This window comes from Pseudolysinimonas sp. (assembly GCF_039912695.1).
Classification (GTDB): domain Bacteria; phylum Actinomycetota; class Actinomycetes; order Actinomycetales; family Microbacteriaceae; genus Pseudolysinimonas_A.
Genome location: NZ_JBDSPJ010000003.1, coordinates 1 through 45,792 on the forward strand (window position 1 = coordinate 1; position 45,792 = coordinate 45,792).

Here is a 45,792-nt window from a genome sequence, read left to right on the forward strand (position 1 = left end):
ACCCGAAGCCTCGAGGTGGACCGATTGCGACGCCTGAAGCGCGGGGACCGCCACATCGGTCACCAACGGCGGCGTGGGCGCGGCATACGCGAACCGCACATCGTCGAATCGGATGGCAGCCGCGGTCGCGACGGGAGCGGCGGGCTCGATCGCGGCATCCGCTTCGGTTTCGCCGGGAAGGTCGATGATCTCTTGGATGCGACCGAGCGCGCCGAGTGCCTGGTTGATCGAGTTGACCGCGCCGAGTGCCGACCCGAGCGGCATCACGAGCATGAAGAGGAACAGGATGAACGTGACGAGTTGGGCGATCGTGATGGCGCCCGACGCGACCCGGAATCCGCCGATCCCGATGACGACGAGGAACGCGACCTGCACGGCGATCCCGGCGATCGGAAAGACGAGGGCCGAGATCTTCGCGACCCGGAATCCAGCCCTCTTCGCGGCTTCGGCCTCAACGATGATGGCCGCGGTTTCACGGTCGGTGGCGTTCGCGGCCCGTACGGTGCGGATGGCGCTGATCGACCGCTCGACGGCGGCGGCGAGGGCGCCCACCCGTTCCTGCTGGACCCGCGAGGCCGGCCGGATGCGCGACGAAATCAGCACCCCCGCGCCGAGCGCGAACACGATGACGGCAAGGGTGAGTCCGAGCAGTACGGCGTCGACGACCAGCATCCCGATCAGCGCGCCGACGAAGGTGATCGCGCCGCCGAGAGCATCCAGAAGTCCCTGGGTGATGACCGCGTAGAGCAGCGTCGTGTCGGAGCCGACGCGGGAGACGAGATCGCCGGTGCGGCGACGGTCGAACTCGGATATCGGCAGGCGCAGCATCCGGCGCACCAGCGCGCTGCGCGCCGAGAAGACGACCGAGGTGCCGATGCGCTGCAGCAGATAGTGCTGGATGCCGCTCAGAACCGCCGCCACAACCAGAAGACCAACGAGCAGCCAGACGAGCATCCCTACGCCGCCGCCCGCCTGCACAATCGCGACGACCTGACCCGCGAGAAGCGGTTGGGCGAGGGATGCCCCAGCCCCGATCAGGCTGAGCGCGAGAGATACGGCGAGCAGCCCGCGGTGTTCCAGAAGGTAGGGCAGCAACTGGCGGAAACTCGCCCGCGGTCCGGTGTCTTTCTTGGGGCGCCGGAAGAAACCGCCGCGCGAGTCGCTCACGCTTTGACCCTAACCCGGGGTTGGGGTGCGGCCCGACGGCGATACGGTTGCGGCGAGGATGCGACGGGCCGACTCTCCGCCGCGGAACAGATGACCTGGTTATTGGTGCGGGCCGTTCTGACTTTCGCCGTGGTTGCCACGTTGGTGGGAGTCCTCCTGCGATCACTGTTCACGAATCGCCACGTGCCGCTCGGATCCCTCGTCTTCGTTGCAATCCTGATTGTGCTGCTCTTTGGATCTCATGCGCTGCGCGAACTTGCTTTACGGATGCGGCGCCGACAGCTTTTGCGTCGCGGGGTGGGCGGCTGGGTGCTCGATGCTCAGATTGCCCCCTCCGACGTGCGACTCCTCGACCCGGAGACACGAGTTCGCCGGGCGACCTTGATTGCGCTGGTCGCCAATGGAGCGAACCTAGATTTCTGGAGCAGTGCGCAGAGTGTCGCACCGACGGCCGGTCTCCCCTTGAACCATCTCGAAAGTGTGACCGTCACACCACGGGGGCTGAGCTTCGCGCTCACCGACTCGCATTCAGTCGGAATCGACATCCTTGGTGCGATCGGCGGGCTCATCCCGACGTCGCGCCCGCGACGACAACACCTCGCTGATCAGATTGGTCGTGCGGCGGCGGCCGCTGCTGCGCCGCGCTAGCCGCTCGACCGTGTCGGAGCTGCGACCTATGCTCGGTTAGGTGCCTGAGCCCGTCATCGTCGCCTCCGAGCTGACCAAGAAGTACAAAGACACTCTCGCCGTCGACGGCATCTCTTTTGAGGTCGCCCCGGGCGAGTCCTTCGGCCTGCTCGGGCCGAACGGGGCCGGCAAGTCGACCACGATGCGCATGGTCGGAGCGGTGTCGACCCGTACCTCGGGCGACCTCACCATCCTTGGCATGGATCCCGACTCGCACGGTCCTGAGATCCGGTCGCAACTCGGAGTTGTGCCGCAGCAAGACAACCTCGACACCGAGTTGCGGGTGCGCGACAACCTCATCGTCTACGGGCGCTACTTCGGCCTGCCGCGCGCTCAGATCGCGAAGCGGGCCGACGAACTGCTCGAATTCGCCCAGCTCACCGATCGCGCAAAGTCGAAGGTCGACGACCTCTCGGGCGGCATGAAGCGCCGTCTCACGATCGCTCGCGCGCTGATCAACGACCCTCGCATCCTGCTGCTCGACGAACCCACCACCGGTCTTGACCCGCAGGCGCGGCACATCCTGTGGGACCGGCTGTTTCGCCTCAAAGAGCAGGGCACGACGCTCGTGCTGACGACGCATTACATGGATGAAGCTGAGCAGCTCTGCGATCGGCTGATCGTCGTCGACAAGGGCGCGATCATGGCGGAGGGGACCCCGTCATCCCTCATCAAGGCGCACGCGAGCCGCGAGGTGCTCGAGGTGCGGTTCGGGTCGGACCGCAACGAGGGTGCTGCCAAGAAACTCGAAGGCGTCGGCGAGCGTCTCGAGGTGCTGCCCGACCGCATCCTGGTCTACGCCGACAACGGTGAGGCTGCTCTCGTCGAGGTGACCAAGCGCGGCCTTGAGCCGATCACGAGCCTGGTGCGCCGGTCGAGCCTCGAGGATGTGTTCCTGCGTCTCACCGGTCGGAGCCTGGTCGAATGACGGCGATCTCTTCCGGCCAAGGGCTGGCTCCCGAACTCGCCGCCAGATCTCGCCGTTGGGGTGCCTGGTATGTCGCCGAACACAAGCTGCGCGAGGTGCGGGCTTTCGCCATCACGATGTTCGCGATGGCGCTGGGTACGCCTTTCCTCTACCTGTTCGCGTTCGGTGTTGGCCTCGCGACCCTCGTCACGAAGAACCAGGGTCCGGATGGCGTTGGCGGCGTCTCGTACCTCGAGTTCGTCGCGCCCGCACTGCTCGTCAACGCCGCCGTACTCGTCTCATCTGAAGAGTTCATGTTCGGCATCCTGATGGGCTTCAAGTGGAACCCGATCTTCACCGGCATGAACGCGGCGCCCATTTCGGGGCGACAGATCGTCGACGGAGTCTTCATTTTCATCGCCATCCGGTCGTTCGTGACTGTCGTCATCTACTACGCGGTCGTGCTGCTGTTCGGCGGGCTGCACGGAGCGGCGAGCCTCGCCATCATCCCGATCGCCTTGCTCACCGGGTTCGCGTTCAGCCTGATCGGCGCCTACGCGGCCACGATCACCGAAGACCGCGGCCAGTTCAATATCGTCAACCGCGTCATCCTGCTGCCGCTCACCCTGTTCAGCGGCACCTTCTTTCCGCTCACCCAGCTGCCGATCGGCCTTCAGGTTATTGGATGGCTTTCGCCGATTTGGCACGGCACCCAACTTGCGCGGCAGGTCGCCTACGGTCCGACGGAGCCGTTCGGGCTGACCCTCATCCACATCGCCTACTTGGCTGTGCTCGCGATCGTCGGCTGGCAGTTGTGCGTGCGCATCTCGGTGCGGAGGCTCGACAAATGACCCTTCGACAGGCTCAGGGGCCGAGTGGAGCGTACCGAGCCGCCGTGAAACGGTCGAACGGCGGCGTGCGCGCCCTCTACTCGGGCAACGCCACCGCCGTGCTCGGGCGCGGGCTTCTCGCCACCCGCAGCACCAACTGGGTCATCGTGCTCACCGGCGTCTTCGAGCCGATGTTCTACCTGCTCTCGCTCGGCGTCGGCCTCGGCAGCCTGATCGGCACCGTTCAGGATTCGTCGGGTAACGACATCCCGTATAAGGCTTTCATCGCGCCCGCGCTACTTGCGGTGTCGGCGATGAACGGGGCGATCTACGACTCCACCTGGAACGTGTTCTTCAAGATGCACTTTGGGAAGCTCTACCAGGGGATGCTCGCCACCCGCCTCGGACCGCTCGACGTCGCCCTAGGCGAGATCGCCCTCGCCCTGCTGCGCGGCGCGGTGTACGGCGTCGCGTTCATGCTCGTGATGCAGGTGCTCGGCCTCAACCTGTCGTGGACGGCGATTTTCGCGCTGCCGACCCTGGTCATCATCGCGTTCGGATTCGCCAGCCTCGGCATGGGGATCACCTCGTACCTGAAGTCGTTTCAGCAGATGGACTGGATTCCAATCGTGCTGCTGCCGATGTTCCTGCTGTCGTCGACGTTTTTTCCGATCACCGTCTACCCCGAAGTGGCGCAGTGGTTCATCAAGGCGCTGCCGCTCTGGCACGGCATCGAACTGGTGCGCGGTTTCACGACCGGGGTGCTGTCGTGGGCGATGGTGGGGCACTTTGCGTACTTCGGCGTGATGATCGCGGGCGGGCTGTTCTTCACCACCCGGCGGCTGCGCGCGCTGTTCTTGGACTAGCCGTTCTTAGGAGCGGTTTCCCGGTTTCGGGATGCGACGCTGAGCCGTGCCGTTCACCCCCAGTCATGCGATCGTCGCCCTGCCGTTCATCCGCACGCCCCTTCCGGCCGGAGCTGTTGCAGTCGGAGCGATGGCACCCGACCTGCCGCTGTTCTTCCCCTGGGGTCCCGACTATTTCGTGACGCACGGATTCCCGAGCCTGCTCTGGTCGTCGGTGCCGATTGCGCTGGTGCTCTACGCGGTGTGGCGGGTGGCGTTGCGGCCCGCGGTGTCGGGGCTTCTGCCGCCATCGCTGGGTGCTCGGCTTCCCCTCGCGTGGGATCACCCGACGCGGCCGCAGCATCCCGTGAAAAGTGGGCTGCTCATCCTGGTGGCGGTGCTGATTGGCGTCGCGACGCACGTCTTCTGGGACCTCTTCACCCACCCCGGTCGTCTCGGGTCACAGTGGATTCCCGCCCTCGCCGACCAGTGGGGTCCGGTCGAGGGCACCACCTGGCTTCAGCACATTTCGAGCGCAGTGGGCCTCATCGGCGTCGCGATCTGGGTCGTCATCGCCGCGCGTCGTGCACCGAAGGTCTGGCGCACCGATCGTCGCGCGGTGGTCGTCGTGCGATACGTGGCGTGGATCGCGGCAGCCGCGGTGCTGGTGGGAGCCTTCGCGATCGCGGTAGCCCTGCGCGGGTTCCCGACGACCTACCCGGAGTTACGGGATCTGGCGTTCACCCCGGGTACCCGAGCGGGCGCGATCATCCTCGTGCTGACGCTTCTCGCGGCGGTCGCTGTTCAGGTGCTGCGCCGCGTCAGGCGGTGACGACGCCCTTCGTCAACAGAAAGTTGCAGTACGGGGCGGTCTCCAGGGTGTGGATGACGGCATACCCGAGGTCGGCCCGCGGGTAGAAGTCGCTGCGCGGGATCGCCTCGACCGTGAGCCCGCCCCCGTGAGCCGCGATGGCGGCGTCGAGCGCGGCAGCCTGCACGGGATTCTCAGCGGTCGGGTCGTCATCCGACCCCATCCGCGCGAACGGCCGATCGACGAAGGTGTCGAGCGGAAAGACACTCAGCACAGCCTTCACGATCTCGACGGCGCCGGCGTCGACGCGAACGACCGGGAGGCCGCGCGAGTACGACGGAAAGTTGCGGTCCGCGATCACCAGCACGTCGCCGTGACCCATCTCGTCGAGCACCTTCAGCAACTCGCCCGACAGCAGCGGGTCGACACCTTTCAGCACGTCAGCTCTCCTGCGTCTTCGTGGTCGAAGTTTGCGCGGTCAGCGACTTCAGGATGCGCGCGGTCGACAGGGCGGCCTCCGCGGCACGCCCCCCGACATCCTCTTTCGATTCGGGCAGGCCGGCGCGGTCGAGTCCCTGCTGCTCGTTGTCGACCGTGAGCACGCCGAAGCCGACAGGTTTGCCGGTGTCGAGCGCGACGCGGGTGAGGCCGTCGGTCGCCGCGGAGGCGACGAAGTCGAAGTGCGGGGTTTCGCCGCGCACGATCACGCCGAGGGCGACCACGGCATCCGCACCCGCGTCGAGCGCGGCCTTCGACACCACGGGCAGTTCGAAACTGCCGGCGACTTGGATCTCGGTCACGGTCGCCCCGGATGCCGTCAGCACGTTGCGCGCACCGGCGAGGAGTCCTTCGGAGATGCGGGTGTGCCAGAGGCCTGAGACGATCGTGACGCTCAAGCCGGTTCCGTCGGTGTTGAGCTCGGGCATTCCTTCGCCGCTCATCGGAAGTCCTCCATCTGATTCTGTTTGACCGCTTCGTCGAGCACGGCATCGGTGGGCAGCGCGTGACCCATCCGGTCGCGCTTGGCTTCGAGGTAGCCCTCGTTGAACTCGCCGACCCCAACGACGAGCGGCACGAGTTCCGTAACCGTCACACCGCGTTCCCGCAACTGCCGGGCCTTCTCGGGGTTGTTGCTGAGCAACCGCACCGACGAGATGCCCAGATCTTTGAGGATCGCCGTCGCCGCACCGTAGTCGCGCGCGTCGGCCGGCAGCCCGAGCTTGAGGTTGGCGTCGAGGGTGTCGTAGCCCTCCTCCTGCAGCGCGTACGCCTTTAGCTTGTTGATCAGGCCGATGCCGCGACCCTCGTGACCGCGCAGATAAATCACCACGCCGCCTTCGGCATCGATCGTCTCGAGCGCCGACTGCAACTGCGGACCGCACTCGCACTTGAGCGACCCGAACGCCTCACCGGTCAGGCACTCGGAGTGCACGCGCACAATGGCGCCGTTCTTCGGGTCACCCTTGATCCAGGCGACGTGGTCGGCCCCGGTGGAACGATCGCGGTAGGCCCGCACGCGGAACGTGCCGTGTTCGGTCGGCACATTCGTTTCGACCTCGAACGACACCCGCTCGGTCTCGGGGATCTCGACCACCGCGTTCGGGTCGGACTCGCACTTGCGCTCCTCCATGAACCTGATGAGTTCCTCGATCGTGATGACCGGGATGCCGTGCTCCCTCCCGAGTTTCAGCAGGCCGGGTAGGCGCATCATCTCGCCGCTGTCCGCCACGATCTCGCCGATGACGCCGACCGGGGTGAGCCCGGCGAGCTTGAGGAGGTCCACCGTCGCCTCGGTATGACCGTCGCGCTGCCGGACCCCGCCATCCACCGCACGTAGCGGCAGGATGTGACCGGGCCGGATCAGCGACCCGGGGGTCGACGACGGGTCGGCCAGCACCCGCAGAGTGTGGGCGCGGTCGGACGCGCTGATGCCCGTGCTGAGACGATCCGCGGCATCCACACTGACTGTGTACGCGGTGCCGCGCGGGTCCTGGTTGTCGGCCCACATCGTCGGCAGGGCGAGCCGATCGGCGATCTCGTTAGTCATCGGCGCGCACAGGTAGCCGGAGGAGTACCTCACCGCCCAGGCGATCCACTCCTGGCTGGCGAACTGGGCGGCCATGACGACGTCACCCTCGTTCTCGCGACCTTCGTCGTCGGCGACGATGACGGGCTTGCCCGCGCGCAACGCGTCGAGGGCGGTGGGGATGTCAGACAGAGTCATGCGGTGGTCCTTTCGAACCTCATCAGCCGTTGCACGTGGCGCGCAAGGATGTCGGTCTCAACGTTGACCCGATCACCCGGTGCCAGGGCACCGAGCACGGTGGCGGTGAGCGTCTCGGGGATGAGCGACACCTCGAACCAGTCGTCGCCCGCCTCACTCACGGTGAGGGAGACGCCGTTCAGCGCGATCGAGCCTTTGCGCACAACCAGCGGAGCCAGGTCTGTGTCGAGTGAAAATCGGAGGATGCGCCAGGCATCGCCGGGCGTGACGCTGAGGACGGTTGCCGTGCCGTCGATGTGACCCTGCACGATGTGGCCACCCAGGCGGTCGCCGACGGATGCCGCCCGCTCGAGGTCGACGCGATCGCCGACCTTCCGCTCGCCCAGCGTGCTCATCGCGATCGACACAGCCATGACATCCGCGGTGAACCAGTCGGCGCCCTGATCGACGACGGTGAGGCAGACGCCATCCACCGAGATGGAGTCGCCGTGCTTCGCGTCGCTCACCACCAGTGGAGCAGCGATCGTGAGCCGTCCCGAGTCGCCGGAGCGTTCCCACGCGAGAACCTCGCCCTGCTCCTCGATGATTCCGGTGAACATGTCAGCCTTCCTTGGGTGTTGCGGGCTTCGGGGTAGCGGCCTTCGGGGTTGCCGCAATGAAGAGGTCGTCGCCGAGCTGCTCGATGCGGTCGATCTGCAAGCGCCGGATGCCATCCATCGTCGGGATGCCGAGGTCGCCAACGGCGAGCATCGGGCCGCCGAGCAGCGCGGGGGAGAGATAGATGGCGTACTCATCGGCGAATCCCGCCGCGATGATCGCGCTCGCCAGGGTCGGTCCGCCCTCGACGTAGACCCGTCTCACGTCGATCTTCTGCAACTCGTTGAGGATCGCGGCGAGGTCGCGACTGTGGGTTTCGAGCACGCCGCGCGGGTGGGCGTGCAGTTTCGCCGTAGCCGGGATGGCGCGCTCACCGACGACGACGGGCAGCGGTTGGTGGGGCATCAGCTCGCCGGCATCGCCGCGTGCGGTCAGTGACGGGTCATCCGCGAGCACCGTGCCGGTGCCGACCAGGATCGCATCGCTCGCTTCGCGCTGCTCATGCACGAGTTGCCGCGCGGCGGCGCCGGTGATCCATTGGCTCGAACCGTCGGCGGCGGCGGCGCGCCCATCAAGAGTCGACGCCCACTTCACCGTCACCCACGGGCGACCGCGCCGCATGACCTCAATCCAGGGGTGCAGCAGTGCCTCGCCCTCGGCTTCGAGGAGTCCGTGACCCACCGCGATACCGGCCTCGGCGAGACGTTGAGCGCCATGACCGGATGTCGCCCCCGGGTCTTTCACCGAATAGACGACCCTCTCGACGCCCGCTGCGATGAGCGCCACGGAGCACGGTCCGGTGCGACCGGTGTGGTTGCACGGCTCAAGGGTGACGACGGCGGTGAGTCCGTGAGCATCCATCCCCTTCGGCAGTGCCGAGAGGGCGACAATCTCGGCGTGCGGAGTGCCGGCGCCGTGGTGCCATCCCTCCGCGACGATCGTGCCGTCGTGGTCGACCAGCACGCAGCCGACCTGAGGGTTGCCGCCGATGAGCGGTCCGCGGGTCGCGAGGTCGAAGGCACGGCGCATCGGCGCTTCGTACTGCTCGGTCTCGTTACTCATCCGTCTACCTCGGTCTCAGCCGGGGACGTGAGGGTCGCGCAACCGTCGCTGCTCGCGCAGGCAACGGCGGCGTGCATCCTCCCATCCGGACTTTAACCGTCGGTCCCGGAATTCCACCAGGTCAGCTTCCCCGGGCCTTGTGGGCCGAAGAAGTTCGCGGACTATCACCGCCGGCGCGGAATTTCACCGCCCCCGGAGCACGTGCTTCGTATCACCAGGGTACAACTGCACGCCTGGGCCTCACATTCCCGAGTCCTCCCGTGAGGGCAACTCGCAGGATTCAGGCCGAACCGTGGAATTCGGGATGTTTCCGCCCGACTTTCGGATGTCCTCCTGAATCTTGTGACCTGACATCCATCCCCAACCCGTGCCCACGGTCGATGTGGGGTCGCCGCGGGCGGTCAGGGTCGGGGAAATGACCCACGTGACTCGTCGGCAACTGCTCACCCGGGGTTGGACGGATGGCCGGATTCGGGCCGCCGTCGGTCGAGGCGATCTCGTCCGGATCAGGCCCGGCCACTTCGCCGAGTCGTCGCTCGACATCCCGACGGTTCGGGCAATCCGGGTAGGCGGGCGGCTTGCGTGTGTGTCGGCGCTACGGCATCACGGAATCTGGGTGCTCGACGGCGACCAGATCCACGTGCACGTGGCGGGCAACGCCGCACGACTGCGCACCGATGGCCTCAACGCCCGCGTGCACTGGCGGCCGTTGGTCGAGCCGACGGCATCCGATTCGGTGGGAGTGGTCGACGCTCTGATTCAGGCGAGTGGATGCCTCCCCCACCGCGAGTGGATCGCCAGTGTCGACAGTGCCATCCATCTGGGGCTGCTGACGGCATCCGGACTTGCCGCAATTTCGCGGAGTCTGCCGAAGCGGTTGCGGAAGACACTCCGACTCGTCGACGGGCGGGCCGAATCCGGGCTGGAGTCGATCGAGCGTGTCATCGCGGTCGAACTGGGGTTCCGCGTGCGTCCGCAAGTGCGGTTCGCGGGAGTCGGACGCGTGGATCTCGTTGTGGAGAACTGGGTCGTCATCGAAACCGACGGCACCGCGTTCCACGACGTGAGTCTCGCGCCACGCGACCGATCGCGGGATGCGCGGCTTGCCGCCGCGGGTCGCACGGTCCTTCGACCGGGTTACTCCCTCGTCGTGTACGACCAACCGGCCGTCGCCCGCCAACTGATCGGGGCGGTCGCCAGCCACCGGCGGATACAAGATTCAGGCCGGATCGTGGCTCGGGCCCGAAAGCGGGCCGAAAAACTCGGTCTGGCCTGAATCTCGTGAGTTCCCGGAGGTGGTGCGGCCGAGTTGACGGGCAGGGGGGATGCGGGACGTGCAGACCGAGTGGGGTGCAGACCGAGGGGGTGCAGACCGAGGGGGTGCAGAGCGAGAGGTGGGAATGGGGTGGGGTCGTCTGGGAAAGACGGAGGGGTCTCGGGGAGACGACGGTGGATCAGCGGCGCGGGAGGAACCCGACGCGGTCGTAGACCTTCTTCAAAGTCTCGGATGCGATCGCCTCGGCCCGGTCGGCATTCCCGGCCAGCACCCGGTCGAGTTCGGCCGGATCGGCGAGCAACTCGAGCGCCGCCGCCCGCACCGGTTCGAAGGCGGCGACCACGGCATCCGCGGTCTCGGCCTTCAGGTCGCCGTACCCGCGGCCCGCGAACGAGTCGACGAGCGCGGGGATCGGCGAGCCGCCGAGCACCGACAGGATCGTCAGCAGGTTGGACACTCCCGGCTTCTCGACCGGGTCGAACAGGATGTCGCGGGACGTGTCGGTGACGGCCGAACGGATCTTCTTCGCGTTCACCGACGGGTCGTCGAGCAACCACAGGATTCCCTGCGGCGATTCCCCCGACTTCGACATCTTCGACCCGGGGTTCTGCAGATCGTAAATCTTCGCGGTTTCGGGCAGGATGCGGGCTTCGGGCAGCACGAAGGTGTCGCCGAACCGGGTGTTGAAACGGTGGCCGAGGTCGCGCGTCAGTTCGATGTGCTGGCGCTGGTCTTCGCCGACCGGCACGATTTCGGCGTCGTAGAGCAGGATGTCGGCCGCCTGCAGAACCGGGTAGGTGAAGAGCCCGACCGAGGCAGCATCCGAGCCCTGCTTCGAGGACTTGTCTTTGAACTGCGTCATGCGGCTCGCCTCACCGAACCCAGTGAGGGTGTTGAGCACCCAGGCGAGTTGCGCGTGCTCGGGCACGTGCGACTGCACGAACAGAATGCTGGATGCCGGGTCGATTCCGGCGGCGATGTACTGGGCCGCGGTGCGGCGGGTTGCTTCGCGCAGAGCCGCCGGATCTTGCGGAACCGTGATCGCGTGCAGATCGACGACGCAGTAGACGGTGTCGTACTCGACCTGCAGGTCGCGCCACTGCATGAGCGCGCCGATGTAGTTGCCGGCGTGCAGGGATTCAGCAGAAGGCTGCATCCCCGAGAAGAGGCGGGGCTTCGACATGTGAGGTCCTAACGAATCAGAGCTGGTAATCGACGACGAGGGGAGCGTGGTCCGACCATCGCTCGTCCCACGCCGCTGCTCTATCGACCTTCACATCCACGACTTTAGCCGCAAGCTCGAGCGTCGCCGCCTGGTAGTCGATGCGCCAACCGGAGTCGTTGTCGAACGCTTTGCCCATGTTCGACCACCAGGTGTACGGCCCGTCGACCTCGCCCGCGAACCGGCGGCCGACATCCACGAATCCGAGGCCCGCCCCGTTGTTGTAGGAGGGGTCGCTCTCCGCCCCGAAGATCTTGTCGAAGTAGGCGCGCTCCTCGGGCAGGAAGCCGGACTTCTTGACGTTGCCCTTCCAGTTGCGGATGTCGAGGGTGCGGTGCCCGACGTTGAGGTCGCCCAGGACGACGGCGAGCGGGTTGTGGGCCTTCAGAAGTGGCAGGTGCACGAGCATCCCGTCGAGGAATTTCCACTTCTCGTCCTGCTTCGGCGTACCGAATACCCCCGAAGGGACGTAAGACGAGACGACGGTGACGAGGGTGCCGTCGACGTCGTAGTCAGCTTCGAGCCAGCGTCCGGCGGTGTCGAAGTCGTCCGCACCGAACGTCACGCGGTGCACGGTGGCAGCTCGGCGCGAGGCAATCGCCACCCCGGCACGACCCTTCGCCGTGGCGGGGTCGTGGAGGATGTGCCACTCGTCGCCCAGCAGCTCTTCGAGATGCGAGGTCTCTGCACGAACTTCTTGCAGGGCGAGGATGTCGACGTCCCGCCCGCCGAGCCAGTCGCCCATGCCCTTGCGGAACGACGCTCGCACCCCGTTGACGTTGACGCTGGCGATGCGGAGCGGCTTCGAGGTCACTCCGCAACGCTAGCGGCGACCACTGTCTCGGGGAGAGCCGCGGCGACCACCGTCGCGGGCGGCGCCGCGGCGAGCGAACAACCGCGCCCAGAATCCGCGCTTCGGCTCGGGCGGGGGCTCGTGGGCTTGGACGAGCGCACGGGCGCGCTCGAGCCGAGCGGCGGCGACCTTCTCGTCGATGACGATGCCGGCATCCTCGACGCTGACCGCCATCCACGTTGCGCTCACCAGCACGATCTGGCTGAAGAAGTTGTAGTAGATCAGCAGGCCGGCGATGACGGCGAAGGACGCAATCAGCGGGTTGTTCTTGGCGCCCCCCAACAGCAGACCGCCGATGACGGTGAGCGCGGCGACCCCGATCGCGCCGAACAGAACCCCGTTGCGCAGGATCCGCAGCGGAACGCGCACGCGGGCGAGCACCCGGTACAGGCCCGCGAGCGCGACGGCGTAGACGATCACGGCGATCAGCAGGGTGACGGCTCGGCTCGCGATGATTCCGATGACCGAGTCGACGTCGACTCCGATCCAAGCCAGCGCCTGCTCGGTGAGGCTCGAGCCGGCGAACGACAGCACTGCGGCGATCAGGAGCAACGTGGCGAACGCGAGCCCGAGTGCGAGGTCGATGAGTTTCAACAGGAACACGTTGGTCGGCGCCGCGGGCAGATCGAACATAACGCGCACAGCATCCCGCGCCGAAGCGAGCCAGCCCAGAGCGGTGAAGAGCAGGCCGAGAATGGCGACGATGCCGGAAAGGCTGAACGCGAACCCAGCCGTCAGGATGGCGGGGTCGATCGCACCAGATCCGGTGCCGTCGTCGATCAGTCCTGGCACTGAGTTGGCCAGGAAGCCGAGGATCGCCGCCTGCAACCGGGTGTCGCTGCTCACGACGAGTCCGGCGACCGAGAATGCCACCCAGAGCGCTGCGAAGACCGCGAAGAGTGCTTGGTACGCGAGGCCGCTCGCCAGGATGGGACCGCGATCCTGGGCGTAACGGGTGAACACGCGAATCGCCTTCAGCCGCTGAATCCATGCGACGACGGCCTGGGTGCGATCGGCCGGGGACATGTTCACACCTTAGGAAACTTCGGCAGGGCGTTCCGGCGTTAGACGACAGTCAGGTCGAGCATCGGGATGTCGGGGCGCCCGCGCAGGACGGCCTGCTTGACCTCGGCGATCGCCTTCGTGACCTCGATGCCGCGTGGGCATGCCTCGGAACAGTTGAAGGTCGTGCGGCAGCGCCACACTCCCTCTTTGTCGTTGAGGATGTCGAGGCGCACCTTCGCGCCCTCGTCGCGGCTGTCGAAGATGAACCGGTGTGCGTTGACGATGGCGGCCGGACCGAAGTACTGGCCGTCTGTCCAGAACACCGGGCACGACGAGGTGCACGCGGCGCACAGGATGCACTTGGTGGTGTCGTCGAAAATCGCACGCTGGGCGACCGACTGGATGCGCTCCTTGTCGGGCTTGTCGTTCGCGATCAGGAACGGCTGGATGGCGCGGTACGACTCGAAGAACGGCTCCATGTCGACGATGAGGTCCTTCTCGAGCGGAAGGCCCTTGATCGCCTCGACGTAGATCGGCTGGCTGATGTCGAGATCTTTGATCAGGGTCTTGCACGCCAAGCGGTTGCGACCGTTGATGCGCATGGCATCCGATCCACAGATGCCGTGTGCGCACGAGCGGCGGAACGACAGCGAGCCGTCCTGCTCCCACTTGATCTGGTGCAGGGCATCGAGCACGCGGTCGGTCGGGTACATCTGCACGTCGTAGTCGACCCAGCGCGGCTCGTCATCCACCTCGGGGTCGAAGCGACGGATGATCAGCGTGACCGTGAATGCGGCGATGCCGGCTTCCTGTGACGGGTTGCCGGGCTCTGAGGGCTCCAATTCAGTACTTCCGTTCCATCGGCTGGTAATTCGTGATGACGACTGGCTTCCAGCCGAGCGAAATGTGGTCGGCAGCATCCGCCGAATGCGGGTCGCCGGTGAGGTACGCCATCGTGTGCTTGAGGTAGTTGGCGTCATCCCGCTTCGGGTAGTCGTCACGCATGTGGCCGCCGCGACTCTCTTTGCGGTTGCGCGCCGAGAAGACCACGACTTCGGCCAGGTCGAGCAGGAAGCCGAGTTCGATCGCCTCGAGAAGGTCGGTGTTGAACCGGCGACCCTTGTCTTGGATCGACACGTTGAGGTAGCGCTCGCGGAGGGTATGGATGGTCTGGGTCACCTTGGCGAGGGACTCGTCGGTGCGAAACACCTGGGCGTTTCGATCCATCTCGTCTTGCAGTTCTTTGCGCAGGTGCGCAATGCGCTCGGTGCCGGTGGAGTTCTTCATCTGATCGATGAGGCCCTGCACGAACTTCGCGGGGTTCTCGGGAAGTGGCGTCCAGTCGGCGGTCTTGGCGTACTCGACCGCGTTGTTGCCAGCCCGCTTTCCGAACACGTTGATGTCGAGCAGCGAGTTGGTGCCGAGTCGGTTGGAGCCGTGCACCGAAACGCACGCGCACTCCCCGGCGGCGTAGAGGCCCGGCACGATGGTGTCGTTGTCGCGCAGAACTTCGGCCTTGACGTTGGTCGGGATGCCGCCCATCGCGTAGTGCGCGGTCGGCATCACCGGCACCGGAGTTGTGACCGGATCGACGCCGAGGTAGGTGCGCGCGAACTCGGTGATGTCGGGCAGTTTGGTCTCGAGCACTTCGGCGCCGAGGTGGGTGCAGTCCAGCAGCACGTAGTCCTTGTGGGGTCCGGCGCCGCGACCTTCGGCGACCTCCTGCACCATGCAGCGACTCACGATGTCGCGGGGTGCCAGGTCTTTGATGGTGGGGGCGTAGCGCTCCATGAAGCGCTCGCCGGATGCGTTGCGCAGGATGGCGCCCTCACCGCGCGCACCTTCGGTGAGCAGGATGCCGAGCCCGGCCAGTCCGGTCGGGTGGAACTGGAAGAACTCCATGTCTTCCAGCGGAAGACCCTTGCGCCAAATGATGCCAACGCCGTCGCCGGTGAGGGTGTGCGCGTTCGAGGTGGTTTTGTAGATTTTGCCGAAGCCGCCGGTGGCGAAAATGATCGCCTTCGCCTGGAAGACGTGGATCTCGCCGGTGCGGAGCTCGTACGAAACGACACCCGACGGCTGCTGCACTCCGTCGACCTCGGTCATGACGACATCCAGCGCGTAGTACTCGTTGTAAAACTCGACGCCGAGTTTCACGCAGTTCTGAAAGAGCGTCTGCAAAATCATGTGGCCGGTTCGGTCGGCGGCGTAGCAGGCCCGGCGTACCGGTGCCTTGCCGTGATCGCGGGTGTGTCCGCCGAAGCGCCGCTGGTCGATCTTGCCGTCCGGCGTGCGGTTGAACGGCAGACCCATGTTCTCGAGATCGAGAACAGCGTCGATCGCCTCTTTCGCGAGGATCTCGGCGGCATCCTGGTCGACCAGGTAGTCACCGCCCTTCACAGTGTCGAAGGTGTGCCACTCCCAGTTGTCTTCTTCGACGTTGGCGAGAGCCGCCGCCATCCCGCCCTGAGCGGCACCGGTGTGCGACCTGGTCGGGTAGAGCTTGGTGATCACCGCGGTGCGAGCCTTCGGCCCCGCCTCGATCGCCGCGCGCATCCCGGCCCCACCCGCTCCCACAATGACGACGTCGTAACGGTGGTAATGCACGCCATCGATGACGTCACCATCTTCGAATTCCATGTGGTGTGTGAGCCTTCGTGGTTGGGCAGAACTGGGGCGGGCAGAGCTAGAGGGTCGAGCAGAACGAGGGCAGGAGGTCAGCCGGGGTGCCTGCGGGGCACGGGTCGAACGTGGTCAGCGCGAGGGTTCCCAGGGTGAGCAACGCGATGGTGGCTCCAGCGAGCAGCACGAGCAGCACGATGCGGAATCTGCTGCGCGCGTAGTCGTTGATGATCGTGCGCATCCCGTTGGCCCCGTGGATCAGCGCGAGCCAGAGCAGCAGGGTGTCGTAGACGATCCAGAACGGGTTCGCCCATTTGCCGGCGACGAAGGCGAAGTCGATCGCTTTAACGCCGTCACCAAGGAACAGGTTGACGAACAGGTGTCCGAAGATCAGCACCACGAGCACGATGCCCGAGGCCCGCATATACAGCCAGCCCCACTTCTCCCAGTTGACCCGGCGCTTGCGCGCGACACTTCTCGGGGATCGGGGTGCGTCGATCGTCGTCACGGTCACTCGCCCCCAAAGATGTGCATGATCTGGCGCGGTACGAAGCCGACGAGCAGCACGAGCCAGAGTCCGATCGCGATCCAGAACATCAGGCGCTGGATGCGGGGGCCGATCGTGAGGAAATCGATCGCGATGATGCGCAGACCGTTGAGCGCGTGCAGACCGATCGCCGCAACCAGGCCGATCTCACCGAGGCCCATGATGGGTGTCTTGTAGGTGCCGATGACGGCGTTGTAGCCCTCGGGCGTGAGCATCACGAGCGAGGTATCCATGATGTGGACCAGAAGGAAGAAGAAGATTGCGACACCCGTGATGCGATGCAAAACCCAGGACCACATGCCCTCGCGGCCCCGGTAGAGGGTGCCGACGGGCCGGGTGAGGCGCTTCTTCGGGGCCGGGATCTTCGCCGCGGCCTGCGTGGACACGGATGCCCTCCTTGGTGCTCCGTCACGGGCGACGGGTGGCACGCCGCGCCTAGTTGTGGTTCATCGTCATTCTAGGCCTGCCCTTCGAGGCCTCGCAGTTCGCACCACCCAGGCTTGCGGGGGAACCCCGGCCGTAGGCTGAGCCCATGGCCGAACGCAGCGAGGCGCTCCAGCGTTTTTACAGCATCATCCCGGCCGGCGGGATCGGGTCGCGGTTGTGGCCCCTCTCTCGTGCTGACGCACCGAAGTTCTTGCACGATCTGACCGGGTCAGGAACAACGCTGTTGCGGGGCACCTGGGACCGTCTGGTGCCGCTCGCGGGCGACCAGCGCATCATGGTCGTCACCGGGCGCGCGCACCGCGCCGCCGTCGAGGAACAGCTCCCGGAGCTGCAGGATGCCAACATCGTGCTCGAGAGCGAGCCGAAGGACTCATCCGCGGCAATCGGCCTGGCGGCGGCCATCCTGGTGCGTCGTGAACCCGACGTGATCGTCGGGTCGTTTGCGGCTGATCACGTGATCAGCGACGTGCGGTCCTTTCGTCGGGCGGTCGAGCAGGCTGTCGCGGTCGCCGACGGCGGGTACATCGCGACCATCGGCATCACGCCGACCGAACCCGCGATCGGGTTCGGGTACATCCACTGTGGCGAGGCGCTGGCCATCCCGGGTGCCCCGAAGGCCATGCGGGTCGAGAGCTTCGTCGAGAAGCCTGACCTGAAGACGGCACAGCGTTACGTCGAAGGGGGCGACCACCTCTGGAACGCGGGGATGTTCATCGCCCGCGCCGACGTGCTGCTCACCCAAATGCGCGAGTCGCAGCCCGAACTCGTTGCCGGGCTCGAAGAGCTCGCGGCGGTCTGGGACGACGCGAAGAAACGTGGGCCCGCTGTCGACCGAATCTGGCCAGGACTCACCAAGATCGCGATCGACTACTCGGTCGCCGAACCGGCCGCTCGCTCCGGCAAGCTCGCCGTCATCCCGGGCTCCTTCGACTGGGATGACGTTGGCGACTTCGCCGCGATCGCGAAACTGCACGCGGGAGGTCGTAAGAACGACCTCGCGATCCTGGGCGAGAACGCCCGGGTGCTGGCGGATGCGTCGAGCGGCGTCGTGATCAGTCAGACCAAACGGATCATTTCGCTGATCGGCGTGCGTGACATCGTCGTCGTCGACACCGAAGACGCGCTTCTGGTGACGACGAGCGCGAATGCCCAGCGGGTGAAGAGCGTCGTGGATGCCCTCAAGCTCAGCGGGCGCTCCGAAGTTCTGTAGTCCCCGAGGTCAGACCTCGATGGCGCCGCCGACCGCCTTCAGGTGATCGCGGAACGTCAGAGCGGGGTTCGCGGCGCGAGCGACGAGGTAATCGCCGAAGCGCACCTGGTCGCGCAGAGTCGTGCCCCGGCGGATGAGGTCGGCCTGACGGCGCTCCGTTGTCGCGATGCCTTCAGCGAGGCCCAGCACTTCATCGACGCGGTCGAGCGCAACGAACACCACGCCGTCTTCGTCGCCGAACACCGCGTCTGCCGCCGAGACCACCCACTCGCCAACTCGGGCTGACACCAGGGCCTGCGGATCGCTGGGGTCGAGCCGCAGCGGACCGGTGGGCATGCTGCCGAGACTGAAGACCGGCATCCCGATCTGCAGCAGGTCGGCGGTGTCGCGGTGAAGGCCCCAGATGACCAGGCCCCGGATGCTCGCAGCCTGACCGTCAAGCACCACCAGATCTCCGACGCAGGCTTCATCGAGCCGCCCGCCGTTGTCGACGACGAGCACGTCACCCGGTTCCGCGGTCGAGAAGGCCTCGAGGAAGACATCCACACTTCCGCTGTGCCGTGCCGGGAGGACCCGCCCGGCTACACGAGAACCGGGGATGAGGGCGTTGAGCCCGGCGGGCCCACAGCGCACCGGCAGCCCGGCCCGCAGGCAGGCGTCCGTCATGAGCGGCGTAGAGAGGGCTGCGAAACGATCGAACATGGCCGTGACCGTACGCCGGGGCGGGTCACTCGGTCGACGTCCACCTGGGTTCCGCTGGCTTGCGGGTTGCGCTGGCCTACCGGCCCTGCTGGCTTAGCGTTGGGCCATGACCGTGCCCCTTGTCATCGATACCGACACCGCTCAGGATGACTGCATCGCGATCCTGGTCGGGCTGCTCGATCCGCAGGCCGACCTTCGAGCGATCACGATGGTGGCCGGCAACGTCGGGTTCGACCGCCAGGTTCACAACGCCTGGATGACCCTGAACGTCGCAGACCGGCTCGACGTGCCGGTGTTCCTCGGCTGCCGACGTCCGTTGGTTCGCGACTGGGTGTCGGCAGAAAACGTGCACGGCGACGGAGGCGGTGGGCTGACGATCGACGAGAGTGGGCTCGCCCCGCAGAAAGAACACGGGGTGGATGCCCTCATCCGGCTCGCGGCCGAAGCGCCGGGTGAACTCTCCATCGTCTGCATCGGACCGCTGACAAACATCGCGATGGCGGTCATCAAAGACCCGACGTTCGTCACCAACGTCAAGGCGCTCTACATCATGGGCGGCTCGAACAACGCCCGGGGCAACATCACCGCCGCGGGTGAGTTCAACTTCTACGTCGACCCGGATGCCGCGAAAACAGTGTTCGCGGCAGGGTTCGAGATCACCGTCGTGCCCTGGGCGCCGCTCACCCTCAACGACGGCCTGTTCACCCGTGCCGAAGTTGCGCGCATCGCGGAGGTGGGCACGCCGCTCGCGCGCTTCATGGTGCGAGTCTGCGAAGCCACGCTGGCCTTCGACGAGTCGGTCGGGATCGCCGGTTCGACGCATCCCGATTCGCTCACCGCGTCAATTCTGTTGCGCCCGGAGTTGGTGACGGCGAGCGGTCGATACGCGGTCGACGTTGAGGCCGATTCCGAACTGACCCGTGGCTACTCGGCGATGTCGTGGGGTGTGCATGGGCTCGCGGCGAACGCGACGGTGATCGAATCGGTCGACCACTCCGGGTTTCTGGACTACCTCATCGGCCTCTTGGGCACACCGACCATCCCGCCGCGAGCGTTCGCTCCAGAGTTGTAGCTGATCGCTCCCGGGTGGGCGCGATCATTTCGTCCACATTTCGGACGGGTCGCGCTTTGGTAACTAATGCCGCTCCCCGGCGCGCATCTGTGGCCGCCCTCGGATCGGAGGATTATCCTGGGCCCACCAGACCCCGGCGCTAGTCGGGGCTTTTGTACATGGAGGACCCACGTGAACTTGACTACTCGAAAGCGCGCACTCGCGGGCATCGTGCTCGCCGGCGCCAGCGCCGTCGTGCTTGCCGGCTGCGGCGCGGCACCCGAGGCCAACCCCTCGAACTCGGCCAGCAGCTTCCTCGCCTGCGCCGTCTCTGACGAAGGCAGCTTCAAAGACCACAGCTTCAACGAGGCCGCATACGGCGGACTCACCAAGGCGCACGATGAACTCGGCGTCGAGGTAAAGGGTGCCGAGTCGCACTCGACCGAAGACTTCAACCCGAACCTCCAGGCCATGGTCGACGCGAACTGCAACGTCATCTTCGGCGTCGGCTTCAACCTGATCGACCCGATCAACGCTGCGGCACTGGCCAACCCGACGTTCAACTTCGTGACAATCGACGGTTACGTGACCGGAGACGCGAAGAACCTCAAGCCGATCCAGTACTCGATGGAGCAGTCGAGCTACCTCGCGGGCTACCTGTCGGCCGGCTACAGCACGACCAAGGTGCTGGGCACCTATGGCGGACTCGACATCCCGGCCGTCACCGCCTTCATGCAGGGCTACTACCAGGGCGCACAGGCCTGGGCGACCGACCACGGCAAGCCCGTCACGGTGCTCGGCATGGATGCCAGCGGCAAGGCGACCTCGTTCACCGACCCGGTGAGCAACTTCGGTGACACCGAAGGCGCGAAGGCGATCTCGGCGGGCTTCCTCGCCGCGGGCGCCGACGTCATCTTCCCGGTCGCCGGTGGCCTGTTCGCCTCGACCGCCGAAGCGATCACGGAGTCGGGTTCGACCACCGCGGTCTTCCTCGGAGTCGACAAGGACATCGCCGTGACCTCGCCGCAGTACAAGGACATGGTGCTGACCTCGGTTGAGAAGCGCATGACCCAGGCCGTGTTCGACGTCATCAAGCAGAGCTCGACCACCGGGTTCGACGTGAGCGCCTACCAGGGCACCCTCGAGAACGACGGCACCGGTCTGAGTGACTTCGGTGCGTTCGACAGCAAGATCTCGGCAGACCTGAAGGCGAAGATCACCTCGCTCGAAGCCGACATCATCTCGGGCAAGATCAAAGTCACCGTCGGCTGATCTCAGCTCTGATGCAGTAACCAACGTGCCGGGGTGGCGAGTCCACCCCGGCACGTTCCGTTTTGGTGCCGACCTCCGGCAGGATGGACCCACGATGAAACTCGAACTCCGCGGGATCACGAAGCGCTTCGGGAGCCTGGTCGCAAACGATCACATCAGCCTCACGGTCGAGCCTGGTGAAATCCACGCCTTGCTTGGTGAGAACGGCGCGGGCAAGTCGACCCTGATGAATGTGTTGTTCGGGCTGTATCACGCCGACGAAGGCGAGATCCTGCTCGATGACAAGCCGGTACGGTTCACGGGTCCTGGCCAGGCGATGATGGCGGGCATCGGGATGGTGCACCAACACTTCATGCTCATCCCGGTTTTCACGGTTGCCGAGAACGTGATGCTGGGGCACGAACCGTCGCGGTTCGGGATCATCGACCTGGATGCCGCGCGCGCGCGGGTCCGTGAGATTTCGGCCCAGTTCGGCTTCGACATCGACCCCGACGCGAAGGTCGAAGATCTGCCGGTCGGTGTGCAGCAGCGCGTCGAAATCGTCAAGGCACTCTCGCGGGAAGCGAAGGTGCTCGTTCTCGACGAACCGACCGCCGTGCTCACGCCGCAAGAGACCGATGAACTGATGGGGACGATGCGCCAGTTGGCGAAGTCCGGCACCTCGATCGTGTTCATCACGCACAAGCTGCGCGAGGTGAAGGCCGTCGCTGATCGCATCACCGTCATCCGTCTGGGCAAGGTCGTCGGGGATGCCAAGCCGTCCGCATCCACCGGTGAACTCGCCTCGATGATGGTTGGTCGCGAAGTCGAGTTGACCGTCGCAAAGTCGCCCGCCAAGCCGGGCGCGAAGGCTCTGGTTGTCAGCGGGCTGACCCTCAAAGACCACACCGGCCACCTCCTGCTTGACGACATCTCGTTCGAGATCGCTGAAGGCGAGATTCTCGCCATCGCGGGCGTGCAAGGTAATGGCCAGACCGAGCTCACTGAGGCAATCGTCGGTCTGCGCAGCGGCCTTCAGGGTTCAATTCGGCTCTACGACAACGAGTTCATCGAAGACTCGGTGCGCGACGTTCTGGGCGCGGGGGTTGGGTACGTGCCCGAAGACCGCCAGAAGGACGGGCTGGTTGCGGAGTTCACCGTTGCTGAGAACCTGATGCTCGACCGCAGCTTCACCGGGTCCTTTACGAAGGGGCTCAACATCGATGTCGTGTACCGCGACGAATTCGCCGACGCCGCGATCGCCGAGTTCGACGTCCGCACGCCCGGGGCTCAGACCCCGGTTGGGCAACTATCGGGGGGCAACCAGCAGAAGGTCGTGCTCGCCCGCGAGTTGTCGCGCGAGCTCAAACTGTTCGTCGCGTCCCAACCGACGCGGGGCGTGGATGTCGGGTCGATCGAATTCATCCACGAACGGATCGTGAAGGTTCGTGACAGCGGGGTTCCCGTGCTCATCATCTCGACCGAACTGGATGAGGTGCTCGCCCTCGCCGACAGGATTGCGGTCATGTATCACGGCAAAATCGTCGACATCGTGCCGGGCAAGACTCCGCGCGAGAAGCTCGGCTTGCTGATGGCGGGAGTCGCCGCATGAGCCTTCCCAAGCTGCAGGCTGCGCGATCTGCGAAGCGCCCACCGATGACTGAGCGGCCCACGGCATCCGAGGTGCTCCACGACATCGCCAGTGGCACGCCGCTGCGCATCTTCCTCGCCGTCGTTCTTTCGCTCGCGGTCGCGTCGGTGCTCATCATCTTCACGAACAAAGAAGCGGTCGGCACCCTCAACTACGTCTTCTCACGTCCGTCGGACTTCTTCGCCGCCGCCGGGCGCGCGGTCGGGGATGCCTACGCGGCCCTGTTCCGCGGCTCGATCTACAACTACAACGCCCGCAACTTCGAGGGCGCCATCCGGCCACTCACCGAGTCGCTGCGGTTCGCCGGTCCGCTGATCGCCGCGGGCCTCGGCATCGCGCTGTCATTCCGCGTCGGTCTGTTCAACATCGGTGGCCAGGGTCAGATGCTGATGGCTGCGGCTTTCGCGGGCTGGGCGTCGTTTCAGCTCCACCTGCCGTTCGGCATCCATCTCGTGGCGGCGCTCCTGTTCGGACTCGTCGGTGCCGGGCTCTGGGCCGGAATCGTGGGATTCCTGAAGGCACGCACCGGTGCCCACGAAGTGATCGTCACGATCATGCTCAACTACATCGCGGTCAGCCTGGTCAGTTACGCGATGCGCACCCCGCTTCTTCAGGATCCGGCTGCCGGCTCGAATCCGAAGACGCAGGCGCCGGATGTGACCGCTCAGTATCCGCCGATATTCGGGCCGGCCTTCGACATCCACATCGGCATCATTTTGGCGCTCGGCGCCGTCGTGCTGTTTTGGTGGCTGATGGAACGTTCGACGCTCGGATTCCGGCTTCGGATGGTCGGATTGAACCCGGACGCCGCGCGCACAGCCGGCATTGACGTCAATCGCACGTACATCATCGCGATGGTGATCTCCGGCCTCTTCCTCGGTCTGGCCGGCGCCAACCAGGCCCTCGGGCGCGACACCGGGTTCACGCCGACCGTCGACTCGGGCATCGGGTTCGACGCGATCACGGTCGCGCTGCTCGGCGGTTCACGCGCGATCGGCGTGATGCTCGCCGGGCTCCTGTTCGGCGCGCTGAAGGCTGCCGGACCGCAAATGCAGCTCGAGAACGTGGCGCCCGACATCCTCGCGGTCGTGCAGGCGCTCATCGTGCTCTTCATCGCGGCGCCGCCCCTGGTGCGGTCGATCTTCCGCTTCCTGCCCGCGCCGCGGGCCGAGCAGCCGCAACTCGCGACGCGACGCAAACCGCGGCTCGAAGTGAAGGAGACCGAGGAATGACGTCCCTGGCCCCCACAGTTGCGGTCACGTCCGCGTTCACGACGCCCAAGGCCCGCTCCTGGTCGACTCCAATCGCTCTCGGGATCGGTGCGGTCGTCGCGATCCTCGCCTGGGGATCCGGCGGCGGTCCCGCGCCGATCACGATCGACCTGCCGGGTAACGGCGCTATCGAACTGGGCGCTACCTCGGTTTTGTCGCTCATCTCGGCACTGCTCGCACTGGTGGGCGCGGTCTACGCGTTCGTCCTCGTCGGACGCCGCACCCCGGTGCCGTTCTGGCTGATCCTCGCCGTCGTGATCGTCGTGGTCGTGGCGGTGGACCTGCGGATCAACGCGGGCACGCACGTTTCGGTTGGCACCCTGGTCGGTGAGATCGGCGGAGTCATCGCCGCGATTCTGCTGGGGCGGCTCGCCGGTGTCGGTGGCGTGATCGCGGCAGTCACCCTGTTTGGCTTCGGATTCGCGGGAGCCTGGCAGCAGGTGCGGTTTGTCTGGTCGGAGCCGACCAACCTCATCCAGCTCGATCCGTGGGCCGTCAACTCTCAGCTGCTCGGCCTCATCGTCGGGGTGCTCGCCGTCGCTGCCGCGATCCTCAGCTGGCGGTACCGGCGCGCCGGCGACGGAGCAAAGGCTCCGATCTGGCTCTCGCTGGTGGTCGGGTTGACCTTCCTGGTCGGACTCGTGGCCTGGGTCGGCTCGGGGGGAGACATCCCGGTCGTCTTCCTGCTGACCGGCGCGATCGGACTCTCAACTGCGGTCGTCTTCGGGTCGCTCGCCGGGGTGATCGGCGAACGCGTCGGCATCGTCAACATCGCGATCGAGGGCCAGCTCCTCGGCGGCGCCTTCATCTCAGCGGTCGTTGCCACGGTCACTCACAACCTGGTGCTCGGGCTCCTCGCAGCGATGATCATCGGCGCACTGTTGTCGATGGTGCTCGCCGTCTTCGCGATCACCTACCTCGTCGATCAAGTGGTGGTCGGTGTCGTGCTCGTCGCGCTGATGATCGGCGTCACCAACTTCTTCTATTCCGCGGCGCTCTCCGATAACAGTCAGACGCTCAACTATCCGGGAACCTTCGACTTCTTGCCGATCCCGCTGCTGTCCGACATCCCGGTTCTCGGGCCCGTGCTGTTCGACCAGCGCATCACGACCTATGTGATGTTCCTGCTGGTGCCGACGGTGTGGTTCGTGCTCTTCAAGACGCGCTGGGGTCTGCGGATCCGGGCGCTCGGTGAACACCCGCTCGCCGCCGACACCGTCGGGATCAACGTGAACCGGTGGCGGTTCTGGACGGTCACTGTCGCGGGAGCGATCGCCGGTTTCGGTGGCGCCGCGCTGACCCTCGGCTCGATCGGCCCGTTTGTGCGCGAGATGAGTGCTGGCCAAGGTTTCATCGCGCTCGCCTGTGTCATCCTCGGCAGATGGAATCCGTTCCTGGCGGCCGCAGCGGCGCTGCTGTTCGGGTTCTCGCGCAACTTCCGCATCTGGGCGGGGCAGGCAGGCTCGACCATCCCGCCCGACCTGATCGCCATGGCGCCGTACCTCGTGACGCTGATCGCGGTCGCGGTGCTCGTCGGCCGGGCGGTTGCGCCGAAGGCCGTCGGGCGTCCGTACATCAAGGAGTAGAGCGTGGCGAGCAGTTCAGAAGAACACGGTATCGACTGGGATGCGCTTCGCCGTCATGCCCACGACGCCATGACTCACGCGTATGCTCCGTACTCCGATTTTCCGGTGGGCGCCGCCGCCCTGGTTGACGACGGACGGATCGTCACCGGCTGCAACGTCGAGAACGCCTCCTACGGCGTGGGGCTGTGCGCCGAATGCGGTCTGGTGTCGAACCTGACGCTCTCGGGCGGTGGCAAGTTGGTCGCGTTCGCCTGCGTCGACGGTCATGACCAAGTGCTGATGCCCTGCGGCCGGTGCAGGCAGCTGCTCTACGAACACTCCGCACCCGGGATGTTGCTCGACACGGTGTCGGGGATCCGGACCATCGATGAGGTGCTGCCGGATGCCTTCGGCCCGCGCCAACTCGTCGCCTACGCCTTGGAAGACGCGGGCGCGCTCGACGAGCCTGCCGAACGGCCCCACGCCTGATGGTTGAACCTTTCGACGCCGTTGACTTGATCAGGACCAAGCGGGATGGCGGGGCGCTCAGCACCGCGCAGATCGGCTGGCTGGTCGACGCCTACACGCGCGGGTACGTTGCCGACGAGCAGATGTCGGCGATGACGATGGCGATCTTCCTCAACGGGATGCTGCCCGCCGAAATCAAGGACCTCACGCTCGCCATGGTGGCCAGCGGCGAGCGGCTCGATTTCTCCGGTCTGTCGAAGCGCACCACCGACAAGCACTCGACGGGCGGGGTCGGCGACAAGATCACCCTCCCGCTGGCGCCGCTGGTGGCATCCTTCGGGGTCGCCGTTCCGCAGCTCTCCGGGCGGGGGCTCGGCCATACCGGCGGCACGCTCGACAAGTTGGAGAGCATCCCCGGCTGGCGTGCTCGGCTCTCGGCGCAGGAGTTCATGAGTCAACTCGACGAGGTCGGCGCCGTCATCTGCGCGGCCGGAGCAACGCTGGCCCCGGCCGACAGCAAGTTGTATGCGCTACGCGACATCACGGGCACCGTTGAGGCGATTCCGCTCATCGCGTCGTCGATCATGTCGAAGAAGATTGCCGAAGGCACCGCAGCCCTCGTGCTCGACGTGAAGCACGGGTCGGGTGCTTTTCTGCAGGACCCGGCACGGTCGCGGGAACTCGCGGAAGTGATGGTGCGCCTCGGCAACGACGCGGGAGTCGCCACCCGCGCGGTGCTCACCAACATGCAGGTGCCGCTGGGGTTCGCGATCGGTAACGCGAACGAGGTGCGCGAGTCCGTGGAGGTTCTCGACGGCGGAGGGCCGGCGGATGTCGTCGAACTCACCGTCGCCCTGGCCCGCGAGATGCTCGACCTGGCCGGAATGCCCAACGTCGATGTCGAGGGTGCCCTGAAGAACGGGAAAGCGATGGATGTCTGGCGCGCGATGATCCGTGCGCAGGGCGGGGATCCGGATGCCGCCCTCCCCGTTGCGAAGGAAGCCTCGGTCGTGACCGCGGATCGCGACGGGGTGCTGGTGAAGCAGGAGGCGCTGCCCTTCGGGATCGCGGCCTGGCGCCTCGGGGCCGGGAGGGCTCGCAAGGAGGACCCGGTTCAGCACGCCGCGGGGATCGACCTGCACGCCAAGCCGGGCGACACCGTCGTGAAGGGACAGCCACTGTTCACCCTCTCCGCCGACGAGCCGGCCCGATTCGCCCGCGCGCTCGAAGCGCTCGACGGCGCCTGGGCGATCGGCGATCCCGGTGACCCGATCGACGACGGTGGCCCTCTGATAGCCGGCCGCGTCGGCTGAAACGGGTCACTCTCCGTTTTCAGGAAAATCTGGTGCCAGAGTTGCTGATGTCCTGCAAATCCGGGTCGGATGCAACATCCGCAACACAGATTCCTGAAAACGGAATGCCTCCTAGGCTGGAGGTGTGACTACCGACGCCGAACGACTTTTGCCCGGAACCCGAGTTCCGCTGGGCAAGCTGCCCAAGATCTCGCTTCACGACCACCTCGACGGCGGACTGCGGGCGCAGACCATCATCGACCTGGCCCCGGCCGCCGGAGTCGAGCTCCCCGCCGACACCGCCGAAGCACTCGCAGCCTGGTTTGTCGCGTCGTGCTCGAGCGGTGAACTGGTCGACTACCTGAAGACTTTCGACATCACGATCGCCGTCATGCAGAGCGCGGAGAACCTCACCCGCATCGCCCGTGAGTTCGTCGAAGACCTCGCCGCCGACGGCGTGATCTACGGCGAAATCCGCTGGGCACCCGAGCAGCACCTCGAGAAGGGGCTCACCCTCGACCAAGCGGTCGATGCCGTGCAGGCGGGGATCGACGCGGCGATCGACGCGATCGAATCTGACGGTGGCTGGATCCGCGCCGGGCAGCTCGTTTCAGCGATGCGGCAAAACGACCGCGGGATGGAGATCGCCGAGCTGGCGCTTCGGCATCGCGATTCCGGCGCCGTCGGCTTCGACATCGCGGGACCGGAGAAGGGCTTCCCGCCGTCGCGGTTCTCCGACGCCTTCGACCACTTGGCCCGCGAGTGTTTCCCGGTGACGATCCACGCCGGCGAGGCGGACGGGCTGGAAAGCATCCGTAGCGCCCTTGTCGACGGTCACGCCCTGCGGCTCGGCCACGGCGTCTGCATCGCCGACGACATCACGCTCGAGGACGGCGACGACGAGAGTTCGTACGTCTCCCTCGGTCGGCTCGCCCAGTGGGTGAAGGATCGCGGCATCCCGCTGGAGACCAGCCCGTCGTCGAACCTGCAGACCGCGGCTTTCACGGCGTGGGGCGAGGGGATGACCGGTCATCCGTTCGACGTGCTGTACCAGCTCGGATTCCGGGTCACGGTCAACACCGACAACAGGTTGATGAGCGGAACGTCGCTGACGCGCGAGATCGCGCTGCTCGCCGACGCCTTCGGCTACGACGCCGACGACGTCGAGACGTTCATGGTCACCGCGGCCGAGGCAGCGTTCCTGCCGCTCGAAGACCGCGAGGACCTCATCGAACGCATCATCTCGGGCTTCGGAAACTCCTAAGCACTACGCCGGTGGGCCTCGCGCGTGCCACGCGGCAGGATGCTGATGACCTCACTCGATTCCTCCGCGAGGTCGACCTCACGCTGAGCGGCCTCGACGCGCCGACCGTGCAGCTCTGGGTGGAGCGCGACCCCACGGGCGCGATCATCGGCACGACGGGCTACGAGCTGAGCGACGACGGGCGGCACGTGCTGATCCGGAGCGTCGCGGTGCATCCTCAGCATCGCGCGGGAGGTCGAGGAACCGCGCTCGCCCGCTTCGCCCTCGACACCGCGGCACGGGAAGGTGCGACGACGGCGTGGCTGTTCAGCCGACGCTCCGGGCCGTTCTGGCAGGGTCTCGGGTTCGCGCTCGCAGATCGAAGTGACCTCGCGCTCGCGCTGGCCACGACTCATCAGGTGCAGCTGTTTCGCGAATCGGGTCAGCTCGGCGTCGAGGTCGCCTGGTCGCGATCGCTCCTGGGCTATTCGAGTACGTCGCTACTCGAGTAGCTGACGCATCCCGGCTTCGAGGCGGGCGACGGATACTGCGGCCGCCGCGCGGCGTTCGGTTGCCGTCCCGTCTGCCGAGGATGCGTCCAAGTAGCACTTGAGTTTCGGCTCGGTGCCGCTGGGTCGCACGATGATCCGACCGCCGTCGACGGTGTGAATGCGCAGGATGTCGTTGGGCGGGAATCCGTCGACCCCGGTCAGGAAGTCCTCAATGCTCGCGACGGCCACTCCGCCGATCGAGGTCGGGGGCTCGGCCCGCAGTTTCGCCATCGCGCGCGAAATGTCGGCGAGGTCGGCGACCCGAATCGAGATCTGGCTCGAATCGAATGCACCGAAGGTCAGCGCGAACTCGTCGAGATGCTGCTCGAGCGTCGTGCCGGCAGCCCTCAGCTCGCAGAACAGTGAGAGCACCGCGACGGCGGCCGAGATGCCGTCTTTGTCGCGCACCTTGTCGGGGTCGACGAGGTAGCCCAGCGCCTCCTCGTAGCCGTAGATCAGGCCCGGAACCCGGGAAATCCACTTGAAGCCCGTGAGCGTCTCGACGAAATCGAGCCCGGCCACCCGGGCGATCTCGCGCAGGGCGGGCGACGAGACCAGCGAGCAGGCCAAGGTTCCCGAGGTGTGGGTACGCGCCGCGCGCCAGCCCAGCAGCCAGCCGATTTCGTTGCCCGAAAGTCGCACCCACCCCGATGCTGTCGGGATGCCGACGGCCACCCGGTCGGCATCCGGATCGTTCGCGATCACCAGGTCGGCATCCGCATCCTGCGCCGTGGCGAATGCGAGGTCCATCGCCCCCGGTTCCTCCGGGTTCGGAAAAGCGACCGTCGGAAAATCCGGATCGGGGTCGGCCTGAGCCGCGACCAGGATCGGGGCGCTGAACCCTGCCGCCGCAAAGACCGCAGTCGCCGTCTCCCGCCCGACGCCGTGCATCGCGGTGTACACATGGCGCAGGTGCTGTGACTCGGGGCGCTGTATGACGGACGCCAGAGCCGCCGTGCGGGCGACGTAGGCCTGCACGACGGATTCGGGTGCCAGCGAGTAGTCGTTCGAGGTGCGACGGTCGCTGAACGCGACCGCGGCAGCTTGGGTGATCTCCGCCTCGATGTCGCCATCGGCCGGGGGCACGATCTGCGACCCGCCGTCACCGCCGCCGAGGTAGACCTTGTAGCCGTTGTCCCGGCCGGGGTTGTGGCTCGCGGTGACCATGATTCCCGCGCTCATCCGAAGTTCCCGAACGGCGAACGCGAGCACCGGGGTCGGCAGCGGCCGGGGGAGCAGAGTTGCCGCAACGCCCGCCCCGGTGAGGATCGCGGCGCTGTCGCGGGCGAACACCGACGAGTTATGGCGGCCGTCGTACCCGATGACGACCGAGGGCGACGGTTCGCGACCGAGGAGGTAGGTGGCGAGGCCGGCAGCGGCCTGCGCGACCAGGACGCGGTTCATCCGCATCGGGCCAGCCCCGAGTTCGCCGCGAAGGCCCGCGGTACCGAACTGGAGGCGGCCGGAGAATCGCTGGGTCAGATCGGCCAGACTCGCGGTGTCGCCGGCCGAAACTCGGGCGATAAGGGCGTCGAGTTCGGCACGGGTGACGGGGTCGGGGTCTTGTGCGACCCAGGCGCGCGCGTCGTCGAGAAGAGCCACGGCCGCGACCTAGAGGGCTGCCACGACGCGGGCGAGCAGGTCGGAAATCACCGGTTCGGCATCCTTGCCGGCCTGCAGCACTTCGGAGTGCGACAGCGGGTGCGGTGAGATGCCGGCTGCGAGGTTGGTGATCAGCGAGAAGCCGATGATCTCCATCCCGGCTTCGCGGGCGGCGATCGCTTCGAGAGCGGTCGACATCCCGACGATGTGTCCGCCGATCGTCTTGGCCATCTGCACCTCGGCCGGGGTTTCGTAGTGCGGTCCGCGGAACTGCGTGTAGACGCCTTCGTCGAGTGACGGGTCGACGGTTCGGGCGAGGTCACGCAAACGGCGGGCGTAGAGGTCGGTGAGGTCGATGAAGGTGGCGCCCTCGAGTGGCGACGCCGCGGTCAGGTTGATGTGGTCGGAGATCAGCACCGGGGTTCCCGGAGTCCAGTGCTCCTTGATGCCTCCGGCCCCGTTGGTGAGCACCATGATGGTGGCTCCCGCTGCGGCCGCGGTGCGTACCGAGTGCACGACTCGACGCACACCGTGGTCTTCGTAGAAGTGGGTGCGGGCGCCGATGACGAGAGCGCGTTTGCCGTTCGGGAGCAGGATGCTGCGCAGAGTGCCGACATGGCCGCTCAGGGCGGGAGCGCTGAAACCGACGATGTCGGTTGCGGGAACGGTAGCGACGGTCTCGCCGAGCAGATCGGCGGCCTTGGCCCAGCCGCTCCCGAGCGTGAGGGCAATGTCGTGGCGCTCGACCCCGGTCGCGGCAGCGATCTGAGCTGCAGCCTCCTTCGCGATCTCAAACGGGTCAGCGGCCGGATCGTCGAGAGGGTTGGCAGCGTTGCTCATCCGTTCACTCTAGGACGCCCGCATCGCACGGCGGCGACCCTCCCGACCCGTCAGAATGGGAGTATGCCGTACGAGTTCGAGCGCACCCACCGGTTGGCCGTCCTCGGCGGCGGTCCGGGGGGCTACGAGGCAGCCCTGGCGGGTGCCCAACTGGGCGCTGACGTCACGCTCGTCGAGCGTGCCGGTGTCGGCGGCTCGGCCGTTCTGACCGACGTCGTGCCCAGTAAGACGCTGATCGCGACGGCGGAGGCCGCGAACGCGGTCCGTGAGGCGGCCGACCTCGGCGTGCAGTTCTACACGCACTCCGACAAAGGCCGCGTTGTGCGTCCGGAAGTTGCGGTCAACCTCGGCGCCGTCAACAAGCGTCTTCTCGCCCTCGCGCAGCAGCAGTCCGCCGACATGAAGGCGTCGCTGGTGCGCTCCGGCGTGAGAATTTTGCAGGGCGACGGCCGACTCGACGGCCCGAACACGATCGTCGTCTCGACCGGCCGGGGCAAGAGCCGCACCGACTTCGACGAGGTCACCGCCGACACCCTGGTGATCGCCGTCGGGGCCAGCCCCCGCATCCTGCCAACGGCCAAGCCTGACGGTGAGCGGATCTTCACCTGGACTCAGCTCTACTCGCTCGAGGCGATTCCCGAGCATCTGATCGTCGTCGGCTCGGGTGTCACGGGTGCCGAGTTCGCGTCGGCTTACCTCGCCCTCGGATCCGCGGTCACCCTGGTTTCCAGCCGCGACCAGGTGCTCCCCGGTGAGGATGACGATGCGGCAGCCGTCATCCAGGCCGTCTTCAAGCGCAACGGCATGACGGTTCTCAACAAGAGCCGCGCCGCCTCCGTCACCCGCGACGGCGATGGGGTCATCGTGACCTTGGCCGATGGCCGCGAGGTGAAGGGGTCCCACGCACTGCTGGCCGTCGGCTCCATCCCGAACACCGCCGGGATCGGGCTCGAAGAAGCCGGCATCCAGCTCACCGAGTCGGGACACATCCGGGTCAACCGCGTCGCCCGCACCTCGATGCCTTCGGTGTACGCGGCTGGCGACTGCAGCGACTTCCTGCCGCTGGCATCCGTCGCCGCAATGCAGGGCCGCACGGCCGTGTTCCACGCGATGGGGGATGCCGTCACCCCGACCGAGCAGCGCAACGTGACCAGCAACATCTTCACGCAGCCCGAGGTGGCGACGGTCGGCTGGTCGCAGCACCAGATCGAAGAGGGCGTCGCGCAGGGCGAGATCTACAAGTTGGAGCTCGCCTCGAACCCGCGCGCCAAGATGATGGGCCTCAAAGACGGCTTCGTGAAGATCTTCGCCCGCACCGGCTCAGGCACCGTCATCGGCGGCGTCGTCGTGGCACCGAAGGCGAGCGACCTCATCCTGCCGATCGCCCTGGCGGTTGAGCACCGGCTGACCGTTGACCAACTCGCCCGCGCGTTCAGCGTCTACCCGTCGCTGTCCGGGACGATCACCGACGCCGCTCGCGCGATGCACATCGTCGGCTGACCCGCGTCGGGTGACTCGTCGTGGGGCTGCTTTCCGTTTTCAGGAATTCCTGGGACCCGAGTGGCTAAGGATGCAGATGTCGAGGACTCCCGCCACACCAATCACTCTGGCCACAGGAATTCCTGAAAAGGGAAAGCTACCCGCGCGTCCTCCACAGCGCCATCACACGTCCCTCCTCTTGCGCGGCGCGGGAGTGGTCCCCTCATAGCCGAGGCGACGGCGATGATCAGCGGATGTTCTCCGCGGCGAGCGTCGTTCGTGCTTTCGGCGGCATCGCAACCCGTCAACAGCTGATCGACGCCGGCCTGAGCGGCACCGATCTCACGGCGGGTGTTCGGCGAGGCGAGATCCGTAGAGTCCGCAGGGCGCACTACGCGACGCCCAATGCGCCGCGGGCAGCAGTCGATGCCGTGCGCGTCGGCGGACGATTGTGCGGGCTCAGCGCGGCAGGTACGTACGGTATCTGGGCGGGATTCGGCACCGTGGTGCACGTCGCGATTCCACGCAACGCATCGCGCCTCCGCGTCATCCGCGCCGACGGCGGGGTGACCCCTGACATCTCGGAGCGACCCATCCGCCTGCACTGGATCGATGCGGAGCCGAACCGCGAGTGCTGGCGGGTGAGTCTCGCGGACTCGCTCCGAGCATCGGTGTCCTGGTCGGATCACGAAACGGCGATGGCATGCTTAGACACCGCGATCGACGGTGCGGGATTGACATCCCACGCGCTCCGAGCGATTTTCGAGAGGGAGTCCCTGGCTTCGCGACTTCGCGCCGCGGCCGCGAGATCGGGATGCGGCTCGGGTTACGAGTCGATCGTGGTCAGGCGACTCGAGCGGCTTGGCTTGCCTATCCGCCAGCAGGTGGTCATCTCCGGTGTCGGCCGGGTGGACGCACTCATTGGCCGATCCCTCGTCGTGGAAATCGATGGCGTCGAGACCCATTTCACTCGTGAGGCGTTCGAAGCGGACCGGCTGCGTGACGCGACGATTGTCGCGCGCGGCGGCGCCGTCATCCGCCTCTCGACGCGCCGCATTCGTGAGGACTGGAACGGATGCGCGGCCGAGATCCTCGCGGCTTTCCGTTTTCAGGAATCTATGGGGGCCGCGGGGCCAGAGTTGGCTGCTGCGACCTCAGAAGTCGACTTCCGCCACATCCGCAACAGAAATTCCTGAAAAGCGAAGGGACCCGAAACCGAAGCCGCGGTCAGGTCGTAATCGCGAGCAGCCGGTGACCGGCGGAGACCGTCGCACCGACCGTGGCATCCAGGATGGCGACGGTGCCGTCCTGGTGTGCCGTGATCGGCTGCTCCATTTTCATTGCTTCGAGCACGAGCACCAGGTCACCCTTGACGACCTTGTCGCCGTCGGCCACGGCGACCTTGACGATCGTCGCCTGCATCGGCGCGACGATGGTGTCGCCGGTTGCGGTATTGACCGAAGACCCCCCGCTGCGGCGCTTGGGGGTCGGGGCTGATGCCACCGAACCGGATGACGAGGGCAGCAGTTTCGAGGGGAGCGACACCGAAATGCGCTTGCCATCCACTTCGACCACGACGTCGTGACGTTTCTCGGGGCTGCCGCTTTCCGGCAGCATCCCGCCCCACGGCTCGATGTCGTTGACGAACTCGGTTTCGATCCAGCGGGTGTACACGCCGAAGTGTCCGTCCGCGGCGACGAACGCCGGGTCGCGCACGATCTTGCGGTGGAAGGGCAGCACGGTCGGCAGACCAGAAACCTCGAACTCGTCGAGCGCGCGGCGGGCTCGCTCCAGGGCATCCGCGCGGGTGTGCCCGGTCACGATCAGTTTCGCGAGCAGTGAGTCGAACGCACCTGAGATGACGTCGCCTGTCGTGACGCCCGAGTCGACGCGCACGCCGGGTCCGCCGGGGAAACGCAGCACGTTGACCGGTCCCGGGGTGGGCAGGAAGTTGCGGCCCGGGTCTTCGCCGTTGATGCGGAACTCGATCGAGTGTCCGCGCGTCTCGGGGTCGACCGGGTCGAGCAGGCCGCCCTCAGCGATGCGGAACTGCTCACGCACCAGGTCGATACCGGTGACCTCTTCTGAGACCGGATGTTCGACCTGGAGGCGGGTGTTGACCTCGAGGAACGAGACGGTGCCGTCTTTGCCGATCAGGAACTCACAGGTGCCGGCCCCGAGATAGCCGACCTCTTTGAGGATGGCCTTCGACGACGTGTAGAGCAGCTCGGTCTGAGCGGGCGTAAGGAAAGGTGCCGGCGCCTCCTCGACCAGTTTTTGGTGACGGCGCTGCAGCGAGCAGTCCCGGGTGGAGACCACGATCACGGTGCCCGCCGAGTCGGCCAGACACTGCGTTTCGACGTGGCGCGGTTCGTCGAGGTACTTCTCAACGAAGCACTCGCCGCGCCCGAAGGCAGCGGTTGCCTCGCGCACCGCAGACTCGAACAGTTCCGGAATCTCTTCGCGCGTTCTCGCAACCTTGAGGCCGCGGCCGCCGCCGCCGAAGGCAGCTTTGATCGCGACCGGAAGGCCGACCTCGTCGACGAAGGCGAGGATTTCGTCGGCATCCACAACCGGGTTGAGGGTGCCGGGGGCGAGCGGTGCGCCGACCTTCTCAGCGACATGGCGAGCCGAGACCTTGTCGCCCAGGCGGTCGATGGCGTCGGGGGAGGGACCGATCCAGATCAGTCCGGCGGCGATGACCGCGCGGGCGAAGTCGGCGTTCTCGGCGAGGAATCCGTAGCCCGGATGCACGGCGTCGGCGCCCGACCGACGGGCGATCGAGAGCAATTTGTCGATCACCAGATAGGTGTCGGCTGAGGTGGTGCCGTCGAGCGCGTAGGCCTCGTCGGCGAGCTTGACGTGCCGCGCGTCGCGGTCTTGGTCGGCATAGACGGCGACGGAGCCGATACCGGAGTCCTTCGCCGCCCTGATGACTCGTACGGCTATTTCGCCCCGGTTTGCGATCAGGACTTTGGTGATGCGTCGTTGCGCAACCGCGGCGGAAACCATAAGAACCGAGCCTATCGGGGGTATTTCACTGGCCGTTTGTCGAGGTCCCACAGAAACGTCCTGGTTTTGCGGTGGGACTCACCAGAGGTCCGGCCATTCGATCGCGAGCTGTCGCACCAGATTCCTCAGGGTCGGGATCGAGATGCCGATCACCGTGCTCGGGTCACCGTCGATGCTCGCGATGAACGCGGCGCCCTTGGCGTCGATGGTGAACGCGCCCGCCACCTCGAGTGGCTCGGTCGTCGCGACGTAGGCGTCGATCTCAGCTTCGGTGATGTCGCTCGCGAAAGTTACCGTCGCGACCGCGGCTTGTCCGACGGCGCGGCCGGTGCCATCCACTCGCGCGTCGATGAGCCAGTGCCCCGAGTGCAGGCGTCCGGAGCGCCCGCGCTGGGCCAACCAGCGCGCTCGTGCCACGGCCGGTTCGTGCGGCTTGCCGTAGACAACGCCGTCGATTTCGAATGCCGAGTCTCCCCCGAATACCAACCCGTTGAGGTCGGGATGCTGTGCGACGACCGCCTCGGCTTTCAGTCGTGCCAGCAGTTGCACCATCTCGGGCGGGCGCAGTGGTCCGGCGGATGCGACGGCAGCCTCTTCATCGACGCCGGGTGCCAGCGCGATGGGCTCGATACCGGCCGCGCGCAGGGTGGCCAGACGTGCCGGGGAGGTCGAGGCGAGATAGAGCCGCATGGGTCGCTCCTAAGCTGTCGAAAATGGGCGACATGCAGGGCACTGAGATCGAGGTCGAGGCTACCAATATGGCCCACGGTGGAGAGTCGGTGGCACGACTCGACGGCCGAGTGATTTTCGTGGCCGACGCGATCCCCGGCGAACGGCTGCGGGTGCGGGTCACCGATGACTCGAAGCCGAAGTTTTGGAGGGCTGACACCGTCGAGGTGCTCGACGCGAGTCCGCACCGAGTTCCGCACATCTGGGCCGAGGCGTCGGTCGATCGCGATCCCGCCCAGCGTCCCGGCGGGGCGGACTACGGCCACATAGCGCTCGGGCAGCAGCGGGTACTGAAAGCGCAGGTACTGACCGAGTCGCTTGCCCGCATGGCGAAGGTTGATCGCACGGTCGACGTCGAAGCGCTACCCGGCCCGACCGACGGCACGGGATGGCGAACCCGCGAGCGGCTGCACGTTGCCGCCGACGGATCCATTGGGCCCTACGCCGCGCGATCACACCGGGTGGTCGCGGTGGCCGATCTACCGCTCGCGGTCGACCGGGTGCGTGACCTGGCTCCGCTGCGCGAAAGCATGCCGGGCGTGAAATCGGTGCAGGTGCTCGCCCCGAGTCTCGGCGACGGCGCACGTCTGGTCATCGACGAGCAAAAGCCGACGGTCATTCGCGAAAGGGTCGGGATGCGCGAATTCCGGGTCGACGACACGGGATTCTGGCAGGTGCACGCCGCCGCCGCGGAGACCCTCACCGCAGCGGTTCAGGATGCCATCGACCCGACCCTTTTCGACGAGAAAGCGGCCAACCTCGACCTGTACGGCGGCGTCGGACTGCTCGCGGCGGCGGTGGGTGACCGATTCGGGCACGGGGTGCGCATCACGACGGTTGAGTCGGACGCGCGAGCCACCGAGCACGCGGCCGAGAACCTCGCCGACTGGCTCGGGGCAGCCGTGATCACTGAGCGCGTCGAGCGTTGGGCGCGTTCGCTCGCGGACGTTTCGGCCTCCGAGCGCACTCGCCTTGCGGCCGGCACCGTCATCCTGGATCCGCCCCGATCGGGTGCCGGGGCAGAGGTACTCGGCGCGATAACGACCGTCGCTCCGGCCCAAATCGTCTACGTGAGCTGCGATCCGGTTGCCTTCGCGCGCGACGTCGCCCTGCTTGCCGAGGCCGGCTACCAGCTCGTCGGGCTTCGGGCATTCGACCTCTTTCCGCACACGCATCACGTCGAAGCGGTCGGATCGTTTCAACGCGCCTGAGCTCTCACGATCCGCCCCAAAGTTGGGTGCAGCGCCAACGTTCGACGGGAGTTTCGTCGGAGTAGGCTCATGGCGAACACAACCGTTCGGAAGTAGCTGGTCCGATGAGCCGGGGGAGAACGGGTTGAGCGTGTCAGAGGCAACAGGGGTTTCCGCCGAGGGGTTCCCGTCCACCCCGTCGGCGTCGAAAATTCGTGTCGCTATCGTCGACGACCACGAGTCGGTGCGACTGGGCCTGAAGGCCGCTTTCGCCGACGAGGGGTACGACGTCGTGACGGTTTCCCCGAACGTCAACGATCTGATCAGTTCACTGGCGGGTCGCGAAGTGGATGTTGTCGTGCTCGATCTCTCCCTGGGGGATGGCTCGAGCGTCACCGAAAACGTGAAGCGCGTTCAGGCGGCGGGTGCTGCCGTGCTGGTGCATTCAATCGCCGACCGCGTCGGCCTCGTGCGTGAAGCGCTCGCCGCCGGCGCCGCAGGTGTCATCCCGAAATCATCGGCCACCAAGACGGTGATCGCGGCTGCCGCCACGGTCGCCCGGGGCGACGTGCTCAATAACTTGGAATGGGCGACCGCGATCGACGCCGACCGCGATTTCGCGAAGGCGCAGCTGGGGCGACGCGAGCGGGAGATCCTGCACCTGTACGCCTCGGGTTTGCCCCTCAAACTCGCCGCCGAGCAGCTGGGGATCGGATACTCGACCGCGCGGGAATACCTCGACCGCATCCGCGTCAAGTACGTCGAGGTGGGACGTCCCGCGCCGACCAAGGTCGATCTGCTCCGTCGCGCGGTGGAGGATGGCATCCTGCCGGGCCTAGACGCCGACGGTGGCGACGCCTAGCCGGGTGGCGGGCGATCTCAACCTCGCCCGGCCGGTCCGCAACCCGCTGAGTCTGCTTCGCGTCGACGCTGCTATCGCGCGTCTCGCGGCCGTGATCGGCGGTGCCTTCTTTCTGCAATCCATTCCGCTTCAGCTCAGTCAGCTTCCCAACATGGCACCGGTCTGGAGCATCGCAATGCTCGGCATCATCGTCGCCTCCCTCGTCGTATGCGCGGTCGCGGCAATCGCCAAACGGTTCGTTCGTACGACCTATCCGGTGTTTGCGATCGTCTACCTGGTGGCCCTGGTGACCTGGCCGTTCGCCGTGGTCGACATCCCGAAAGCGGAGGGGAATCCCGCCAGCTATTGGCTGTACTTTCTGCTGACGATCGCCACGTCGATGGCCGCGGTAAGCCTTGATCTGCCGCTCGCCGCTGTGTACACGATCGGCGTACCGGTGGTCTACGGCATCATCCGGGTCACCCCTCCTGGCGGGCACGTGGATGTCGTCCTTGCTGTCCTCGACTCGGTCTACTCGATTCTGCTCGGCGGGGCGATCCTGATCCTCATCGTTGTCCTTCGATCGGCGGCTAGCGGGGTCGACGTCGCGCAGCAAAACGCCCTCGAGCGCTACTCCCATGCCGTTCGGCAGCATGCAACCGAAGCCGAACGCGTTCAGGTCGACGCGATCGTGCACGACAGCGTGCTGACCACCTTGCTGTCGGCTGCGCGAGCATTCACCCCTGAAGCGAAAGTGCTCGCCTCGACCATGGCCTCTAACGCGATCGGGCACCTCCGCGAGGCAGTAGCAGCCGCACCCGACTCCGAGGCAACCATCTCCGGCGAGATCGTGGCCAATCGCATCATCAGCGCCGCCGAGAGCATGTCGCAGCCTGTCTCAGTGCGCACGTTCGCGACGGAGTGGTGCCTCATTCCGATTAACGTCGCTGAGGCCGCCTATTCGGCAACCGTGCAGGCGATGATCAACAGCCTCCAACACGCGGGAAATGGCGTCGAACGCTGGGTTGAGGTGCACTCGCTCGGGCATCAAGCGTTCACGATCGAGATCGGTGACCGCGGCAAAGGCTTCGAGCTGGACGACATCCCCACCGAGCGTCTGGGCGTGCGGGTGTCAATCTTCGAACGCGTCGCGACCGCCGGTGGGGTCGCCCACATCGAAACGGCGCCGGGCCAGGGCACCGTCATCACTCTGAGTTGGGACGGCGTCCCCGCCACCACCGGACCGGTCGACGTTGTTCAGGAGGTGGAGCGCGCATGAGAGTCACCGTTCCGCGGTCGCTGATCGTGCTGGTTGCCACGCTGTTCTCGAGCTACCTCATCGTTCTTGCGCTCTACTCGCTGCCCCAGCACTTCTCCTCGACCGAGGAGCCGGTGTTCGCCGGTATCGCGATCTACGCGATTGCGACAGCGGCGGTTCTCGTTCCTGACCGGCGAGCCGGAATGCCGATCTGGCTTGCGGTATTTGCCGTCGCGATTGCCGTCGTGCTTCCCGTGCTCGTCTCGTCGGGCCTTGATCCGGCACGCGAGGGGGGCAACGGGTACGCGACCTGGTACGTCGCAGCAGTTGGCGCGCTGATGACGATCACGGCAGTTCGACGCCGGCCAGGGTTTGCCTGGATCGGCATCGGATTCCTGATCGTGCAGACGGTGTTGTGGGCGGGTCCCGGCGCGCTCGCGGGCATCGGAGTGATCGGCAGCGCATCCTGGGTCGGCGTCGCGCACCTCCTGACCAACGCGCTCGCAAAGGCCGTGCGCGATTCGCAGCGCTTCGCGATTGCCGAACGCGGTGCCACCGAGTGGCAGGCCGCCCAGGAGGCGCATCTCAACGAGCGGCAGTTCCGTCTCGGTCAGACCTCGGTCATGGCGCTGCCGATGCTTCGTGCGGTCCAACAGAGCAAGGGGGACCTCACCGCTGCGCAACGTGCCGAGTGTCTGCATCTCGAGGGCGCGATCCGAGACGAGATTCGCGGCCGCAAGCTGCTCAACGACGCGGTACGAGAGCAAGTCATGTTGGCGCGACGCCGTGGCACGACAGTGACCCTGCTCGACGAAGGCGGGCTTGATGACCTCGAGGACTCGGAGATTGACCGGATTCTCGGCGCGCTCGCCGATGCACTGCGACACACGACAGCCGACAAGGTCATCGCCCGCACCGTGCCCGAAGGATCCGACGTTGGGGTGACAGTCGTCGGCCTGCGTTCGAGCGACGACGGCAGCGCCAGCGCACTCGGCGACTCACTCGGTGACGAAGAAATCGAGCTTTGGCTCGAGATCCCCAGGATCGCCGCAGTCGGTCAGGATGCCAGCGCGGCGTCAGTTGCGAACAAGTAGTTGCGCACGGAAGGTTTGACCTCATCCACGCGCACCCAGTCGTTGCCTGACCAGGTGTACATCTTGTACGCGGGCCACATGCCCAGAATTTCTCCGACGAAACCCGCCGCATCCCGGCCGTAACGCACCAGATGGCGGTCTTCGATCTCGAGCATCAGGCTCGGCAGATCGCGCGTGATGGTGGCGCGGCCCCCCTCGATGACGGAAGGCTCGAAGCCTTCGACATCCACCTTGATGTAGCTGATCCTCGCGATGCCCTCGCGGGTGACCCAGTCATCAATCGTGTCGACCGGTGTCGGGGTGTACCGGATGCGGCGCGAGCCCTCGTCGACGCCTTCTGAGATGTGCCCATGGCCGAAGATCGGCAGGCCCAGGATGATGGGCACGGCGATCGAACTCTCGCCCGGTTTCGGGCCGAGCGCGATGCGCCGGATCAGACCGTTCTTGACCCCGTTGATGGAGCGCAGAAACCGGGTGACGTAAAAGTTGCGAGGTTGCGGGTCGAAGGAGTCGACGCGGCCACTCGGCCCGACAATGTGTGCGAGGGGAACCGTGTACATCCCCAGCGCGGCTCCGACGTCGAGCACGGAGTCTCCGGGATGAACGAACTTTCCCAACCCGCGAATCTCGGGTTCGGCGAAATGGATGCGGGCCGAAAGCCGGTAGATCGCGTGCCCGATCCAGAGCCTGACGCCGCCACGCTTCGCTGAGGCGGCCGAGGACTTCGGAGTAACGGCGTCGATCACGTGAGCCTTTCGGGTCGGTCACGGCGCACGCCGTGCTCACAGCCTGCCAATCCTATTGGCCCAGGCGGCGCGATCGCGACGCACAACGGGGAACGTGGACGAGGGACCGGAGCCGTTAACTGGATCGCGGGGTCGAATCCGAAGATCCGACCCCGCGACCAAAAATCGAGTCAGGGCGATAACCCGAATACCGCCCTGACTCGCCCCCACAAGTCGGCATGCTTACCCATGACGCCGACCAGTGTTGGTGATCTCAGACGAGATACACCTGTTACTCCTCCAAACTAGTCGCGGCGTTCGGCTGTACCAAGTCGTCACTTTGGGGGACAAACGACCGCGCAGATTCCCGTGAAATCAGCAGTGAAGTTGGACGATATGCGTTTTGGGGGACAGACCGCGACGACCAGTCCCCGATCTCTCTACCGGTCGACGTTGCGCCAGGCGCCGAACGGGAGGGGTGTACGGATGGCGCGCTGACTGCGCTGCCAGGCACTCGGGCCGTTCTGGCTGCTCGCGAGAGTTTGCCCAGCCAGCTCGTCGAGTGCGGCGGACAGCACGGCTGTCACCGCCGCGATCTCCGGCGCGGTCGGATCGCCCGACAAGATGCGGATGTCGGGAGGCGGTGCCTGGTCGTTCACAGGGGGATGTTCCCGTGCTTCTTCGGCGGCTGAGTTGCCCGTTTGGTGCGCAGCGCCCGAAGCGCTTTCACGATCGCGACCCGGGTCGCGGCCGGCTCGATCACGCCATCCAGCTCTCCGCGTTCCGCGGCCAGGAACGGCGACGCGACGTTGTAGGTGTACTCGTTCGCAAGACGGGTGCGCACGGCGGCGACGTCTTCGCCGGCCTCCTCCGCCTTCTTCAGGTCGCCCCGGTAGAGGATGTTGACCGCGCCCTGGCCGCCCATGACCGCAATCTCGGCGGTGGGCCAGGCGTAGTTGATGTCGGCGCCGAGCTGCTTGGAACCCATCACGATGTAGGCGCCGCCGTACGCCTTGCGGGTGATCACGGTGACGAGCGGCACCGTCGCCTCCGCGTAGGCGTAGAGCAGCTTCGCCCCGCGGCGGATGACACCCGTCCACTCCTGGTCGGTACCGGGAAGGAAGCCGGGCACGTCGACCAGGGTGAGGATCGGGATCGAGAAGGCGTCACAGAACCTCACGAATCGCGCAGCCTTCTCGCCGGCCTGGATGTCGAGGGTTCCGGCCATGGCGCTCGGCTGGCTCGCGATGACGCCGACGCTGCGGCCTTCGACCCGACCGAAACCGATCAGGATGTTGGGGGCGAACAGCGGCTGCACTTCGAGGAAGTCTTCGTTGTCGACCAGCGACTCGATGATGATGCGCATGTCGTAGGGCTGGTTCGGTGAGTCGGGGATGATCGTGTTGAGTTTGCGGTCGGCATCCGTGACCTCCAGCTCGACGTCGCTCTCGTAGACCGGCGCCTCGACGAGGTTGTTGTCAGGCAGGAAGCCGACGAGGGTGCGGGCGTAGTCGAGGGCGTCATCCTCATCGCTGGCCAAGTAGTGAGCGACGCCGCTGGTCTTGTTGTGGGTGAGCGCGCCGCCGAGCTCTTCCATGCCGACGTCTTCGCCGGTCACGGTCTTGATCACGTCGGGGCCGGTGACAAACATGTGCGAGGTCTTGTCGACCATGATCACGAAGTCGGTCAGGGCGGGGGAGTACACAGCGCCGCCTGCGGCCGGGCCCATGATGATCGAGATCTGCGGGATGACTCCCGACGACGCCGTGTTCAGGCGGAAAATCTCGCCGTACTTACCGAGCGCGACGACTCCCTCTTGGATGCGTGCACCCCCGGAGTCGAGCATCCCGATGATCGGAACGCCGGTCTTGAGCGCGAGCTCCATGACCTTGATGATCTTCTCGCCGGCGACCTCACCGAGTGAACCGCCGAAGATCGTGAAGTCCTGAGAGTAGACGGCCACCTGCCGCCCGTGGATGGTGCCGGTACCGGTAACGACGGCGTCGCCGTACGGCCGGTTCTTTTCCATGCCGAACGCCTGGGTGCGGTGGCGCACAAACTCGTCCAGTTCGACGAATGAGCCGGTATCAAGCAACTGCTCGATACGCTCCCGAGCGGTCTTCTTGCCCTTCGCGTGCTGCTTCTCAATCGCGGCAGCCCCGCTCGCGGTGACCGCCTCGTGGTAGCGCACTTTCAGGTCCGCGAGCTTTCCGGCGGTCGTCGCCGAGTCGGGACGGGGTGCGTCGGAATCGGAAGCGGCAGGAGTCACGGCATTCAGCCTACCGATCAGCCGTCGCGCCCCTCTGGTGGAAACCTCCAACGCCCGGGCCGTCACATCTCTCCCCACGGCTTCCAGCTGAGGACTAGGCTCACGACCATGAGAGCCGGGGGGATTCTCGGGATCGTCGCGATCCTCGCTGCGGTGCTGGTGGGCGCGCCGTCGCCCTCCAGCGCGGCGACCTCCGCTGCGGCTTCGTCCGCTCCGACGCCTGTCGTCGACGGAACACGACTCGTCGACAGTCGGACCGGCGCGAGGTGGGATGCTCACGCCGTCAACTGGCCGAGCTTCGAGTACGCCTGTCAGCAGGGTTGGGCGTATGCGTCGGGTGGTCGCGACGCTGCGGCGGCCGCGGCCATGGTTTCGTGGGGGATCACCGCGGTGCGGCTGCCTCTCAACGAGGCCTGCTGGCTCGGGGTCGATGGGGCTCCCGCGTACGGCACGAGTGCGGGTTACCGTTCCGCGGTGAACGACTGGGTTGGTGTCCTCAACGCCGCAGGACTGGTTGTCATTCTGGATCTGCATTGGACGTCGCCCGCGGGGTACCCGGCGAACGGTCAGCGTGCGATGACCGATGCCCGGTCGGTCACGTTCTGGTCGCAGGTCGCGACGGCCTACGCGTCGAACCGGTCGGTCATGTTCGACGTCTTCAACGAGCCCTACTCCCGCTGGAACAACACGACGAACTCGTGGACCTTCCAGCTCACGTGGTCGTGCTGGCGAGACGGCGGATGCCGGGCTCCCGTCGAGAACGACCAGACCTCTACGTTGAGCGGCGCAACGTACGTGGTGGCCGGGATGACCCAGCTGGTCGCTGCCGTGCGCGGGGCTGGCGCGACCCAGCCGGTCCTCCTCGGCGGTTTGGACTACTCCAACGATCTCCGGCAATGGCTCGAGTATCGTCCAGCGGACTCCCAGCTGGTGGCGTCCTGGCACAACTACCCCGGACAGCGGTGCAGCTCATCATCGTGCTGGAACGCAGAGATCGCACCCGTCGCCGCGGTCGTGCCGGTCATCGCGAGCGAGTTCGGGCAGACCGATGGTGGGTCGTCGTTCCTGACCACTTTCATGACATGGGCAGACGCTCATGGCGTCGGATACGCGCCCTGGGCGTGGTGGATCGTGCCGGCCTCCGAAGGGCTCGCGGCTCATCGCTACGCGCTTATCGCCGACTCGTCGTTCACTCCGCAGGCGCCCTCGGGAACCGCGTTCCACGACCACCTGGCGACGCTCTCCCCATCGTCTTCCGGCCACCCCGTTCCTCCGTTCGGGGTGGTGGATTCGGTGTCGTTGGTGGGTTCGACGTTGACGGCGTGGGGTTGGGCGATCGATCCGGATACGGCTGCGGGAATCCAGGTGCGGTTGATGGTTGATGGCGCGGTGGTCG

44 protein-coding genes and 1 riboswitch are annotated in these 45,792 nt (G+C 66.3%); of the genes, 23 read left to right on the top strand and 21 right to left on the bottom strand.

All coding sequences use genetic code 11. From position 1 onward, the window contains the following. A partial coding sequence (locus ABIR17_RS01380; RefSeq protein ID WP_348002567.1) for an ABC transporter ATP-binding protein occupies positions 1–1,167 on the bottom strand: 1,167 nt, incomplete at its 3' end. Between the two features lie 90 nt (positions 1,168–1,257). Here ABIR17_RS01380 and ABIR17_RS01385 point away from each other — a divergent pair. Genes ABIR17_RS01385 through ABIR17_RS01405 form a run of 5 tightly spaced genes read left to right on the top strand, consistent with a single transcriptional unit; the run spans position 1,258 to position 5,268 of the window. Next, entirely contained in the window at positions 1,258–1,815 is a 558-nt protein-coding gene (locus tag ABIR17_RS01385) for a hypothetical protein (RefSeq protein WP_348002568.1), read from the top strand. A gap of 40 nt (positions 1,816–1,855) precedes the next feature. Next, the gene (locus ABIR17_RS01390) at positions 1,856–2,782 is read left to right on the top strand and encodes an ATP-binding cassette domain-containing protein (protein WP_348002569.1); all 927 of its coding nucleotides are present in this window, start codon (positions 1,856–1,858) and stop codon (positions 2,780–2,782) included. Beyond that, entirely contained in the window at positions 2,779–3,612 is an 834-nt protein-coding gene (locus tag ABIR17_RS01395; protein ID WP_348002570.1) for an ABC transporter permease, read from the top strand. Before ABIR17_RS01390 ends, ABIR17_RS01395 begins: the two co-directional genes overlap by 4 nt. After that, on the top strand, positions 3,609–4,457 hold the full coding sequence (locus ABIR17_RS01400; protein ID WP_348002571.1) for an ABC transporter permease: 849 nt from the start codon (positions 3,609–3,611) through the stop codon (positions 4,455–4,457). The genes ABIR17_RS01395 and ABIR17_RS01400 overlap by 4 nt, the downstream gene beginning before the upstream one ends. Before the next feature lie 46 nt (positions 4,458–4,503). Further along, on the top strand, positions 4,504–5,268 hold the full coding sequence (locus ABIR17_RS01405; protein ID WP_348002572.1) for a DUF4184 family protein: 765 nt from the start codon (positions 4,504–4,506) through the stop codon (positions 5,266–5,268). On the opposite strand, the gene ABIR17_RS01410 is transcribed toward ABIR17_RS01405, so the two are convergent. From ABIR17_RS01410 to ribD, 5 genes are read right to left on the bottom strand one after another with little or no spacing between them, the layout of a single operon-like run. Next, complete coding sequence (locus ABIR17_RS01410) at positions 5,258–5,686, bottom strand: RbsD/FucU domain-containing protein (RefSeq protein ID WP_348002573.1); 429 nt, start codon at positions 5,684–5,686, stop codon at positions 5,258–5,260. The genes ABIR17_RS01405 and ABIR17_RS01410 overlap by 11 nt on opposite strands. Position 5,687: 1 nt before the next feature. Continuing rightward, on the bottom strand, positions 5,688–6,188 hold the full coding sequence (ribH, locus tag ABIR17_RS01415; RefSeq protein WP_348002574.1) for a 6,7-dimethyl-8-ribityllumazine synthase: 501 nt from the start codon (positions 6,186–6,188) through the stop codon (positions 5,688–5,690). Continuing rightward, complete coding sequence (gene ribA / locus ABIR17_RS01420; RefSeq protein ID WP_348002575.1) at positions 6,185–7,471, bottom strand: GTP cyclohydrolase II; 1,287 nt, start codon at positions 7,469–7,471, stop codon at positions 6,185–6,187. Before ribA ends, ribH begins: the two co-directional genes overlap by 4 nt. Continuing rightward, positions 7,468–8,070, bottom strand: coding sequence for a riboflavin synthase (locus tag ABIR17_RS01425; RefSeq protein WP_348002576.1), 603 nt, complete (start codon positions 8,068–8,070; stop codon positions 7,468–7,470). The genes ribA and ABIR17_RS01425 overlap by 4 nt, the downstream gene beginning before the upstream one ends. A gap of 1 nt (position 8,071) precedes the next feature. Next, on the bottom strand, positions 8,072–9,130 hold the full coding sequence (gene ribD / locus ABIR17_RS01430; RefSeq protein WP_348002577.1) for a bifunctional diaminohydroxyphosphoribosylaminopyrimidine deaminase/5-amino-6-(5-phosphoribosylamino)uracil reductase RibD: 1,059 nt from the start codon (positions 9,128–9,130) through the stop codon (positions 8,072–8,074). Between the two features lie 69 nt (positions 9,131–9,199). Continuing rightward, positions 9,200–9,333: riboswitch (FMN riboswitch) on the bottom strand. Positions 9,334–9,545: 212 nt separating this feature from the next. On the opposite strand from ribD, the gene ABIR17_RS01435 reads away from it, so the two are divergent. Beyond that, the gene (locus ABIR17_RS01435) at positions 9,546–10,406 is read left to right on the top strand and encodes a hypothetical protein (protein WP_348002578.1); all 861 of its coding nucleotides are present in this window, start codon (positions 9,546–9,548) and stop codon (positions 10,404–10,406) included. Between the two features lie 178 nt (positions 10,407–10,584). On the opposite strand, the gene trpS is transcribed toward ABIR17_RS01435, so the two are convergent. The 7 genes from trpS to sdhC are packed head-to-tail and all read right to left on the bottom strand — an operon-like array spanning position 10,585 to position 17,041. Continuing rightward, the gene (trpS, locus tag ABIR17_RS01440; RefSeq protein ID WP_348002579.1) at positions 10,585–11,589 is read right to left on the bottom strand and encodes a tryptophan--tRNA ligase; all 1,005 of its coding nucleotides are present in this window, start codon (positions 11,587–11,589) and stop codon (positions 10,585–10,587) included. Positions 11,590–11,605: 16 nt separating this feature from the next. Further along, the gene (locus tag ABIR17_RS01445; protein WP_348002580.1) at positions 11,606–12,442 is read right to left on the bottom strand and encodes an exodeoxyribonuclease III; all 837 of its coding nucleotides are present in this window, start codon (positions 12,440–12,442) and stop codon (positions 11,606–11,608) included. A 9-nt stretch (positions 12,443–12,451) separates the two neighbouring features. Further along, positions 12,452–13,507 (bottom strand): YihY/virulence factor BrkB family protein, encoded by a 1,056-nt coding sequence (locus ABIR17_RS01450; RefSeq protein ID WP_348002581.1) that lies wholly within the window; start codon positions 13,505–13,507, stop codon positions 12,452–12,454. 38 nt (positions 13,508–13,545) lie between these two features. Further along, on the bottom strand, positions 13,546–14,328 hold the full coding sequence (locus tag ABIR17_RS01455) for a succinate dehydrogenase iron-sulfur subunit (protein WP_348002582.1): 783 nt from the start codon (positions 14,326–14,328) through the stop codon (positions 13,546–13,548). Between the two features lies 1 nt (position 14,329). Further along, a complete protein-coding gene (gene sdhA, locus ABIR17_RS01460) occupies positions 14,330–16,126 on the bottom strand; it encodes a succinate dehydrogenase flavoprotein subunit (RefSeq protein ID WP_348002583.1) in 1,797 nt (598 codons plus the stop codon). A gap of 46 nt (positions 16,127–16,172) precedes the next feature. Next, entirely contained in the window at positions 16,173–16,616 is a 444-nt protein-coding gene (locus ABIR17_RS01465; RefSeq protein WP_348002584.1) for a succinate dehydrogenase hydrophobic membrane anchor subunit, read from the bottom strand. Between the two features lie 2 nt (positions 16,617–16,618). Continuing rightward, complete coding sequence (gene sdhC / locus ABIR17_RS01470) at positions 16,619–17,041, bottom strand: succinate dehydrogenase, cytochrome b556 subunit (RefSeq protein WP_348002585.1); 423 nt, start codon at positions 17,039–17,041, stop codon at positions 16,619–16,621. 146 nt (positions 17,042–17,187) lie between these two features. Here sdhC and ABIR17_RS01475 point away from each other — a divergent pair, with 146 nt between their 5' ends. Then, positions 17,188–18,312: a mannose-1-phosphate guanylyltransferase gene (locus ABIR17_RS01475; protein WP_348002586.1), complete on the top strand. Its 1,125-nt coding sequence runs from the start codon at positions 17,188–17,190 to the stop codon at positions 18,310–18,312. A gap of 9 nt (positions 18,313–18,321) precedes the next feature. Here ABIR17_RS01475 and ABIR17_RS01480 read toward each other — a convergent pair whose 3' ends face one another. Further along, the gene (locus tag ABIR17_RS01480; protein ID WP_348002587.1) at positions 18,322–19,014 is read right to left on the bottom strand and encodes an RraA family protein; all 693 of its coding nucleotides are present in this window, start codon (positions 19,012–19,014) and stop codon (positions 18,322–18,324) included. A gap of 106 nt (positions 19,015–19,120) precedes the next feature. On the opposite strand from ABIR17_RS01480, the gene ABIR17_RS01485 reads away from it, so the two are divergent. From ABIR17_RS01485 to ABIR17_RS01525, 9 genes are all read left to right on the top strand, one after another. Then, positions 19,121–20,086 carry a nucleoside hydrolase gene (locus ABIR17_RS01485; protein ID WP_348002588.1) on the top strand — a complete coding sequence of 322 codons (966 nt, stop codon included), beginning with the start codon at positions 19,121–19,123 and terminating at the stop codon, positions 20,084–20,086. 177 nt (positions 20,087–20,263) lie between these two features. Continuing rightward, positions 20,264–21,337 (top strand): BMP family ABC transporter substrate-binding protein, encoded by a 1,074-nt coding sequence (locus ABIR17_RS01490; protein ID WP_348002589.1) that lies wholly within the window; start codon positions 20,264–20,266, stop codon positions 21,335–21,337. Positions 21,338–21,431: 94 nt separating this feature from the next. Next, complete coding sequence (locus ABIR17_RS01495) at positions 21,432–22,928, top strand: ABC transporter ATP-binding protein (RefSeq protein WP_348002590.1); 1,497 nt, start codon at positions 21,432–21,434, stop codon at positions 22,926–22,928. A gap of 44 nt (positions 22,929–22,972) precedes the next feature. Beyond that, positions 22,973–24,199 carry an ABC transporter permease gene (locus ABIR17_RS01500; protein ID WP_348002591.1) on the top strand — a complete coding sequence of 409 codons (1,227 nt, stop codon included), beginning with the start codon at positions 22,973–22,975 and terminating at the stop codon, positions 24,197–24,199. Beyond that, positions 24,196–25,824 carry an ABC transporter permease gene (locus tag ABIR17_RS01505; protein WP_348002592.1) on the top strand — a complete coding sequence of 543 codons (1,629 nt, stop codon included), beginning with the start codon at positions 24,196–24,198 and terminating at the stop codon, positions 25,822–25,824. Before ABIR17_RS01500 ends, ABIR17_RS01505 begins: the two co-directional genes overlap by 4 nt. 3 nt (positions 25,825–25,827) lie before the next feature. Beyond that, a complete protein-coding gene (locus ABIR17_RS01510) occupies positions 25,828–26,292 on the top strand; it encodes a cytidine deaminase (protein ID WP_348002593.1) in 465 nt (154 codons plus the stop codon). After that, entirely contained in the window at positions 26,292–27,584 is a 1,293-nt protein-coding gene (locus ABIR17_RS01515) for a thymidine phosphorylase (RefSeq protein WP_348002594.1), read from the top strand. Before ABIR17_RS01510 ends, ABIR17_RS01515 begins: the two co-directional genes overlap by 1 nt. A gap of 124 nt (positions 27,585–27,708) precedes the next feature. Further along, positions 27,709–28,827, top strand: coding sequence for an adenosine deaminase (locus ABIR17_RS01520; protein ID WP_348002595.1), 1,119 nt, complete (start codon positions 27,709–27,711; stop codon positions 28,825–28,827). A gap of 11 nt (positions 28,828–28,838) precedes the next feature. Further along, positions 28,839–29,318: a GNAT family N-acetyltransferase gene (locus ABIR17_RS01525; RefSeq protein ID WP_348002596.1), complete on the top strand. Its 480-nt coding sequence runs from the start codon at positions 28,839–28,841 to the stop codon at positions 29,316–29,318. Here the strand turns inward: ABIR17_RS01525 and ABIR17_RS01530 are convergent. Further along, positions 29,307–30,959, bottom strand: coding sequence for a phospho-sugar mutase (locus ABIR17_RS01530; protein ID WP_348002597.1), 1,653 nt, complete (start codon positions 30,957–30,959; stop codon positions 29,307–29,309). The genes ABIR17_RS01525 and ABIR17_RS01530 overlap by 12 nt on opposite strands. A gap of 9 nt (positions 30,960–30,968) precedes the next feature. Continuing rightward, positions 30,969–31,799: a purine-nucleoside phosphorylase gene (locus tag ABIR17_RS01535; RefSeq protein WP_348002598.1), complete on the bottom strand. Its 831-nt coding sequence runs from the start codon at positions 31,797–31,799 to the stop codon at positions 30,969–30,971. Between the two features lie 63 nt (positions 31,800–31,862). Between ABIR17_RS01535 and ABIR17_RS01540 the strand changes: the two genes are divergently transcribed. Together ABIR17_RS01540 and ABIR17_RS01545 are read left to right on the top strand one after the other, a co-directional pair. Next, complete coding sequence (locus ABIR17_RS01540) at positions 31,863–33,299, top strand: NAD(P)H-quinone dehydrogenase (protein ID WP_348002599.1); 1,437 nt, start codon at positions 31,863–31,865, stop codon at positions 33,297–33,299. Positions 33,300–33,532: 233 nt separating this feature from the next. Beyond that, the gene (locus ABIR17_RS01545; RefSeq protein ID WP_348002600.1) at positions 33,533–34,474 is read left to right on the top strand and encodes a type IV toxin-antitoxin system AbiEi family antitoxin domain-containing protein; all 942 of its coding nucleotides are present in this window, start codon (positions 33,533–33,535) and stop codon (positions 34,472–34,474) included. Between the two features lie 31 nt (positions 34,475–34,505). On the opposite strand, the gene ABIR17_RS01550 is transcribed toward ABIR17_RS01545, so the two are convergent. Beyond that, positions 34,506–36,290: a biotin carboxylase N-terminal domain-containing protein gene (locus ABIR17_RS01550; RefSeq protein WP_348002601.1), complete on the bottom strand. Its 1,785-nt coding sequence runs from the start codon at positions 36,288–36,290 to the stop codon at positions 34,506–34,508. A gap of 78 nt (positions 36,291–36,368) precedes the next feature. Then, positions 36,369–36,980: a nucleoside triphosphate pyrophosphatase gene (locus ABIR17_RS01555; RefSeq protein ID WP_348002602.1), complete on the bottom strand. Its 612-nt coding sequence runs from the start codon at positions 36,978–36,980 to the stop codon at positions 36,369–36,371. Between the two features lie 23 nt (positions 36,981–37,003). On the opposite strand from ABIR17_RS01555, the gene ABIR17_RS01560 reads away from it, so the two are divergent. The 4 genes from ABIR17_RS01560 to ABIR17_RS01575 all read left to right on the top strand — a co-directional run bounded on the left by ABIR17_RS01560 (position 37,004) and on the right by ABIR17_RS01575 (position 41,402). Continuing rightward, positions 37,004–38,230 (top strand): TRAM domain-containing protein, encoded by a 1,227-nt coding sequence (locus ABIR17_RS01560; protein WP_348002603.1) that lies wholly within the window; start codon positions 37,004–37,006, stop codon positions 38,228–38,230. Between the two features lie 130 nt (positions 38,231–38,360). Beyond that, entirely contained in the window at positions 38,361–39,071 is a 711-nt protein-coding gene (locus ABIR17_RS01565) for a response regulator transcription factor (RefSeq protein ID WP_348002604.1), read from the top strand. Then, positions 39,058–40,329 (top strand): ATP-binding protein, encoded by a 1,272-nt coding sequence (locus ABIR17_RS01570; protein WP_348002605.1) that lies wholly within the window; start codon positions 39,058–39,060, stop codon positions 40,327–40,329. Before ABIR17_RS01565 ends, ABIR17_RS01570 begins: the two co-directional genes overlap by 14 nt. Continuing rightward, a complete protein-coding gene (locus tag ABIR17_RS01575; RefSeq protein ID WP_348002606.1) occupies positions 40,326–41,402 on the top strand; it encodes a hypothetical protein in 1,077 nt (358 codons plus the stop codon). The genes ABIR17_RS01570 and ABIR17_RS01575 overlap by 4 nt, the downstream gene beginning before the upstream one ends. On the opposite strand, the gene ABIR17_RS01580 is transcribed toward ABIR17_RS01575, so the two are convergent. The 3 genes from ABIR17_RS01580 to ABIR17_RS01590 form a co-directional block, all read right to left on the bottom strand. Continuing rightward, entirely contained in the window at positions 41,366–42,148 is a 783-nt protein-coding gene (locus ABIR17_RS01580) for an FkbM family methyltransferase (RefSeq protein WP_348002607.1), read from the bottom strand. The two genes, ABIR17_RS01575 and ABIR17_RS01580, sit on opposite strands and share 37 nt — an antisense overlap. Before the next feature lie 419 nt (positions 42,149–42,567). Continuing rightward, positions 42,568–42,786 carry an acyl-CoA carboxylase subunit epsilon gene (locus ABIR17_RS01585; protein WP_348002608.1) on the bottom strand — a complete coding sequence of 73 codons (219 nt, stop codon included), beginning with the start codon at positions 42,784–42,786 and terminating at the stop codon, positions 42,568–42,570. Then, positions 42,783–44,396, bottom strand: a complete 1,614-nt coding sequence (locus ABIR17_RS01590; protein WP_348002609.1) for an acyl-CoA carboxylase subunit beta — start codon at positions 44,394–44,396, stop codon at positions 42,783–42,785. The genes ABIR17_RS01585 and ABIR17_RS01590 overlap by 4 nt, the downstream gene beginning before the upstream one ends. A 108-nt stretch (positions 44,397–44,504) precedes the next feature. Between ABIR17_RS01590 and ABIR17_RS01595 the strand changes: the two genes are divergently transcribed. After that, positions 44,505–45,792 (top strand): cellulase family glycosylhydrolase (locus ABIR17_RS01595; protein ID WP_348002610.1); only part of this gene is annotated, 1,288 nt, incomplete at its 3' end.

What these genes read in the sequence shown, in the direction of transcription:
- ABIR17_RS01385 (WP_348002568.1), top strand. Translation starts at nt 1,258, where the DNA reads ATGACCTGGTTATTGGTGCGGGCCGTTCTGACTTTCGCCGTGGTTGCC.
- ABIR17_RS01395 (WP_348002570.1), top strand. Translation starts at nt 2,779, where the DNA reads ATGACGGCGATCTCTTCCGGCCAAGGGCTGGCTCCCGAACTCGCCGCC.
- ABIR17_RS01400 (WP_348002571.1), top strand. Translation starts at nt 3,609, where the DNA reads ATGACCCTTCGACAGGCTCAGGGGCCGAGTGGAGCGTACCGAGCCGCC.
- ribH (WP_348002574.1), bottom strand. Translation starts at nt 6,188, where the DNA reads ATGAGCGGCGAAGGAATGCCCGAGCTCAACACCGACGGAACCGGCTTG.
- ribA (WP_348002575.1), bottom strand. Translation starts at nt 7,471, where the DNA reads ATGACTCTGTCTGACATCCCCACCGCCCTCGACGCGTTGCGCGCGGGC.
- ABIR17_RS01425 (WP_348002576.1), bottom strand. Translation starts at nt 8,070, where the DNA reads ATGTTCACCGGAATCATCGAGGAGCAGGGCGAGGTTCTCGCGTGGGAA.
- ribD (WP_348002577.1), bottom strand. Translation starts at nt 9,130, where the DNA reads ATGAGTAACGAGACCGAGCAGTACGAAGCGCCGATGCGCCGTGCCTTC.
- ABIR17_RS01435 (WP_348002578.1), top strand. Translation starts at nt 9,546, where the DNA reads ATGACCCACGTGACTCGTCGGCAACTGCTCACCCGGGGTTGGACGGAT.
- trpS (WP_348002579.1), bottom strand. Translation starts at nt 11,589, where the DNA reads ATGTCGAAGCCCCGCCTCTTCTCGGGGATGCAGCCTTCTGCTGAATCC.
- ABIR17_RS01450 (WP_348002581.1), bottom strand. Translation starts at nt 13,507, where the DNA reads ATGTCCCCGGCCGATCGCACCCAGGCCGTCGTCGCATGGATTCAGCGG.
- sdhA (WP_348002583.1), bottom strand. Translation starts at nt 16,126, where the DNA reads ATGGAATTCGAAGATGGTGACGTCATCGATGGCGTGCATTACCACCGT.
- ABIR17_RS01475 (WP_348002586.1), top strand. Translation starts at nt 17,188, where the DNA reads ATGGCCGAACGCAGCGAGGCGCTCCAGCGTTTTTACAGCATCATCCCG.
- ABIR17_RS01480 (WP_348002587.1), bottom strand. Translation starts at nt 19,014, where the DNA reads ATGTTCGATCGTTTCGCAGCCCTCTCTACGCCGCTCATGACGGACGCC.
- ABIR17_RS01485 (WP_348002588.1), top strand. Translation starts at nt 19,121, where the DNA reads ATGACCGTGCCCCTTGTCATCGATACCGACACCGCTCAGGATGACTGC.
- ABIR17_RS01495 (WP_348002590.1), top strand. Translation starts at nt 21,432, where the DNA reads ATGAAACTCGAACTCCGCGGGATCACGAAGCGCTTCGGGAGCCTGGTC.
- ABIR17_RS01500 (WP_348002591.1), top strand. Translation starts at nt 22,973, where the DNA reads ATGACTGAGCGGCCCACGGCATCCGAGGTGCTCCACGACATCGCCAGT.
- ABIR17_RS01505 (WP_348002592.1), top strand. Translation starts at nt 24,196, where the DNA reads ATGACGTCCCTGGCCCCCACAGTTGCGGTCACGTCCGCGTTCACGACG.
- ABIR17_RS01515 (WP_348002594.1), top strand. Translation starts at nt 26,292, where the DNA reads ATGGTTGAACCTTTCGACGCCGTTGACTTGATCAGGACCAAGCGGGAT.
- ABIR17_RS01535 (WP_348002598.1), bottom strand. Translation starts at nt 31,799, where the DNA reads ATGAGCAACGCTGCCAACCCTCTCGACGATCCGGCCGCTGACCCGTTT.
- ABIR17_RS01540 (WP_348002599.1), top strand. Translation starts at nt 31,863, where the DNA reads ATGCCGTACGAGTTCGAGCGCACCCACCGGTTGGCCGTCCTCGGCGGC.
- ABIR17_RS01545 (WP_348002600.1), top strand. Translation starts at nt 33,533, where the DNA reads ATGTTCTCCGCGGCGAGCGTCGTTCGTGCTTTCGGCGGCATCGCAACC.
- ABIR17_RS01550 (WP_348002601.1), bottom strand. Translation starts at nt 36,290, where the DNA reads ATGGTTTCCGCCGCGGTTGCGCAACGACGCATCACCAAAGTCCTGATC.
- ABIR17_RS01555 (WP_348002602.1), bottom strand. Translation starts at nt 36,980, where the DNA reads ATGCGGCTCTATCTCGCCTCGACCTCCCCGGCACGTCTGGCCACCCTG.
- ABIR17_RS01560 (WP_348002603.1), top strand. Translation starts at nt 37,004, where the DNA reads ATGGGCGACATGCAGGGCACTGAGATCGAGGTCGAGGCTACCAATATG.
- ABIR17_RS01575 (WP_348002606.1), top strand. Translation starts at nt 40,326, where the DNA reads ATGAGAGTCACCGTTCCGCGGTCGCTGATCGTGCTGGTTGCCACGCTG.